The organism is Streptomyces sp. NPDC088554, from assembly GCF_044752945.1.
In the GTDB taxonomy this organism is placed as follows: Bacteria; Actinomycetota; Actinomycetes; order Streptomycetales; family Streptomycetaceae; genus Streptomyces.
This window is the reverse complement of record NZ_JBIVMF010000015.1, coordinates 56278-113375: the sequence shown is the minus strand read 5'-3', so window position 1 is coordinate 113375 and position 57098 is coordinate 56278. Positions and strand designations below refer to the sequence as shown.

Genomic DNA, 57098 nt, shown 5'->3' with positions numbered 1-57098 from the left:
AGGACCTCGCTGATCTGGTCGATGTGGCTGCCGTCCGGGGTGGGCCAGGAGCGCCACTGCACGCCGTACACCGGGCCCAGCTCGCCGTTCGCGTCGGCCCACTCGTCCCAGATGGTGACACCGTGCTCGCGCAGCCAGCCGATGTTCGAGTCGCCGCGCAGGAACCACAGCAGCTCGTACACGATGGACTTGAGGTGCACCTTTTTGGTGGTGACCAGCGGGAACCCCTGCGCGAGGTCGTAGCGCAGCTGGTGCCCGAAGATACTCCGGGTACCGGTGCCCGTCCGGTCGGCCTTGGCCGTCCCGGAGGTGAGTGTCAGCCGCAACAGGTCTTCGTACTGGGTATCCGCCACGGCCAGCGAGTCTACTGGCCACCTGGGTCCTGTTGAACGGCGCGGCTGTCCGCGACCACGTTCCGTCACCCGCCACCCCAGCTGCGGCACCGTTTCGCCGGGCATATCGTCGTACCGTTCGGCGACAGCCTCTGCGGCGGCCACCCCACACCGTGCAGTCGACGACCGCGCCCCGACCCCGAAGGACCCTCTCGTGCAAGGAGCCACCCTCGCGATACCCAGGACCGGTCCCTCCGACGGGACCGGTCCCGCGGCCGACGGCGGAGACGGGACGCGCGCCCGTTTTTCGCGCCTGCGGCCGAGCCCCCGCCGGTATCCGTACGCGCTGGCTGCCCTGCTGTTCTGCGCGTACACCGTGATTTCCGTGGGCCGCTACCGCAACCTCGGGACCATGTCCTGGGACCTGGGCATCTTCGAGCAGGCGATACGGAACTACGCCCATCTGCGGGAGCCCGTGGCCGACCTCAAGGGGCCCGGCACCAATATCCTCGGCGATCACTTCAGCCCCGTGACCGCCCTGCTCGCCCCCGCGTACCGGCTGTTCCCCTCGCCCATCACGCTGCTGGTCGCGCAGGCCGCGCTGTTCGCGCTCTCCTCCATCCCGGTGACCCGGGCCGCCACCCGGATCCTGGGCAGGCGCGCCGGTCTCGCGATCGGGGTCGCGTACGGCCTGTCGTGGGGCGTCCAGCGCGCCGTGAACTTCGACTTCCACGAGATAGCCTTCGCCGTCCCGCTGATCGCCTTCTCCCTGGAGGCCGTGCTCGCACGGCGCTGGCGGACCGCGCTGATCCTGGCCTGCGCGCTCGTCTTCGTGAAGGAGGACCTGGGGCTGACGGCGTGCGCCATCGCGCTGGTCGTGGCGGTACGCACCTGGCGCGCCGATCCCCGTACGGCGTCCTGGGCCTTCGGGGTCGCGTCGCTGACGGCGATCGCCGCGCTGCTCACCTTCACCGTGGTGATACCGGCCTTCAACACGAGCGGCGGCTACGACTACTGGACGAAGGTCTCGGACGGGCCCGGCCCCTTCGACGGGTGGGACACCAAGTTCCGCACGCTGCTCTGGGTGCTGCTGCCGACCACCGGGCTGCTCGCGCTGCGCTCCCCGCTGCTGCTGGTGGCGCTGCCCACGCTCGGCTGGCGTTTCGTGTCGGGCGAGGAGCACTACTGGGGGACCGACTGGCACTACAGCGCCGTGCTGATGCCCGTCGTGATGCTGGCGCTCGTGGACGCCTGCGAGGGGGCCCGGACGAGCCCGCGCCCCTGGCTGCGCTCGTACACCCGGCATCTTCCCGCGGCGGTCGCGGCCGCCGCGCTCGCGCTGACGACCTCGCTGCCGCTGGCCGCGCTGGCCGAGGCCGCCCCGTACGAGAAGACCGACCGGGCCGTCGCCGTCGACAAGCTGCTGGCGCGGATCCCGGACGGGGTGACGGTCGAGGCGAACATCGGGCCGAGCAGCCGGCTCACCTCGCGCTGCCGGGTGTTCTGGGTGGGCAACACACAGGGCAGGAACCCGGACTACATCGCGCTGGGCAACAGGAGCGGACAGGACGCCGTCGAGTACGCGCGTCGGCTTCATCCGAAAGCCTCCTACTCCCTCACCGGTGAGACGGACGGCTACGTCGTCCTGAAACGCACCCGCCCGGCCGTCGAACCCGGGTGAGCCCGGGGCCCTCCGCCGCCCCGCTCCCGCCCACCCGGCGCCCCCACCAGCCCCTGGCCCCGCCTACCGGTCCAGCCCCTCCGCCAGCACCTCCGCCAGATGCCTGGCCCCGGAACCACTGGCCCCGGAACCACTGCCCCTGCTGCCGCCCCCGACCCCGACCCCGCCCAGCTGCTCCACCTGCGTACGGCAGGAGAAACCGTCCGCCAGGATCTCCGCCCCGGCCGCCGCGCCCGCCCGTACCGCAGGGAGCAGTTGGTCCTCCGCGCAGGCCACCGACACCTCGTAATGCCCGCGTTCGAAGCCGAAGTTGCCCGCGAGACCGCAACAGCCGCCGCTCAGCTCGCCGGTCAGCCCGGCCCGTTCGCGCAGTCTGCGGTCCGCCGCGTCGCCCAGGACCGCGTGCTGGTGGCAGTGGGTCTGGCCGACGACCGGGCGGTCGAGGCGCGGGGGCCGCCAGTCGGGGGCGCACTCCTCCAGGGCCTGTGCGAAGGTACGTACGGACGCGGCCAGCCGTGCCGCGCGCGGGTCGTCGCCCAGGAGTTCCGGCAGGTCGGTGGTGAGGGCGGCGGCGCAGCTCGGTTCGAGTACGACGACCGGCAGCCCCCGGTCCAGCAGCGGTTCCATGGTGTCGAGCGTCCGGCGCATGACCGCGCGCGCCCGGTCGAGCTGGCCCGTCGAGACATAGGTCAGCCCGCAGCACACCCGTGGACCCTCCGGCGTCACGAGGCCGATCCCGGCCGCCTCCATCACCCGTACCGCGGCCTGCCCCACGGACGGCGACAGGTATTCCGTGAAGGTGTCGGGCCACAGGACAGCGGTGGGCACCGCGGAAGCCCCGGCGTCCGCCGCTCCGGCGGCACCGGTCCGCCCCCGCAGCCAGCGCCCGAACGTCTCCGTCGCCAGCCGTGGAATCTCGCGTTCCGGTGCGATGCCGCCCAGCCGTTTCGCCAGCGCCGCCAGCGGCCGTATCCGCGCCGCCGCGTTGAGCGGCCGGGCGAAGGGGGCCGCCGCGCGCAGCCAGAGCGGGAGCAGCCCCATCGCGTAGTGGGCGGCCGGGCGGAGCCGTCCCGCGTAGTGGTGGTGGAGGAACTCCGCCTTGTACGTGGCCATGTCCACGCCCACCGGGCAGTCGCTGCGGCAGCCCTTGCAGGACAGGCACAGGTCGAGGGCGTCGCGTACCTCGGTCGAGCGCCAGCCGTCCGTCACCACCTCGCCCGCGAGCATCTCGTGGAGCAGCCGGGCGCGGCCCCGGGTGGAGTGCCGTTCCTCGCCGGTCGCGCGGAAGGACGGGCACATGACGCCCGTACCGGTGCTGGGCCCGGCGACCCTGCACTTGGCGACGCCGACGCAGCGGCTGACCGCGCGGGTGAAGTCGCCGCCGTCCGGGCCGTCGTGCGGGTAGCCGAAGGCGACCGGGACGGGTCTGGCCGGCAGTACGGCGAAGCGCAGGTTGGCGTCGAGACGGTCCGGGCGGGCCAGTACGCCGGGGTTCATCCCGCCCTCGGGGTCCCAGACGTCCTTGAACCGGCCGAAGAGGGCGACCAGTTCGTCCCCGTACATCCTCGGCAGCAGCTCCGCGCGGGCCAGTCCGTCGCCGTGTTCGCCGGACAGCGAGCCGCCGTGGGCGACGACGAGCGAGGCGGTCTCCTCCGAGAAGCGCCGGAAGCGCCGTACCCCTTCCTCACGGAACAGATCGAAATCGATCCGGACATGGATACAGCCGTCCCCGAAATGGCCGTAAGGCGTACCACGCAGGCCGTGTTCGGTCAGAAGTGCACGGAACTCCCGCAGATACGGTCCGAGTCGGGCGGGTGGTACGGCGCAGTCCTCCCAGCCGGGCCATGCCTCGGTGCCGTCGGGCATCCGGGTCGCGGTCCCGGCCGCGTCCTCCCGTACCCGCCACAGCGCCCGCTGTCCCGCCGGGTCGTCGACGACGGTGCCGTCGAGGGCGTCGGCGGCGCGGAGGATCGCGGAGGCGGCGGCCCGCGCCTCGGCCGGGGTCGCGCCGCCGGTCTCCACGAAGAGCCAGGCGCCGCCGCGCGGCAGCCGGTGCGCGCCCGTGACCAGGTCCTCGGCCATGCCCTCGACGGTCAGCGGGCCGTACGGGAGGAGCCCGGCGGCGGCCTCGGCGGCGGCGCTCTCGTCCGCGTACCCCAGCACCGCGAGGGCGCGGGCGGCGGGCGCCTCGACCAGTCGTACCGTCGCCTCGGTGACCACGCCGAGCGTGCCCTCGCTGCCGCAGAACGCGCGGGCCAGATCGGTGCCGGACTCGGGCAGCAGCGCGTCCAGCGCGTATCCGGAGATCCGGCGCGGCAGCCCGGTGGGGAAGCCGGTGCGCAGCGTCGCGAGATGGCCGTCGACCAGCGCGCGCAGCCCGTCCCGCAGGGGTACGGGGACGGCGTCGGGGCCGCGTCCCAGGCGCAGGGCGTCGCCGCCGTAGGTGGTGACCGACAGCGCGTGGACGTTGTCGGCGGTCGTCCCCCAGGCCACCGAGTGCGCTCCGCACGAGTTGTTGCCGATCATGCCGCCGAGCGTGCAGCGGCTGTGCGTGGACGGGTCGGGGCCGAAGGTCAGCCCGTGGGGCAGCGCGGCCGCGCGCAGGTCGTCGAGTACGACGCCGGGCTGGACCACCGCCGTACGGGCCACCGGGTCCACCGCGACGACGGACCGCAGATGACGGGTGAGGTCGAGAACCACCCCGACGCCCGTGGCCTGCCCGGCGATCGAGGTGCCCGCGCCGCGCGGGACGACGGGGATCCCGTACTCCCGGCAGACCGCGAGGGCCGCCGCCACGTCCGCCGCGTCGCGCGGCGCGACCACGCCGACCGGGACGCGGCGGTAGTTGGAGGCGTCCATCGTCATCAGCGCCCGCGCCGCCGCGCCGAAGTCCACCTCGCCGCTTACCGCTGTTTCCAGTGCCTGCCCGACCGACCGTACGTGAGCGGGCGACGGGGACGTTTCTCGCTGATCAGCCATGTGACCAGGATGCCTCGGCCCCGATCACGGGGCCGGTTTTCCGCCTGCTGCCACGCGTCGTTCACAGCACAATCCAAACAAGTGGTTCACAAATTGATCGCCAATTCTCATATAGTGACCACCGTTTGAGCGTTCTTCAATCTGGTGGTGCCTTAAACCCCGTGGTGCCTCAAACCCCGTGGTGCCTCAAACCTGTGGCGCCTCACCGAAGCTCACCGTCAACGCCCGGCGCGTCCCCGCCGCCCCGGAACGCACCGCCGCCACCCGGGACATCAGGTTCAGCGGCTTCCGGCAGGCCACCAGAGCCACCCCCCAGGACCCGCCCAACTCCACACACCCGGAAGGCGATCCCCGATGACCGGCACCACCACCGACGAGAAGCTCGACTGGCTGCTGGAGGACCTGCTCAAGCGCACCAGCGGCGCCCGTCACGCCCTCGTCCTGTCCCGGGACGGCCTCAAGTTGTGCCGTACCCCCGAACTCTCGGCCGACCAGGCCGACCAGCTCGCCGCCATCGCGGCCGGGTTACAGAGTCTGTCGCACGGCGCGTCCGTCGAGTTCGGGAACGGCGCGGGCGGCGTACGGTCCGCCATGACCGAGTTCTACGGCGGCGCCCTGATGATCGTCGAGGCCGGGAACGGCGCCCATCTCGCCGTCATCGCCACCGAGGGCGCCGATGTCGGTCTGGTCGGACACCACATGCGCGAACTCGTCGAGCGGCTCGGGGAACGCCTCGGCGCACCACCACGCGCCACCGCCCGAGAACAGAGCGACGTGCGCGAGAGCGGCGCGCGCGTATGAGCACGCCGGGACGGGACGACTCGCCCGACCGGCTGTACACCCTCACCGGAGGGCGCAGCCGGCCGGACCCGGGCACGTTCGACCTGGTGACGCTGGTGGTCGCGGAGAGCGGCCCCGCCCCCGGCATGCAGTCGGAACATGCCGCGATCCTGCGGATGTGCCGGCGCCCCACGGCGGTCGTGGAGATCGCCGCCGCGCTCGGCCTGCCCGGCAGCATCGTCCGGATCATGCTCACCGATCTGCTCGACAGCGGCAGAGTCAGCGCGCGCCACCCCCGGACGGCCCGAGCCGCCGACCGACTTCCCGATCCCGACCTCCTGGAGCAGGTGCTCGTTGGACTCCGTAACCTCTGAGCGGCCCACCGGCCCGCCCCCGCCGGACCCCACCGGCCCGCCCACACCGGCCCCGGCCACGGCCTTGCCGGCCCTGGCCAGTACCGCCGACAACGGCCTGAAGATCGCCATAGTCGGCGGCCGCGGGGTCGGCAAGAGCACCATGGTCCGTTCCGTCAGCGAGATACGTCCCCTGATCACCGAGGAGACGACGGACCGCGCGGGCGAGGGCATCGACGAACTCGCCGGTCTCGAAGGGCTCCACCGGGATCCGTCGACCACGATCGCCTTCGACTTCGGCCGGGTCTCGCTCGACGCGCGTTCGGTGCTCTATCTGTTCGGTGCCCCCGGACAGGAACACTTCTGGTCCCTCTGGGACCGGCTGTTCCCCGGAACGCTGGGCGCCGTCGTACTCGTCGACACCCGGCGGCTCACCGACTCCTGGTACGCGATCGACCGCCTGGCGCACTACAACACGCCCTTCATCGTGGCCTGCAACGACTTCGGCGGGCCCCTCCACACCGAGGAGCAGATCCGCGACGCGCTCGGCCTGTCGCCGGACGTGCCCATGGTGGAGTGCGACGCGCGGGACCGCTCGTCCAGCAAGTACGTACTGATCACGCTCGTCGAACACCTCCGCGCCCTGTCCCTGAAACACGCGACGGCCCCGGCGGCGGCGCAGACGACCCCGGACCCGACGCAGACGACCCCGGACCCGACGGCGACGCCCCCGGACCCGACGACGCGGAGCGAAACAAGAACCACCAGCGGCGGCCATCCCCCACACGGGTGAATCCCTTCCCCTCCCCCATGCCCCCCTCATCCCCTTCCGCACACCTTCCCCCTGTCCCACCTCCCGTCTCCCGTCCCACGGACCGGAGTGCGCGTCTCACCCGACGGACACGGATTTCGACCGCGCCGGTGGAGGGACTACGCTCCGGCCCGTGGCCGATATCGAGATTCCCGCTGACATCAAGCCCGCCGACGGCCGTTTCGGCGCAGGTCCCTCCAAGGTTCGGACGGAGGCTGTGGACGCGCTGGCCGCCACCGGCACCTCCCTCCTCGGCACCTCCCACCGCCAGGCCCCGGTCAAGAACCTGGTCGGCTCGGTGCGTGACGGAGTACGGAACCTCTTCTCGCTCCCCGAGGGCTACGAGGTGATCCTGGGCAACGGCGGCTCCACCGCCTTCTGGGACATCGCGACACACGGCCTGATCGAGAACAAGTCCCAGCACCTCTCGTTCGGTGAGTTCTCCTCCAAGTTCGCCAAGGCGGCCAAGCTCGCGCCGTGGCTGGCCGACCCGTCCGTCATCTCCGCCGACCCCGGCTCGCACCCCGAGCCCGTCGCGGAGGAGGGCGTCGACGTCTACGCCCTCACCCACAACGAGACCTCCACCGGTGTCGCGGCCCCCGTCAGGCGGGTCGCCGGTGCGGACGCGGGCTCGCTGGTCCTGGTCGACGCGACCTCCGGCGCGGGCGGTCTGCCGGTGGACATCGCCGAGACGGATGTCTACTACTTCGCCCCCCAGAAGTCCTTCGCGGCCGACGGCGGCCTGTGGATCGGTGTCTTCTCGCCCGCCGCCCTGGAGCGCGCCGCACGCGTCCACGCCTCCGGACGCCATGTCCCCGAGTTCTTCTCGCTGCCCACCGCGATCGACAACTCGCTGAAGAACCAGACCTACAACACCCCCGCGCTGGCCACGCTCTTCCTGCTCAACGAGCAGCTGAACTGGCTCAACTCCCAGGGCGGTCTGGACTTCGCCGTGGGCCGTACGGCCGGCTCCTCCCAGAATCTGTACGGCTGGGCCGAGGCGTCCAAGCACGCGACCCCCTTCGTGGTCGACCCGGCGAAGCGCTCTCAGGTCATCGGCACGATCGACTTCGCGGACGAGGTCGACGCGACGGCCGTCGCCAAGGCCCTGCGCGCCAACGGCATCGTCGACACCGAGCCCTACCGCAAGCTCGGCCGCAACCAGCTCCGCGTGGCCATGTTCCCGGCGATCGACCCGTCGGACGTGGCGGCGCTGACCGCCTGCATCGACTACGTGATCGAGCAGCTCTGACCAGCTGACCGCCCGCCCCCGGGCCCCGACGCGGCATCCGCGCCGGGGCCCGCGCCGCGCCGGGGCGCGGCCACCGCCCCCCTCAGCCCTTTCGACGCAGCCACTTGAAGCCGAGGAACAGCGCCGCCGCCCCCGCGAGGACGAACGCGCCGAGTGTGGCGCCGCCCCCGCCGGAGGTACCGGAACCGGCGGACCCGGCGGACCCGGTGGTCGAGCCGGCCGAGCTGCCGGAGCCGTCGGAACTGCCGGAGGATCCAGTCGATTCGCCCGCCTTGCCGCCCCCGGTGTCGCCGCCGCCCTCGCCGACGTCCACCCGTACCACCTCGCTCTTCGCGCCCTCCGTACCGAACATCAGCGCGCTGCCGTCCGCCGTGTACGTCACCGACTCGGCCTGCGGCTGGAACGGCGCGGTCACCGCGCGCTCCGTGCCCAGCCTGCCGTCCTTCCAGGCATAGGCGCGCGCGCTGAAGTACGAGCGCAGGGTCAGTTCCTTTCCGTCCGGCGAGAAGGCGCCGTCGGTCACCCAGGGCACCTCGTCGATCCGCCGGAAGGTGTTCGTACCGGACGGGGTGAGCTTCTCGGGGCCCTCGTACAGTCCGCCGCCGCTCTGGTTCTTGGAGGCGATGTAGACCCGTCCGGTCTTCGGGTGGACCATCAGCGACTCGGCGTCGCGCGGACCGTCCTCGTACGCGACCGTGAACTGTGTCGGGGTGACCGTCGCGTCCTTGAGCTGCCGGGGCTCGGGGAAGCGGTAGATCCAGACGTGGTCCCAGCTGCCGTTGAGGTTGTCCCCGATGTCGCCGACGTACAGATTCCCGTCGGGGCCGAGGGAGATGCCCTCCGCGTCCCTGATCTCGCCGACGCCCTTCAGGGTGATCGTCGCGACGGTCTCCCCGGTCCTGGAGTCCACCGCGTAGATGTACGGCGGGTGGGCGCTGTCGTTGTGGGTCCAGTAGACGCCCGGGTGGATCCGGCTGGCGGCGAGGCCGCTGGACTCGGTGATCCGCGGGTCCTTGATCGTGAAGTTCTGGTCGGGTGTCCCGTCCGCGGCCAGCGCGGACGGGCCGGTCGCCAGTACGGCGAGGGCGGCCGCGGCGGCGGCGACGCGAAAGACACGGGTACCGGGATGGCGCGGAAGCGAACGCATCCCCCCAGCCTGCCACCCCGCCCACGCCCACCCGGCCCGGCCAGGACACCCGGGCCCGCCGGGACACCGGACGACGTCCAGTGCTGTGGCCGGAAAGGTTCACCGGCTCGCGACGCCCGGCACGGCACTAGGGAATCCCCGCATGATGATCGGCGAAGATGACCGGATGCGATTTCTGTTCGTGGGCGACTCCATGACCATCGGGAGCGCGGGCGACTTCACCTGGCGCTACCGCATGTGGCAGCACCTCAGCACCTCCTTCGGCAGCCCGTTCCGGATCGTCGGTCCCCGCACGGAGCTGTACGACGTCCGGGCCGCCGCCCCCGTCTCGTACGACTACGGCGGCCCGGACTTCCCCGCCCACGCCCGGGGACACCTGGCCGGCTGGGGCGAGGGCTGGCAGCACATGGCCCCGCTGATCGGGGCGACGGTCGAGGAGCACCGGGTGGACGTGCTGCTCGTCTCGCTCGGCCTGATCGACCTCGGTTTCTATACGGACAGTACGCAGACGGACCGCAACGTCCGCGCCTTCATCGCCGGGGCCCGCGCGGCCAACCCGCGCGTCCGCGCCGTACTCCTGCCGGTCATCCCCAATGTCCGCGCCGAGTCCGACGCGCCGTTCGCCGCCGAGGTGGACCGCTTCAACGAGTTGCTGGGCAAGACGGTCGCCGAACTCGACCGGCCGGACTCGCCGCTGCTGCTCGCCGCGCGGCCGTCGACGTACGACATTCATACCGATACATACGACGGCACCCACCCGGCCCCGTCCGGCGAGCACAAGCTCGCGGGGGCCTTCGCCGACGCGATGCACGAGAGCTGGGGCGTGGGCAGTCCGTACGCCGCCCGCCGCTGACCCCTCATCCCGGGGGAAAAGGCCGCGACATCCGTTTCGGGGCGTTCTGAGGTGCGGACGGCCCACCGCCCGCCCCACCCGAGGAGCCCGCCTGCATGGACCAGCCCCCGGACCCCCTGTATCCGCCCGTCGAGCCCTACGAGCAGGGCATGCTCGATGTCGGGGACGGCAACCTCGTCCACTGGGAGAGCTGCGGCAACCCGCGGGGCAGGCCCGCGCTCGTCGTCCACGGCGGCCCCGGATCCGGCTGCAACCCGTACCACCGGCGCTCCTTCGACCCGGCGCGCTACCGCACCGTCCTCTTCGACCAGCGCAACTGCGGACGCAGCACCCCGCACGCGAGCGATCCCGCCACCGACCTGAGCCACAACACGACCGACCACCTCATCGCCGACATGGAACGGCTGCGCACCCACCTCGGTATCGAACAGTGGCTGCTGTACGGCGTCTCCTGGGGCTCCACCCTGCTGCTCGCGTACGCCGAGCGGCACCCCGAGCGCGTCTCGGGGATCGTCATCGCCAGTGTCACGACGACCCGGCGCTCGGAGATCGACTGGCTGTACGGCGGCGTCGGCCGGATCTTCCCCGAGGAGTGGGACCGCTTCCGCGCGGGCGCCGGGCACCCGCGAGATTCGGCCACCGTCCCGGAGCTGCTCGCCGCCTACTCCCGGCTGCTGGAGAGCCCCGACCCCGCCGTACGGGAACGGGCCACGGCCGACTGGTGCGCCTGGGAGGACGCCGTGCTCTCCCAGGAACCGAGCGGCTCCGCCACCCCGTACGGCGACCGGCCCGCCGCCGACCGGCAGGCCCTGGTGCGGATCTGCGCGCACTACTTCTCGAACGGCGCCTGGCTCGGCGAGGGCGCGCTGCTGCGGGACGCGGGACGGCTCGCGGGCATCCCCGGCGTCCTGGTCCACGGCCGGTACGACCTGGCGGGGCCCCTCTCCACCGCCTGGGAGCTGGCGCGCGTCTGGCCGGACGCCCGGCTGGTCGTCGTACCGGACTCGGGTCACAAGGGCAGCGACACACAGCGCCGTGAGGTACGGGCGGCGCTCGACGCGTTCGCCGCGGGCCGAGGGCGGCGGCCCGCTCCGGTGGCGGACTCGCCGCCGCCCGGCCTTGCTTCGAGTGCGCTCCAACGCGTTGGCTGTGGAGTCATGAAGTACACGCAGCTCGGACGCACCGGACTCAAGGTCAGCCGACTCGTCCTCGGGACGATGAACTTCGGCCCCCTCACCGACGAGGCCGACAGCCACACGATCATGGACGCCGCGCTCGACGCGGGCATCAATTTCTTCGACACCGCCAATGTCTACGGCTGGGGCGAGAACAAGGGCCGCACGGAGGAGATCCTCGGCACCTGGTTCGCCAAGGGCGGCGACCGTCGCGACAAGGTCGTCCTCGCCACCAAGGTGTACGGGAACATGGCGGCCGACGGAGACGCCTGGCCCAACCACGACAAGCTCTCCGCCCTCAACATCCGCCGCGCGGTCGACGCCAGCCTCAAGCGGCTCCAGACCGACCACATCGACCTCTACCAGTTCCACCACATCGACCGCGACACCCCCGTCGAGGAGATCTGGCAGGCCATCGACACCCTGATCCAGCAGGGCAAGATCCTCTACGCGGGCTCGTCCAACTTCCCCGGCTGGAAGATCGCCCAGGCGAACGAGACGGCCCGCCGCCTCGGCTCGTACGGCCTGGTCAGCGAGCAGTGCCTGTACAACCTCGCCGAGCGCCGCGCCGAGATGGAGGTCATCCCGGCCGCGCGGGAGTACGGACTCGGGGTCATCCCCTGGTCCCCGCTGGGCGGCGGGCTGCTGGGCGGGGCGATCCGCAAGGAGCGCGAGGGCGGCGGTTCGCGGACCGGCCAGGGCCGCTCCGAGAGCGGGCTCGCCGACACGGCCGTACGCGCGCAGATCCAGGCGTACGAGGACCTGCTCGGCAAGCACGGCATCGACCCCGGCGAGGCGGCGCTGGCCTGGCTCCTCACCCGGCCGGGCGTGACGGGCCCGATCGTCGGCCCGCGCACGGCGGAGCAGCTGGAGTCCGCGCTGCGGGCGGTGGAGCTGGAGCTGTCGCAGGAGGTCCTGTCCTCACTGGACGAGATCTTCCCGGGCCCGGGTCCCTCCCCGGAGGCCTTCGCCTGGTAGCGGCCACGCCACAGGGGCCGCGGACGGCGCGGCCGGACACGCTCCGGCTAGCCGACCGCGGCCGCCACGGCGATGACCACGAACATCAGCACAAGCACGCCCGCCATGACGCGGTTCCGGGTTTTGGGGTCCACGGGTCGAGGTTAACGGCCGGGTACGACAGCCCCGGCACCCGGGTTCGTGTTCGGGACGTAGCCCGTTCGCCGTGCGTATCGTTGTACCGCGCGGCTGCCGTGCTCGCTACGGCAGCGGGGAGGAGCGCCACGATGACCGTCGTCGAGATCGACAGGATCGCCATGGCCGAGGAGAGCGACAGCGGGCTGGCTCCGGACCAGTCGGCTCTGGACAAGATGTTCGAGATGCTCGACCCCATCTCCGAGGGATTCAAGGTCGAGATTGTCGAGGGAAACATCTTCATGGTTCCGCAGCGGAACACCCACTGGCAGATCATCCGCCGTATTGTCCGGGCCCTGGAGGACCAGTTCGGCGAGGACGTCAAGGTGACGTCCGACGTGCGGTTCGATTTCCCGGGGCATCTGAACGGGTTCTGCCCGGATGTGGTCAAGCTGTCCGATGCGGCCGTGCTGGACAAGCACGGCCGATGGAACGCCGAAGACGTGGAATTTATCGCCGAGGTGATCTCCAAGGGGACCGCCACCAACGACTACGAGCCCAAAAAAGCGGTGTACGCGGCGGCCGGGATCCCGGTCTACCTCATCGTCGACCCGTACACCGCCAGGTGCCACGCGTACACGGAGCCCAAGGACGGCGAATACCACAGCAAGCTGACCGTTGTCTTCGGTGGGGACATCGATCTCACCCGCACCGTTCTCGACCTGACCCTCAAGACCGACACGTTCCCCCGCGACTGACCGCCCCCGGCACGGCCCCCGCCGGATCCTCCCGGCCGGGCCGTGCGTGGCTCACGCGGCCGTTGTCAGCTGCCGTTCCTTCGGTACGAACGCCATGTGCGGGCGGCCGCCGCGCAGGTCCACCTTGAGGCGTACGCCTGCCACCCGGGTCAGGACCAGGCCGATCGTCGCCGCCGCGAGCAGGGAGACCGCGCCGCCCGCGGCGAACCCGATGCGGGCGCCGTAGGTGTCGGTGACCCAGCCGAGGAGCGGGCCGCCTATGGGGGTGCCGCCGACGAAGACCATCATGTAGAGGCTCATCACCCGGCCCCGCATCTCCGGGTCGGAGGCCATCTGGACGCTGGTGTTGGCGCTGATGTTGGTCGTCAGGCCGAGCATGCCGATCGGCAGGAGCAGCAGCGAGAACAGCCAGACGGACGGCGAGAAGGCCACCACGATCTCCAGCAGCCCGAAGGCCATCGCCGCGAGGATGAGCAGCCGGACCCGACTGGCTCCGCGGCGGGCGGCGAGCAGGGCGCCCGCCAGGGAGCCGGCGGCCATCAGGATGTTGAAGAAGGCGTACATCCCGGCGCCGCCGTGGTAGATCTCGTGGGCGAAGGCCGTCAGCCAGATCGGGAAGTTGAAGCCGAAGGTGCCGACGAAGCCGACGAGGACGATCGGCCAGATCAGCTCGGGGCGGCCGCGTACATAGCGCAGCCCTTCTCTGAGCTGGCCCTTCGCGCGTGGCACCGTGACGGATCCGTGCAGTTCGCGCGAGCGCATCAGCAGCAGGCCGATGAGCGGGGCGGCGAAGGACAGGCCGTTCAGCATGAAGGCCCAGCCGCTGCCGACCGTGGTGATGAGCACACCGGCGACGGCGGGGCCGATGAGCCGGGCGGACTGGAAGTTGGCCGAGTTGAGGCTGACGGCGTTACGGAGCTGGTCCGGGCCGACCATCTCGGAGACGAAGGACTGACGGGTCGGGTTGTCGACGACCGTGACCATGCCGAGCAGGAAGGCGATCAGATAGACGTGCCAGACCTGGACCTGCCCGGAGAGGGTCAGGACCGCGAGGGCGAGCCCGCACAGGCCCAGCGCGGCCTGGGTGACGAGCAGCAGCCGCCGCTTGGGGTAGCGGTCGGCGATGACGCCGCCGTACAGGCCGAAGAGCAGCATCGGGAGGAACTGGAGCGCCGTCGTGATGCCGACGGCCGCCGCCGAGCCGGTGAGGCTGAGGACCAGCCAGTCCTGGGTGACCCGGGCCATCCACGTACCGATGTTGGAGACGGCGGCTCCCGTCGCGAACAGGCGGTAGTTACGGATCTTCAGCGACGAGAAGGTCCCGCCGCCGGTCCTACGGTCCGGGGTGGTGCTGTCGTGGGCGGATTTCGGTGCGGGGGCGGATTCTGCTCCGGATCCCGTACTCAATGGGGGTTCGCCTCCTCAGGGCGCGCGGGTTACAGGTGGGCGAGCTTCTCCAGTACGGGGGCGGCGGCGCGCAGCTTCGCCCACTCGTCCTCGTCCAGGCCCTCGGCGAGGGTCGCGAGCCAGACGTTGCGCCTGCGGCGGCTCTCTTCGAGCATCGCCTCGGCCTCTTCGGTCTGGCTGACCACCTTCTGCCGACGGTCGTCGGGATGCGGCTCCAGCCTGACGAGGCCCTTCGCTTCGAGCAGCGCCACGATGCGCGTCATCGACGGCGGCTGGACGTACTCCTTGCGGGCCAGCTCGCCCGGGGTGGCGGAGCCACAGCGCGCGAGCGTGCCCAGCACCGACATCTCGGTGGGGCTCAGCGACTCGTCCACCCGTTGGTGTTTCAGTCGCCGGCCGAGCCGCATGACGGCGGAGCGGAGAGCGTTCACGGCGGCGGCGTTCTCGTGTTCGTCGTCGCCGTGGGGTAGGTCAGGCATGTTGTTAGCCTAACTCATTACCCATGCTAAATACCACCGGAACAACCACGGCGGGCCTCGTCGGACACCCGTGCGGGCCGCTCACCCGGTGTGCCGATCAGGTCACTCGTACGGGTGAGGTCGCCCCGGACAGCACCATGGCGGGCTCAGAGGTCACCCGACAGGCTCTCAGCCTGCGGATAGACGGTGAGCTGCCCGAACGGCTGCGGCAGCACGCCGCCGAACGCGAAATGAGCGTCCAGGACCATGGGCCCGGACGCTCATTCGCGATGGCCTCGACGAGCGCTGCAAAGCGGCGGTCGACGAGACGGACCGGTTCACGGAGCAGTTCTACGGGGTGCCGTGGCGCACCCGGCGCGCGCCGCTACACGTCGGGCCCTGGCTACGTCAGGCCCAGCGCCGGCATCGCGTAGTAGAAGACGAAGACCGCCGACACCGCGTACATCGCCGCCGGCACCTCGCGGCCCCGGCCCGTCGCCAGGCGCAGCACGCTGAACGCGATGAAGCCGATACCGATGCCGTTGGTGATCGAGTACGTGAACGGCATCATCACCATCGCCAGGAACGCCGGCACACCGATGGTGAAGTCGCTCCAGTCGATGTCCCGTACGGACCCGGCCAGGATCAGGAAGCCCACCGCCACCAGGGCGGGGGTCGCCGCCTGGGACGGGACCATGGTGGCCAGCGGTGTGAGGAACAGCGCCGCCGCGAAGAGCCCGCCCGTCACGACGGAGGCGAGGCCGGTCCTGGCCCCCTCGCCGACACCGGCCGTGGACTCCACGTAACAGGTGTTGGCCGAGGCCGAGCCCATGCCACCGGCGGCGACCGCGACACCGTCGACGAAGAGGACCTTGTTGATCCCGGGGAGGTTCCCCTTCTTGTCCATCAGCTTGGCCTCGTCGCCGACGCCGAGGATCGTGCCCATCGCGTCGAAGAAGCAGGACAGCAGCACGGTGAAGACGAAGAGCGTGCCGGTGAGGAGGCCGACCTTCTGGAAACCGCCGAAGAGGCTGAACTGACCGAGCAGGCCGAAGTCCGGGGTCGCGACCGGGTTGCCCGGCCACTGCGGGGTCGTCAGCCCCCAGCTCGGCACCTTCACGACCGCGTCGAGGATCATCGCCAGACCGGTCATCGCGACGATGGAGATCAGGATCGCGCCGCGCACCTTGCGGATGATCAGCGTCAGCGTGAGCAGCACGCCGATGGCGAAGACCAGGACCGGCCAGCCGTGCAGATGGCCGTTGCCGCCGAGCTGGAGCGGCACGGTGGTCTGCGCGGCGTCCGGGATACGGGAGACGAAACCGGAGTCGACCAGGCCGATCAGCATGATGAAGAGGCCGATACCGATCGCGATGCCCTTGCGCAGCCCCTGCGGTACGGCGTTCATCACGCGCTCGCGCAGCCCGGTCGCGACCAGCAGCATCACCACGAGCCCGGCGAGTACGACCATGCCCATCGCGTCCGGCCAGCTCATCCGGGGGGCGAGCTGGAGGGCGACGATCGTGTTGACGCCGAGTCCGGCGGCGAGGGCGATCGGCACATTGCCGATGACCCCCATCAGCAGCGTGGAGAAGGCGGCGGTGAGGACCGTCGCGGTGACCAGCTGGCCGTTGTCCAGCTGGTGGCCGTACATGTCCTTCGCGCTACCGAGAATGATCGGGTTCAGCACGATGATGTACGCCATCGCGAAGAAGGTGGCGAGGCCGCCCCGTACTTCGCGACCTACCGTGGAGCCGCGCTCCGAGATCTTGAAGAAGCGGTCGAGCCCGCCGGACGGCTGTCCGGAAGCCGGTGGTGGCGTGTCGGAACCGACCGGTGCGGTGGCCGAGGAAGGCATGCGGGACCTCAGTCGTACGAGAGGGATGGGGGAAATGCCGGGGTACTGAGCGGTAAGGATGAGTGGCGTTCACGCCAACCCTGTATGTCCGGACGAACGAAACAAGTCAGCCAGAAAACAGTTTCGGTATGAATACATCAGTATGAATATGGGCGACCAAGATCGCTATCTCCGCGCGTAGAGCCTTGCGCCACCTGGCCTCGCGCCGCCCCTCCTCCGTCCCGGAACACCCCCGCATAGACTGACGCCATGACCGGATTTCTGACGGGAACCCCCCGGCACGCGGCGCCCGAACCCCTGGAGGGGCCGGTCGTGGGCACCATCACGGGCGGCACGATCATCTGGTTCGTCCTCTTCCTCGTCCAGCTGCCGTTCTACGGCTGGTACAGCGATCACGGGCACACGTGGCTGATCTGGACCTGTCTGGCCGGGGCCGGACTCGGGCTCATCGGGATCTGGTACGTACGCGGGCGGGACGCGGCGCTGAAGCGTGCCGCCGCTGCCGCTTCTGCCGCCGCCGAGGAAGCCGACGGGGAGGCTGGCCTCCTGCCCGGGGACGATTCCCCTCGTCCCGGAGTCTGATCTTCGGACCACTCCACGTGTGAAGCGGTACGCCGGGCCGTACCGTCGGAGCATGACGCAGCGGGCGAAGATCGACACCGATGGCCCCGAGCCCCCCGGTCCGGCCATCGACGCGGGAGCCGAACTCGACCCCGTGCACCCCATGGAGCTACCCCACCGCGAGGAGTTCCGGCGCGGCGGGCTGACCGCCGCCGAGGTGGCCGCGCATGTCGCCCGGGGCGAGGTCAACGACGTTCCGGTGCGCAGCAGCCGGACGACGGCCGAGATCGTCCGGGGCAATGTCTTCACCCGCTTCAACGCGATCATCGGCGTGCTCTGGGTGATCATGTTCTTTGTCGCGCCGATCCAGGACACCCTCTTCGGGTTCGTGATCATCGCCAACACCGGCATCGGCATCATCCAGGAGCTGCGCGCCAAGCGGACCCTCGACGGGCTCGCGGTCATCGGCGAGGCGAAGCCGACCGTACGGCGGGACGGGGTCGCCACCCAGATCTCCACCTCCGGGATCGTCCTCGGGGATCTCATCGAACTGGGCCCCGGCGACAAGGTCGTGGTCGACGGGGTCGTCGCCGAGGCGGACAGTCTGGAGATCGACGAGTCGCTGCTCACCGGCGAGGCGGATCCGGTGCTGAAACACCCCGGCGATCAGGTGATGTCGGGCAGCTTCGTCGTGGTCGGCGGGGGCGCGTTCCGGGCGACGAAGGTCGGCCGCGACGCGTACGCCGCGCAGCTCGCCGAGGAGGCGTCCCGCTTCACGCTCGTCGACTCCGAGCTGCGCAACGGCATCAGCACCATCCTCAAGTACGTGACCTGGATGATGATCCCGACCGCCCTCGGGCTCATCCTCAGCCAGCTCGTCGTCAAGCAGACCGACTTCAAGAACTCGATCGCCAGGACCGTCGGCGGCATCGTCCCGATGATCCCCGAGGGCCTGGTGCTGCTGACCTCCGTCGCCTTCGCGATCGGGGTCATCCGGCTGGGCCGGCTGAAGGTCCTCGTCCAGGAGCTGCCCGCCATCGAGGGGCTGGCCCGCGTCGATGTCGTCTGCCTCGACAAGACGGGCACGCTCACCGAGGGCGGAATGGACGTCAGCGAGCTGCGCGCGCTGGACGGCGCGGACGAACCGTACGTACGGCAGGTCCTCGGCGCGATCGGCGCGTCCGATCCACGGCCCAACGCCAGCCTCCAGGCGATCATCGACGCCTACCACGGCGACCGGGGCGCCTGGCCGGTGGCGGAGACGCTGCCCTTCTCGTCCGTACGGAAATACAGCGGCGCCGCGTTCGACGAGGCCGGGGGCGAGCCGGTGCGCTGGCTGCTCGGCGCGCCCGATGTGCTGCTGCCGGACGGCGATCCCGCGCTCGACGAGATCGACCACCTCAACAGGCAGGGGCTGCGCGTCCTGCTGCTGGCCCGCACCGGCTCGGCACTCGACGCGCCCGACGCGGCGGCGGGGGCGGCGGCCGTCGCGCTCGTCGTACTGGAGCAGCGGCTGCGGCCGGACGCCGCCGAGACCCTCGCGTACTTCGCCGACCAGGATGTCTCCGCCAAGGTCATCTCCGGCGACAACGCGGTCTCGGTCGGCGCGGTGGCCGGAAAGCTGGGTCTGGCGGGCGCGGCGAACACGGTCGACGCCCGGCGGCTCCCGGCGGGCAGGGAGGAGATGGCCGAGGCCCTCGAATCCGCCGGGGTCTTCGGCCGGGTCACCCCGCAGCAGAAGCGCGACATGGTCGGCGCGCTCCAGTCGCGCGGCCACAACGTCGCGATGACCGGGGACGGTGTCAACGACGTCCTGGCGCTGAAGGACGCGGACATCGGCGTCTCGATGGGTTCGGGCTCGGAGGCGACCCGCGCGGTCGCCCAGATCGTCCTGCTGAACAACAGCTTCGCGACCCTGCCCGCCGTGGTGGCGGAGGGCCGCCGGGTCATCGGCAACATCACGCGGGTGGCGACGCTCTTCCTGACGAAGACGGTCTACTCGGTGCTGCTGGCGATCCTGGTGGCGTGTTTCCAGGTGGAGTACCCGTTCCTGCCCCGGCATCTGACGCTGCTGTCGACGCTGACGATCGGTATCCCCGCCTTCTTCCTGGCGCTCGCGCCGAACAAGGAGCGCGCGCGGCCGAACTTCGTGCGCCGGGTGATGCGTTACGCGATCCCCTCGGGGGTGATCGCGGCGGTCTCCACCTTCACCACCTATCTGATCGCCCGGCGCTACTACACCGGGCCCGGCTCCCTGGAGGCGGAGACCAGCGCGGCGACGCTCACGCTGTTCCTGGTCTCGATGTGGGTGCTGGCCATCGTGGCCCGTCCGTACACCTGGTGGCGGGTCGCCCTGGTGGTGTCGATGGGGGCGGCGTTCCTGGTGGTGCTGGTGGTGCCCGCGCTCCAGCACTTCTTCGCGCTGAAGCTGGTGGGGACCGTGATGCCGTGGACGGCGGTGGCGGTCGCGGTGGTGGCGTCCGCGGCGCTGGAGTTCTCCTGGCGGCTGGTGGGGCGGAAGTTCCCCGCGTAACGGAAGTTGCCCGCGTAGCGGATCCCCGCGTAGCGGAAGTTCCCCGCGTAACGGAGGGGATGGTACGCGTGGGCCGGCAGGCTGCCGGGCCCCACGCGTACCGCTTCCGCTGATGCGGGTGTTACTTCTTGATCTTGACCAGGGTGCCCGCGGCGTTGACGGCCGGGGTGGTCGACGTACCGGCGAAGCTCCAGCGCCAGTAGCCCTCGGCCGTGGTCTTCGTCGTGGTGGTGCTCAGCGTGCCGGTGTTGGAGGTCTTCACCGTCTTGATCGTGGTGTACGTCTCGGTGCCGCTCTTGCGGAACTGGAGCTTCACGGGCTGGACCGTGTAGCCCGCGTACTTGCCGGTGTCCCAGTTGGCGCGCGAGAGCTTGCCCGTGACGGTGAGGGTCTTGCCCTTCTTCACCGGCTTGGGGGTGGCGGCGACGGTCAGCTGCGAGAGGCGCTGGAACTTGACCGTGCCCGCCTTCTCCTTCTCCGTCATGCTCTCGTCGTTGCCCACGGCGACGGCGTAGACGTTCCAGGTCTTGGCGTCGGTGTTGTACAGCACCTTCGGGTCGACCGTGATGGTGTGCGTGCAGGTGGAGGTGGTGGCACTGGCCGCCTTGCACTTGAGCTCGGTGTCGTCCTCCAGCCCGAAGCCGTAGGAGGAGTCGTCCTCGATGCTCGACCCGCCGGTCCACAGGACGGCGGCGGCACCGCCGATGCCCGAGTCGTCGGTCGCGGTGATGGCGACGCTGACCTTCTTGGTGGCGGAGGTACCGAGCACGATGGGCTTGCCACCGTTCACGACGACCTTGGTGACCTTCGGGTCGGCGGCGGCGGCCTTCGCCGCCGCGAGGGAGCGATTCTGCGCCGTGCTCGGCGCGGCCTTCCCGGCGGCGTCGCCCAGCCAGGCGCCGGTGGGAAGCGTGAGCGCGGGGCGCTCCCCGTGGGACTGCCCGGCCTGCGCGGCCGGAACAGCGAGAGCGGACAGGGCCAGGGCGCCGGAGGCAACGGCAACAGTGGCACGAATACGCATGTGTTTTCCCCTGTGGAGAGGGCTCCGCGGTGCGTCGTCCGCGACGGCGGAGCCCGTAATGGTCAGCGGATCTGATGACCCGACTGAACAGACCAGGGACACTTGTGAATAGTTGTACGAACTGACTGGATATTTTCGACTACTTCTTGACTTCAACCAGGGTGCCGGACGCGCCGACGGACGGCTTCGCGGTGTACACCGCGAAGCCGCTCCTGCGGAACTGGAGCCCGGCCGGCCCGCGCTCAGTCGAACCAGCGGTCCCGCGCCAGCTCCCCCGTCCGCGACGGGTCCTCCAGCAGCGCCGCCACCTCGAAGCGTCGTGGCCACTGTCCCGCCGCCCAGGCCAGCCCCGCCGCGACCCCCTCCAGGGTGGCGGCGTGCAGCACGCCGTCCGGGGTGTGGCGCCAGTCCAGTTCCGTACCGCCCGCGAGGAGTTCCTCGTGTTCGACGTACGTGTCCGGCGTGCCCGCGCCGAGCAGCGCGCGGACGGAATCCGGCACGGTGTGCTCCGTACCGTCCGAGGTCACCTCCGCGGCCACCGCCTCGCTGAGCCGGCGCACCTGGAGCAGCTCCGCCAGCTCCCCGGCGCGCGCCGGGGACACCGGCAGCAACGCCAGGCCGCCCGCGAGGGGCAGCAGGTCGGGGGCGTCGGCGATCACCGCGTCGGCCGCGTCGACCACCCGCGTCCCGCCGTCGACGACCGCGCGCAGCTCGTCCGGAAGGGTCACCTCGTCCGGATCGAGGTCCGCGAGCGCCGTGTAGAGCGCGTGCAACTGGCCGACGCCGACCGGCCGCTCCGGGTCGGCGAGCCGGCCGAGCAGCTCCGCCGCGCCGCCCGGCTCGTCCAGAAGGGCGGCGACAGAGGTCCGTACGCCCAGCGCGCGCAGCACCTGCGCGTCGTCGAACCCGGTCGCGTCGACGGCGTCGTACACCCCCGCGAGCAGCGGGTCGCCGCCCTCGGCGCGCAGGCCCGCCGGGCGCCGGCCGTCGAGGACGGGATGGTCGCGCAGCCACCACGCGGTGTACGAGCGGACGCTCTCCGTCGTGCCGTCGGGCAGCAGGACCCGTACGGACTGGGTCAGCGCGTCCCGCAGCGGCGGCTTCGCCAGCAGGGCGAGCGCGCGCGGCCAGGCGTCGTCGTCGACGAGGTCCAGGTCGCGTACGGCGACGATCTCGGTGGCCACCGGCGGCACCGGGGACCGGGGCAGCCGGTCGAGGACGTCCTCGCACCAGACGTCGACCGCGTCCAGCAGTCCGGCATCGTCGGGTTCGGCGAAGTCGCCGTCACGGGGCTCCAGTTCGTCCGGATCGAGGACGATGTCCGTGGCCCGCACGAGCGCGAAGTCCGCCAGGACGCCACAGGCGGCCAACGGCTGTTCGCCCCAGCGTTCCGCCAATTCCGTATCACAGAAGGCCAGTTCACCTTCGCGCAGGACGGAGGCGAACGGGCTTCCCGGCAGCACGAGTTCACCGGCCGGAGCCGTCTCGCCGTCCTCGTCGATCAGGGCGAGCGCACCGAGCCAGGGCTCGTCGCCGGGGTCGAGCGCGGCGTCGCGTACGAGCGCCAGGACCAGTTCGGCCAGCTCCTCGGCGTCCGGGGCGTCGGCGTCCTCGTCCCAGACCTCGCCCGCGTCCATCGATCCGGCGACGGCCGCCCGTACCTGAGGGGTCGTCAGGACCGCGCGCGGGGTGGCGGGCAGCGCGCCCAGCTTCTCCAGCAGGGGGTGCGCGGCGTCGGGGTGCGCGACCTTCAGGCCGAGCCGGGCGAGGTCCGCCGCCTCCTCGGAGCCGGGCAGCGGCAGCAGGATGTGGCGCGGCCCGATCGCCGTACGCCCGTTGGCCAGCGGCACCGGCAGCCCGGACAGCCGCTCGGGGTCGACGCCCGCGAGGGATTCGTACAGCCTGTGCCACCAGGCGGGCGGGCGTTCGGCGCCCGCGATGCGTTCGATGGCGTCGCCGAGCGGCAGCCGTCCGACGCCGAGCGTGCGCGGCTCGGGGCGGCGTTCGAGCCCGGCGGGCAGCAGCGTCGGCAGCACCTCGGCCAGCACCCGTACGGTGTCGGCGCCCGCGCCCTCGACGATCTCGGCCTCGAAGGGGCGCAGCGCGGGCAGTTCCTCGGTGGGCGCGGCCGGGGCGAGGAAGGCGACCCGGGGCAGCCGCGCCAGGATCGCCGCGCGCAGCCGGCCGTCCAGCTCACCCTTGCCGAGCGTCCCCGGTACGAGGTCGAGGGTGCCGGTGAAGTCCGGCTGCCAGTCGCGGAGCAGTTCGGCGTAGGCGTCGGCGGCCTTCTCCACCAGGAAGTCGGTGAGCGGCCCCGGCGCGGGGTGGCGCCGGGCGGTGTCCAGCGGCAGCGAGGCGATCAGCAGCGCGGGGATGCCGAGGGGTTCGTCGGTGGGGGTCGGCGCGTGGACGACGGGTGCGGTACGGGGACGGGCCGGGGCGCCCTCGCCGTCCACGGGGACGGCCCAGGTGACGGACCAGTGCGGGCGCAGCCGCTCCTCGACGGGCCGCCCTTCGAGGAGGGCGCGGTCGGTGGCGCCGTGGTGGGCGACGACGCGCCAGCGGTGGACGCCGCCGTCCCGGGAGTCCTCGATCTCGACGTACGAACCATTCCGCGACCTGCGCAACACCCGTTCGCCGTCGGGGGTTTCGACGACGACCTCGGCGAGCCCGGGGAGCGTCAGCAACAGCGCGTCGTCGATCCCGGCGAGCAGCCGCTCGGCCAGATCGGTGGCGGCGGCGTCGCGCAGCGGCAGGATGACGACCGTGTCGTAGCCGTCGGGGGCGGTGCCCTCGGCGGGCAGCGGCAGCCGCAGCAGTGGTACGTGCCCGTCGCGGCGGCGCAGTTCGTCCCCGAGCCCGGGGCTGCCCTGCGCGGCACGCCGGGCCAGTTCGCGGGCTTCGGCGAGCGACCAGCGGACCCCGCCGTGGCGCCCGATGAGCGCGGGTTCGTCGCTGACGGCCAGGACGGCGGCGAAGCCGACGCCGAAGCGCCCGACCGCCGACTCGTGTCCCTCGCGCTTGGCGGAGGCGCGCAGGGTGGAGAGCGACTCGACGCCGGTCGCGTCGAGGTGCGCGCCGGTATTGGCGGCCACGAGGACGCCGGGGCCGTCCGCCGTCGCCGTCCGCAGCGTCAGCCGCAGCCTGCCCGCCACCCCGGCGCGGGCGGCGGCGTCGGCGGCGTTCTGGGCCAGCTCGACGACGAGCCGGTCCCGGTAGCCGCCGAGCGCGAGGTCCTCCTCGGCGTTGGCGTCCTCGCGGAAGCGCGCGGGGCCGGCCCCCCACGCGTCAAGCACCCCACGCCGCAGCCGCGCCGTTCCGAACGGGTCGGCCCCTTCGGGCGTGTTGACGTCGACGCTCACGCTGTGACTCCGCTCTGTGCTGGCCGCCCGCCGGTCATGCGCGCGGACCCGAAACGTGCGGCCTGAACGTACCGCGAAGCGGGGGGCGGCGGGGTGCGGGGGCGCGGCGGCCACCCCGCGCCCCGGGCACGTACCAGCGAAGCGGGCGGCCTCACAGCACCGGAGGGCGTCCGAGCCGGGTCATCTTCCACACCGTGGACCACCGCATGGGCCGCCGGGTTCCGCACGGCGTACGCCAGCCTTCCGCGAAGCCGCCGCACCATGCCCGCAGCCCGGCCGCGTCCCGGGTACGGGCCACGGTCAGCGCCGCCCACACGCCCAGGTAGACGGGGACGAGCGGGGCGGGCAGCCTGCGCCGGGCCAGGTAGACCCGGTTGCGGGCGTTGGTCCGGTAGAAGAAGGCGTGCCGGGCGGGTGACGTCCGGGGGTGCTGGAGCAGCAGCTCCGGCGCGTAGACGATCTTCCATCCGGCGTCCAGCGCACGCCAGGCCATATCCGTCTCCTCGTGCGAGAACAGGCCATATCCGTCTCCTCGTGCGAGAAGAAGAACGACGCGGGCCAGTCCCCGATCTGCGCCAGCATCTTCCCGGACAGCACGTGCGCCCCGCCCAGGAACGTCGTCACCGTTCCCCCGCGCATCGGGTCCCCGGCCCGCAGCCGGGGGACGTGGCGGCGCTGGGTGAACCCGGTCTCGTCCGCGATCCGGAAGCCGACGATGCCCAGGCCGGGGTCCGCCTCGTACAGCCGCGCGATCCGCTCGAAGTCGGTGTCCGCGACCAGCAGCCCGTCATCGTCCAGGTCCAGCACCAGGTCCATGTCCCGCAGGTGCGCCAGGGCGACGTTCCGTCCGCCGGTCACCCCCAGATTCTCCGCGAGCTGCACCGCCTCCACCCACGACGGCAGCTCCAGATCCGCCACGGAGCACCCGTTGCCGACCACCACGGTGCGCGTCGCGGGTGTCGTCTGCGCCGCGACCGAGGCCAGCAGCGCGGCCAGTTCCCTCGGCCGCGTGCCCATCGTGATGATCGCGACACCCAGCGTTGCGCCCACCCGAACCCGTCCTTCCGGCCCCGGACCGGCGTCCGATGCGATGCGCGCGACGACCGACGGGACAACTCGTTATCGATACGGACAAGTTGACCGGTTCGTCGCCCCCGCGCGTATCTACGGCGCCCGCAGAGCACGGCGGTACGACGTGCCCCTCACGGCCGGGTGCCGCGTAGCCACAAGGGCCGTCGGCCCCCGGGCGTACCGCCGGGTGCCGGGTGGCCCCGAGGGTCAGGAGTGGCCCAGGTCCTCCGTGTCGGTGGCCTCGCCGGTCGGGACCGAGCCGCTGTCCGGGGACGGGCGGAGCGGGAAGGCGTCCGCGCCGACCGAGTCGAGGACCGGGGGCGGCGGGCGCAGCGGGGCGGGCATGACGGCGGCCTCGGAGTGGCCGCCGCAGCCGTACGAGAGGGAGACGACGCGGCCGTCCGCCGGGGAGAACTCGTTGGCGCAGACGCCGAACGCCTGGCGCAGCGAGCCCGCCAGGGGCAGCAGGAAGCCGCAGGAGACGCAGGGGGCGGGGGCGGCCTGGGCCATCGGGGTCTTCGCGCCGAAGGACTCGTCCCAGCGGTCGGCGGCGACATGGAGCCCGTAGCGCGACAGGATCCTGGCCCTGCGCATGCCGAGTTCCTCGGCGACCGCGGCGATCGTGGAGCGCGCGGGCACGGCCGGGACCTCGGACAGGTCGACCGGCTCCGCCTCCTCGGCCAGCTCGGCGTAGTCGACCGGGCCGCCGGGCGCCTCGGTGGCGGTGTAGGCGGCGGCCCCGGCGGGGGGCGCGTCCTCGCCCGCGTAACCGGGTTCCAGGCGCAGATCCTCGGCCTCGGTGGGCAGCAGATCGCCGGGTCCCAGGTCACCGGGGCGCAGCCGCTCGCTCCACGGCACCCATTCGGGGGCCCGGAGGGAGTCGGGGCCGGGCAGCAGCACCGTTTCGTCGAGGGTGACGAGCTTGGCACGGGATGCCCGTGCGACCGTCACCGCCCAGCGCCAGCCCCGGTAGCCCAGTTCCTCGCACTCGAAGAAGTGGGTGACGACCCGGTCTCCGTCCGCCACCACCGAGACATGCGCCCCGACGACTCCGGGCGCGGCTGCCTCTTCGGCGGCCGACCTGGCGAGGTCTACCGCCTCGGCACACAGGCGGTCAGGGGTTCGGCTTCGCGTCGTCGCAGCACTCACAGGTCTCGCTTCTCTCCTACGCCGTCTCACGGGTGCGCCGGCCGATTCGCGATGTACGAGCCGAGGGCGGAGCGGACCAGAGGGCCGCATCGACGTCCACGCCCGATCTTTCCTCGGGCACACCTACCATCATCCATTCTGCGGGATGACGAAGAGGCGCGCGGCCGAGAACAACCGCCGGTGGCGCGCTACGCACGCTACCCTCTCCGCCGCCCGCCGCCCACCTGCACGCCGCCTTTCCGGTACTTCGGGGCACACCGCAACCAGCCCGTAACCCAGTGGTGAACAGGCGGGAGCGGTTCGGAGCCGTCCCGAAGAGTTTCCCGGCGCGTCTTCCCGGCGACCGGTACGGGCCACCGCGACCGGCCCGCCGCGCCCGGCGAACGGCGATCCCCGGCCAAAGAGCCGGCCGAAGACGGGCCAGGGACGCACCAGGGACGCGCCCCGGACAAGTCGGGGACGAGTCGGGGACAGGTCGGGGACAGCTCGGACGAACGCCTGGCGGCCAACTGGGCCCGTCCGCGACCGGCACGCGTCTCGAATCGGTTCGCGCGGAGGGCCCTTGGGGCACTATGGCGGGGTGACAGCCACAACGACCTGGTGTACGCCGTGAGGTCGTCCGGCTCGGACCCGGCAGGCCCGCTCCGGAGGACCGTACGGGTCCTGGGGCGCGCCCTGCGCCTGCCGTTCACCGCCTCGGCGCGCGGGATCCGCCGGGCGACCCACGCGCACGGCGCGGGCGAGTCCGGGCTCGGCAAGCTGATCGAGCTGCACGCCGTGAACGGCGCGGGCGACGTCATGATCACCGTCGCGCTCGCCTCGACCGTCTTCTTCTCCGTACCGACCGACGAGGCCCGGGGCCGGGTCGCGCTCTATCTCGCCGTCACCATGGCGCCCTTCACCCTGCTCGCCCCGGTCATCGGCCCGCTCCTCGACCGCCTTCCGCACGGCCGCCGCGCCGCCATGGCCGGGTCCATGCTGACCCGGGCGGTGCTGGCCATCGCCATGTCGGGGGCGGTGGCCACGGGCGGTCTTGAGCTGTATCCGGCCGCGCTCGGCGTGCTGGTCGCGTCGAAGGCGTACGGCGTGGTCCGCAGCGCGGTCGTGCCACGGCTGCTGCCGCCCCGTTTCTCGCTGGTACGGGCGAACTCCCGGGTCACGCTCGCCGGGCTGCTGGCCACCGGCGTGGCCGCGCCGATCGGGGCCGGGCTGCATCAGATCGGGCCCGGCTGGCCGCTCTACGGGGCCAGCGCGATCTTCCTCGCGGGGACGTTCCTCGCGTTCACGCTGCCGCACAAGGTGGACTCCGCGAAGGGCGAGCGCCGGGCCCGGCTGGTGCCGCCGGTCGCCGCCCTGGAGAAGGGCGTCACGGACGCGGGGAGGCCCGGGGCGAAGGAGCGGCGGCCCGGTCTGCGTACCGTCGGCTCCTCGGTCCTGTGCGGGCTCCAGGCCAACACCGCCCACCGCACCATCTCCGGCTTCCTGATCTTCTTCCTCGCCTTCCTCCTGCGCGAACACCCGCTCTCCGGCCAGAGCGCCGCCGTCTCCCTCGGGGTCGTGGGCATCGCGGCGGGCGCGGGCAACGCGCTGGGGACGGCGGTCGGGGCGTGGCTCAAGGCGCGCGCCCCCGAGCTGATCATCGTCACCATGCTGAGCCTTCTCCTCAGTACGGCGATTATGTCCGCGCTGCTCTTCGGCGGCGTGATGATGGCGATCCTGTGCGCGGTCGCGGGCTTCTCGCAGGCGCTGTCGAAGCTCTCCCTGGACGCGGTGATCCAGCGGGACGTCCCCGAGGAGGTCCGTACGTCGGCCTTCGCCCGCTCCGAGACGCTGCTCCAGATGGCCTGGGTGGTGGGCGGCGCGATCGGGATCGCCCTGCCGCTCAACGGGGTGCTCGGGATGTCCGTCGCCGCCGCCGTCGTCGCGCTGGGCGCGCTGCTGTCCGTACGGGGGCTGCTGCGGGCCGCGTCGCACGGCGGCGGGCGGCCGCGCGTGGCGTGAGCGGGCGGTCCGGGGCCTGACGAGGCGGACCGGGGCGTGAGCGGAGCCGGACCGGGGCCTGACCGGAGCCGGACCAGGGCCTGACGAGCCGGACCGGGGCCTGACCGGAGCCGGACCGGGGCGTGGGCGGGCGGTCCGGGGCGCGGCTCGCCGTACCCGCTCGTGGCCCGGTCGCGGGCGACCGATAGCCTTCGCTCCATGACCGCTGCGTTCTTCTCCGGTAGTACCCGCCGGGCCACCGCCGCCCTCGGTGCGGTGTCCGCCGGACTCCTCGTCCTGGCCGCCTGTGACAAGCCGACGCCGCTCGCGACCGTGACGGTCAACAGCGACTCCGTCAACACGCAGGCCGCCTGCTACAACGACGGCAAGGCCATCAAGGAATCCGAGATGCAGCCCTGCCTGAACAAGAAGGCGGAGCACACCATCACCCTGGCGATGGACGACAAGGTCCGTTTCGGGGTCGACCCGGAGATCGCCGACCACGGCTGGACGCTCTTCATCAACGGCCAGCAGGCCGAGCAGGAGCCGTACAAGAAGACCTACCGGACCATCCCCGGCAACGCCTTCTTCTCCAGCCAGACCGGCCAGGTCGCGAACAGCACCCAGGTCAGCATCGTCGAGACCAAGGGCAAGTCGCTCATCGGCATCTGGCACTTCAAGTTCGAGAAGGCGTCCTGACCGGAGGGGCACCGCTGTGCGTGTGCTGGTGATGACCGCGGTGGCGGCGGAGGCCGAAGCCGTCGTCGCGGGCCTCGACCGCTACGCCGCCTCCGGCACCCGGAAGCTGCCCGGCGGGTACGAGCTGGCGAGCCACGCCCAGGACCCGCCCCGGCCCGGTTCCACGCCGATACCGGTGGTGGACGTCCTGGCGGGCGGCGCGGGCCCGGTCGCCGCGGCGGTCGCCGCGGCGACGGCGCTGTCACCCTCCCCGCACGCGCCTCCGTACCACCTGGTGGTCTGCGCCGGCATCGGCGGCGGTTTCGCGCCGCACGCGTCGATCGGCTCGCTCGTCGTGGCCGACACGATCGTCGCCGCCGACCTGGGCGCCGAGACCCCCGGCGGCTTCCTGCCCGTCGAGGAGCTGGGCTTCGGCCGCAGTGTCCACCGGCCGCCCGCCGCGCTGACGGCCCGGCTGGCGCGGGCCCTGGCCGCCGATCCGCTGCTCCACGCGGTCCTGGCGCCCGTCCTCACCGTCTCCACCGCGACCGGCAGCGCGGCGCGCACCGCCGCGCTGACGGCACGTCATCCGCGCGCCGCCGCCGAGGCGATGGAGGGCTTCGGCGTCGCCGAGGCCGCCGCCGCCCACTCCGTACCGTGTGTCGAGATCCGCGCGGTCTCCAACGCCGTGGGGCCGCGTGACCGCGACTCCTGGCGGATCGGCCGGGCGCTGGATGCGCTGCGGTACGCGTTCACGCTGCTCACCCCCGTATTCGAGGAGCCGTCATGACCTCAGGACCGCTGCGGATCGCCTACTCCCCCTGCCCGAACGACACCTTCGTCTTCGACGCCTGGGCCCACGGCCGGGTGCCCGGCGCGCCCGCGCTCGATGTCACCTTCGCGGACATCGACATCACCAACGGACTGGCGGAGCGCGGCGAACTCGACGTGCTGAAGGTGTCGTACGCGGTGCTGCCCTGGGTCCTCGACGAGTACGCGCTGCTGCCCTGCGGCGGCGCCCTGGGCCGTGGCTGCGGCCCGCTCGTCCTCACCCGGGAGCCGGGCGCCGATCTGACCGGGAAGACCGTCGCCGTACCGAGCGAGCGCTCCACGGCGTATCTGCTCTTCCGGCTGTGGGCCGCCGATGTCGTCCCGGGCGGGGTCGGCGAGGTCGTCGTCCTGCCGTTCCACGAGATCATGCCCGCGGTACGGGCCGGCAAGGTGGACGCCGGACTCGTCATCCACGAGGCGCGCTTCACCTATCAGGATTACGGGCTGCACCGCCTCGCCGACATGGGCGAGCACTGGGAGTCCACCACGGGGCTGCCGATCCCGCTGGGCGCGATCATCGCGAAGCGGTCGCTGGGCGAGGAGACGCTCCGGCTGCTGGCGGAATCGGTCCGCCGGTCGGTCCGGATGGCCTGGGACGATCCGGAGGCGTCGCGCGCCTACGTCCTGGAGCACTCCCAGGAGATGGACCCGGCGGTCGCGGACCAGCACATCGGCCTGTACGTGAACGAGTTCACCGCGGATCTGGGGGACGACGGCTACGCGGCGGTACGCGGGCTGCTGACCCGTGCCGCGGCCGAGGGGCTCGTACCCCCCCTCGGCCACGACGCACTGCGGTTCGTCTGACGCGTCCCTGCTGTTACGGCTCTTCCGACTGTTCTGCCGTGCTGGCTGACGCGTCCCTGCTCTTCCGACTGTTCTGCCGTGCTGGCTGACGCGTCCCTGCTCTTCCGACTGTTCTGCCGTGCTGGCTGACGCGTCTGCTGTTACGGCTGGTACGGGTCGGCTGTTACGCGTCCGCTGTACGCGCTCCCCGGACGTCGGCCGCCGGCCGCCGGCTCAGACGTCCAGCTGGTCGGCCACCGCCCTGAGCAGGCCCGCGATCTTGGCGCCGTGCACCTTGTCCGGATAACGGCCGCGCTCCAGCATCGGGGTGATGTTCTCCAGCAGCGTCGTCAGGTCCTGGACGATCGAGGCCAGTTCGTCGGGCTTACGGCGCTGGGCCGCAGCGACGGACGGCGTCGGGTCGAGGACCGTCACCGAGAGCGCCTGGTCGCCGCGTTGACCCGCGACCACACCGAACTCCACGCGCTGGCCCGGTTTGAGAGCGTCGACTCCGGCAGGGAGCACCGACGAGTGAACGAAGACGTCGCCGCCGTCGTCACGGGAGAGAAAGCCGAAGCCCTTCTCGCTGTTGAACCATTTGACCTTGCCGGTAGGCACGTCTGTCCTCGTCCTTGTACTCGTTGGGGCGCTGGCGCGCGCAAAAACGGCTCTGAACAACACCGCAGCGGGCCCACTGACCCGCCACCATCAAGGCTAATGATCCAGAAGCTGGTGACAAGACGTCGCCGGTCGGTTCCTTTCCGCTGTTGTCCGCAGGGAACTACCCTGGTGGGGTGACCGCTACTCCTGCACCCCCCTCCGCACAGCACACTTCGGACACCGCCGGCCCCGGCGACGGGCTGGTCCGCGTCGGTGTGATCGTCTTCGCCGTGGGCGCTCTGGCGACCCTGATCACCGTGGCACCGCTGCTGCTCGGCTCGCGCCCCTTCCCGACCGTCGCCTATCTCGTCAGCATGCTGATGGGCGTCGGCTTCGTGATCGCGGCGGCGGGGGTGCTGCGGTCGATCGCGGCGCAGCGCCGGCTGGCGAGGAGCGCGGCAGCGCATTCGGCCGCCTCGTAACCCTCGCGCGTGATCCCTTCGTAACCTGATCTCTTCGCAACCTTCGCGTCCCGCTTATACCCTCTCCGGCGCAGACATTCCACGGGCATTCGTGAAAAGTATGTGTACGACCGGCGACCGTCCGCGAACTCTTCGCATTTGCACCCTTGCGGTCCGCGCTCGGCTCTGCGTAATATCGATCGCAGGACCGGCTTTCCACTGGGACTGCGGGACGCCGATGTCCGCGACAAAATGTCGTGTGAAATTTCGTGATGAACCCCGGGGCCATATTCTGGCCCGCCGTCCTGGACCCCCCATCCAGGAAAGCCGATCGCTTTTTACGCGCGAATCCCCCACTCGCACGAATCGAGCGCAAGGCAGGACGGCACGTGAAATTCACCGACCTTGATGCATGGGATATACGGCCGGGAGCGCTGACCGCGTGGCGGGCCGTTCCCCGGGGGCCGGGTCCCGAGTTCTGGATGGCCGACGCGCGCCCCGCCTCGTACGTCCAGGAAGCGTATATGTCCGGTGCGCTGACCCGGGGCCCCGCCGACCCCGACTGCCCGTCCTGGCTCGGCACCGCCTTCGAGCTGCCCGGCGAGCTGGACGCCGGGGCGCTGGAGAGCGCGCTGCTCGCCTGGATCGACCGGCACGAGGCGCTGCGCAGCAGGCTGTTGGCCGCGAACACGGGCGATGGCGGCCGGCGGATGGAGCGGCTCACGCTCCGCCCCGGCGCGGTCGAGATCCGGCGCGGCGCCACGGGCGTCTTCACCCATGGCGACCGGCTCGCCCGTGAGCTGGAGGAGCTGTTCGACGCGGAGACCGATCCGCTCGGCTGGCCGTCCTACGTCTTCGCGACGGTCGCCCACGCCGATTCCACCACGCTCTGTCTGGGATTCGACCATCTGAATGTGGACGGATACTCGATACTGCTCATCGCCCACGAGATACGCGAACTGTATACGGCCGCCGTCACGGGCGTACCGGACGACCTCCCGCCGGTCGGAAGTTATCTGGATTTCGCCGGTATCGAGCGCGAGCAGATGGCTCTGATACATGGCGGGCATGAATCCGTCGCACGTTGGCATGAATTCGTCACGGCGAACGGCGGCGAACTTCCCGAATTCCCTCTCGCGCTCCACGACGAAGGGGTGGGAAAGGACACCGGGGGTCAGTTCGGCGGATATGTCCGGCTGCTCGGCACGGAGCGGGCCCGCGCCTTTCAGTTGGCCTGCCGTGAAAACGGCGGAAACTTTCTCGCCGGGCTGCTCGCCTGTCTGGCCGTCGCGGTCCACGAGAACACCGGGCAGGAGGAGTTCCGCACGCTCACCCCGTTCCACACCCGCGGCGGGGCGCGGTGGACGGGCTCCCTCGGCTGGTACGTCGGGGTGGCGCCGGTCCACTTCACGGCGCGTGCCACGGACGCGTTCGCCGAGGTGCTGCGGAACGCGACCGCCGCACTGACCGGCGCGGGCGAGCTGGCCGCCGTACCGTTTCCCCGGATCGAGGAGCTGCTGGGGGCGCGGCTGGAAGCGCGGTTCGTCGTCTCGTACATGGACATGCGGGTCACACCCGGCTCGCGGGAGTGGGGGGAGTGGAAGGCCACCGCCCTGCGCAGCCGGTGCGCCCATCCCGACGAGGTGTATCTGTGGATCAGCCGCACCCACGACGGTGTGTACGTGAGCTTCCGCCACCCGGGCACCGGGCGCGCGCGGGCCGCCGTCTCCCGGTTCGTCGCGGACGCGGGTCGGCTGATGAACGCGGTCGCCACGGCCCCGAGCGACCTGGACGACGCCCGAGAGAAGGCGCCCGCCGCCTGCCGATGACCCGGGGGGCCGGGGGCCCGATGACCCGGGGGCCCGGGGTCGGCTTCCACCGGCCCGGGTCAGCCGCCCGCCACATGGCGCTTCAGCCAGGCCGGGAACTCCGTCAGGTCGCGCAGGACCACATCGGCCCCCTCCGCGCGCAACTCGACCTCGTCGCACGGCCCGGTCGGTACGCCGACGGAGAGCGCCCCCGCCCTGCGGGCGCCGCGTACATCGCCGGTGTGGTCGCCGACGTACACCGTCGCACCGTGCTCGCGCAGCGCCTCCGCCTTGGCCTCGGCCCACAGCCCGCCGACGACCGTGTCGGGCTCGATGCCGAGGTGGCGGAGGTGGATCCCGGCGTTCGGCCCGTGCTTGGCGGTGACGACGAGCGAACGCCCGCCCAGCTCGCGGACGGCGGCGATGGCCTCGCGGGCGCCGGGCAGCGCGTGGGTCGGGGCGATGGCGAGTGTGGGATAGATCTCCCGGTAGCGGTCGCTCAGTTCGGCGATCCGGTCCTCGGGGAACCAGTACGCCAACTCCTCACCGACCGGCGGGCCGAGCCGCGACACGACGAGGTCGGCGTCGATATGCACTCCGGTCTCGGCGGAAAGCGCCTGGTAGACCGCGTGGATACCGGGTCGGGAGTCGATCAGGGTCATATCGAGGTCGAAGCCGACCGTGGGGACGGACCGAGGGGCGAGGGAAGCCATGGGGACCATCATGCCCAGGGGAGCCGGGCATGACGTACGGACGCGGTCATGGCCGTACGGACGCGGCCATAACCGTACGGACACGATCATGGCCGTATGAATGCGAGCACAACTATGCAGACATAGGCATGGCCGTACAGACGCGGGCATGACGTACGGAGTTCGCTCTACCCTCCCGGGGCGGTTTCCGCTCGGTGGGCGGAGCGGCCGGTGCGGGCCTAGCCTGGGCGGAGCGTTTCGGACGTGTCGTGTTCCGGACGTGTGATGTCCGTGCGAGTGACTGTTCCGTGTGCGAGTGACTGTTCCGTGTGACCCTCGGTGGTCAGGAGGCTCAGGCATGAAGTACTCACAGATGCACTGGTCAAAGGCGGGTAAGACACGCGAGGCGCGTAAGGCGGGTAGGGCGCGCCAGGCATGCGTGGCGCTGGCAGCGGCCGGGATGCTGGCCGTACCGGCGTCGGCCGGGAGCGCGTACGCCGACCCGACGCCTGCCCCCTCGGTCTCCGCTTCCTCCCCCCGCTCCAGCGACTTCGCCGAGCTCACCCCGGCGGTGGCCGCGCGGCTGGACACCGCGATCCGGCAGGTCATGCGCGAGGCATCGGTGCCCGGTGTGATCGTCGGACTGTGGGCGCCGGGCAAGGGGAGCTACGTCCGGGCCTTCGGCGTCGCCGACAAGGCCACCGGCGCGCCCATGCGGTCCGATCTGAACGTGCGGATCGGCAGCCAGACCAAGACGTTCACCGTGACCGCCCTGCTCGAACTGGTCGACCGGGGCAAGGTGAAGCTGGACGATCCGATCGCGAAGTACATCTCCGGGGTCCCCAACGGGAACAGGATCACCCTGCGCGATCTGGCCGACATGCGCAGCGGGCTGTTCAGCTACACGATGGACGCGGGATTCTTCAAGGCGCTGACCTCCGCCCCCGAACGGCCCTTCACGCCGAAGGAGTTGCTGGGCTACTCCTTCAAGCACCCGGTGCAGTTCCAGCCCGGGGCGAAGTTCGACTACTGCAATACCAACCTCATCCTGCTGGGGCTGGTCGTGGAGAAGGCCGGCGGCCTTCCGCTGGGCGAGTTCATCCGGCGGAACGTGCTGGATCCGGCCGGGCTGAGCCACACCGTCTTCCCCACCGGCGCGGAGTTCCCCAGCCCGCACCCCCAGGGCTACACCGACCAGACCGCCTCCGGGAAGGTCGAGAACTCCACCGGCTGGAACCCCTCCTGGGGCTGGGCCGCCGGTGCGATGATCTCCGACCTGCACGACCTGCGCATCTGGTCCCGGGTCCTCGCCACCGGCACCCTGCTCTCCCCCGAAACCCAGGCCCAGCGCCTCAAGACCCTCCCGACCGCCATTCCGGGCAGCGGCTACGGCCTGGGCATCTTCAACGTCCAGGGCTGGATCGGCCACAACGGCTCGCTCCCCGGATACGAGTCCCTGACCGTGTACCTCCCCGAGGCCCAGGCCACGCTGGTCGTCCTCCTGAACACGGACATCACCCTCAAGGGCTACGAACCCAGCACCCTCTTCGGCCAGGCGATCACCCGCGTCGTGACCCCGTCGCACATCTTCAACCTCCCCGAGCCCGCCGACCGGGCCACACCGTCACCGTCCCACTGATCCGCCGCGCCTACCCCCTCCGGCGGGCCCGCCACACCAGGTACAGCGCCGAGGACACCGCTGCCGTGCGCAGGGCCACCGGCCAGATTCCGGCGAGGACACCGGCCATGCCGTCCGGGGGGATCGCCTCGCCCCAGCGGTCGTTCATGCGGCCCCAGAGCCAGATCAGGCCGCCCGCCGCGGAGAGGCCGGGGATGCCGAGGACGGCCCATTTGGCTTCGGCACGGGAGAGGGTGCGGGAGGCGTACGCGAGGAGCCAGCCCGCGCCCAGGGCGAGCCAGGAGCCGAGGAGGGCGCCCGCCACCAGGAGTGCGGCGGCCAGGAGGAGGAAGGGGTGGGCGAAGCCGCCTCGCCCCTTCCCGGCCGGGGCGTCGGGTTGGGCGGCCGTTTCCTCCGCTGCCGCGGCCGCCGCGGCTTTGCGGCGGCGGAGGAAACGGCGGCGGCTCCGGGACGCGGGCTGGTCCTCCTCGGGCTCGCCCTTGGCGGCCGGTTTGTCCGGGTCGTCCTTCTGCGGGGCCCTGAAGATCTCGGGGATCTCGATCCCGCCCACAAAGCCCTGTACCTGCGACACCTCGCCCATGAGGCCGCCCATCAGCCCCCCGGACGGGCCGCCGCCCATCGGTCCCGGTTCCGTACGCCACCAGTCGGAGCGGTCGGCGGACCGGGCCAGCTCGTCCATGCCGATCAGATGGGGCGGGGAGGCGGCGGGGGGCGCGGACGCCTGCCGGGGGATCACCGGTTTCTTCGTACGACCTGACCAGCCGGCCCAGCCCGTACGCTCGGACCGCTCGGACCGCTCGGACCGGCCCGTACGCTCGGACCGGCCCGTACGCTCGGACCGCTCCGTCCCTTCCGTACGCTCCGTCCGCTGCTCCGGTACGGCCGGGGTCGGCGTCGGCGCGGCCGGGACCGCGGGCGACCCGCCGTCCGACGAGGCCGCCGCCACCACCTCGTCCGGCTCGCCCAGCCGCCCCAGGATCCGGCGGACGGCCGCCGGGTTGTCGGTGCCGAACTTGCCGCGCTGCCGGTCGATCTCGTTGCGCAGCGTCGACACCAGCCGCATCCGGTCCCCGGACGGCAGATGCCGCTGCTGGGCCGCGTCGCCGACCCGGCTCAGGTAGTCGTAGACGAGCTGGTCGCTCTCGATCCCCACCGCAGTTCCTCCGACAGTGCCGCCCGTCCCGCCAGTCCTCCGGCGATGCTGTCCGAGTCCACCCCCCTACGTCCAGCCCATCGGGCGCCACGCGGAGCCGAGGCGCACCCAGGACCCCGGGGCGCGAGGCGTAGCGGCCGCCAGGGGCTAACGTGGAACGGATGGGGATCCGCAAAGCCTGAGCTGGAGGCGCACGTGCCTGAAGGAGTTCCAGAGGGAACCGGCATTACGTCACCGGGCCCCTCCGCACCGCGCACCCTCGCGGAGGCGCTGCGCGCCCGGAGCGACCGTTCGCTCGGCGCGCTGCTGCGCGCCCGCCCCGACCTGCTCAATCCCGTACCGAACGACCTCTCGCAGCTCGCGACCCGCGCGGGCACCCGCGCTTCCGTGGTGCGGGCGCTGGAGCGGCTCGACCGGTTCACGCTCCAGACCGCCGAGGCGCTGGCCGTCGCCCCCGAGCCCGCTCCGTACGACGCGCTGCGCGCGCTGCTGACCGGCGACGAGGGCGACGCCGGGATCGAGGCGGCCCTGCCGCTCGCCGTGGAGACCCTCCGGGACCAGGCCCTGATCTGGGGCCCGGACGACCGGCTGCGGCTGGTCCGCACCGCCCGCGAACTCCTCGCGCCGTCCTCCTCCCACCCCTCGCCGACCGGGCTCGGCCCGACCGTCGCCGAGGCCACGGCGGGCATGTCGCCGGGGCGCCTCCAGACGATCCTGACCTCGGCCGGGCTGCCGTCGACCCACGATCCGGTCTCGGCGGTCTCCGCGCTCACCGCGCTCTTCACCGACCGGACACGGATGGCCGCGCTGCTCGACACCGCGCCGATGGAGGCGCTGTCGGTCCTGGACCGGCTGGTGTGGGGGCCTCCGTACGGTGAGGTGACCTCCAGCCCGACCCCGCCCGTGCAGTGGCTGCGCGACCGGGGGCTGCTGCTGCCCGTGTCCACCCGCACGGTCGTCCTGCCGCGCGAGGCCGCGCTGCATCTGCGCGCCGGGCGCGCGCACCGGATGCCGGAACCAGTGGCGCCCACCGTCGCGCCCCGCGCCGGAATGACGGACTCCGGAAGCCCGCACATGGTGGACAGTACGGCCGCCGGGCAGGCGTACACCGCGCTCGCCACCATCGAGGAGCTGGCCAAGGACTGGAACGAGGGCGGCCCGAACGTCCTGCGCGCGGGCGGTCTGTCCGTACGCGATCTGAAGCGCACCGCCGCGGCCCTGGACGTCACCGAGCCCGTCGCCGCGTTCTGGGTCGAACTCGCCTACGCGGCGGGGCTGCTGGCGCCCGACGGCCAGACCGACGAGCGGTACGCGCCGACGCCCGCCTACGACGACTGGCAGGAACTCCCCTCCCCGGAGCGCTGGGCCCGGCTCGCCACGGCCTGGCTGACGGCGACCCGTACAGCGGGGCTGGTCGGCAGCCAGGACAGCAAGGGCCGTACGCTCGCGGCGCTCGGCCCCGACCTGGACCGGGGCCCGGCCCCCGAGGTCCGGCGGCGGATCCTCGATCTGCTCGCCACCCTCCCCGAGGGCACGGCCCCCGACGCCGAATCGCTGCTGGCCCGGCTGCGCTGGGAGCGCCCGCTGCGCGGCGCGTCGGCCGCCGGACGCCCCGACGACCTGCGCTCGCGGCTGGCCGCGTGGACGATGAACGAGGCGGAGATGCTCGGCTTCACCGGCCGCGGCGCACTCGCCTCCCACGCCCGCGCGCTGCTGTCCCCCGACATCGCGGGCGCGGCTGGTGGCGTCGGTACGGGTATGGGTACGGACGCGGGCGTCCCCTCCGGCACGGGCGTCCCCTCCTCCGGCACGGGCCATCCCGGCAGGACCGCCGCCGAGCCGGCCGCCGCCGGTCTCCGCGCCGCCCGTGTCCTCGCGCCGCTCCTGCCCGAACCCCTCGATCATGTCCTCCTCCAGGCCGATCTCACCGCCGTCGCCCCCGGCCCGCTCCTGCGGCCGCTCGCCGAGATGCTCGCCTTCGCGGCGGACATCGAGTCGAAGGGCGGGGCGACGGTCTACCGCTTCACGCCCGGCTCCGTACGCCGCGCGCTCGACGCCGGACAGTCGGCCTCCGACCTGCACGACTTCCTCAGAGCGCACAGCCGTACGCCCGTACCGCAGCCGCTCGCCTATCTCATCGACGACGTGGCCCGTAAACACGGCCATCTACGGGTCGGCTCCGCCACCGCGTACGTACGCTGCGACGACGAGGCCGTGCTCGACGAGATCCTCGCCGACCGGCGCTCCCAGGGGATGCGGCTGCGCCGCCTCGCCCCGACCGTCCTGGCCGCGCACACCGAGGCGGCGGCGCTGCTCGACGGGCTGCGCACGATGGGGTTCGCGCCCGCCGCCGAGTCCAGCGACGGCGACGTCATGATCACCCGCGCCCTCGCCCACCGCACCCCGCCGCGCACCGCCCCGGCCCCCGTCCCCGACGGCCCGCCCGTCCCGGACACGACGCTGCTCGGCGCGGCGGTGCGGGCGATCCGCGCGGGTGACCTGGCCGCCACGGTCGTACGCAAACCCGCCCCGGACGCCACCGTCCCGGCCCCCGCCTCCGCTCCCTCCAACGGCGCCCTGCCCCGCACCACCCCCGGCGAGACCCTCGCCACCGTCCAGGCCGCCGCCATGACCGGCTCCGCCGTCTGGATCGGCTACGTCAACGCGGACGGCGCCGCCAGCCAGCGCGTCATCGCGCCGGTACGGGTCGAGGGCGGCTTCGTCACCGCGTACGACCACACCGCCGACGAGGTCCGTACGTACCCCCTGCACCGCATCACGGGCGTGGCGGAGCTGGCGGACGACCCGGTCTGACCCGGCCCGGTCCGGGCCCCGCCATGATCGGGATCCGTAACGCGGTCCGACCCCACGAAATGCGCCCCGGAGCGGTCTCAGCCGCCCCGGGCCTTTCCGACTCAGCGGTCATAGCCCCCTCGGGCCCAGCCCCCACGGGGATACGCGCGTCCTGTGCCGGCGTATGGCCGCCGTCGGCAGAAGCCCGGTCCATGCCCCTGATCGTCCCCGAATGCGCGACGCTGGTCGTTTGGCATCGTGTGAAAGGGGTGTACGTACATGAACGGACCACTCATCGTCCAAGCGATCAGGTCCGATACGCATACTAAGTGTTGAGCGCCGCCCTCACCCAGACCGTCAGTCCGATGATGACTGCCGCTACGGCAACCGAGCACGTGATGACCGTCAGCCCGGTGACCATCAGCGCGACCATCACGCGCTCTTGCCCGTCGTCCTGGTCGTGCTCGCTCATTCGGTGCGGACCGCCAGCACGACACCGAGTGCGATGAGGCCCCAACAGATCGCCACGCCGACCCCCCAAGCGATCCTGCCGACCCTCTGCCTCGCCGTGCAGCTCACTCGGCGCGCCTCACGTCGTCCGTGGGTACCAGCCACTCAGCGCCCCCGCCCACGGGCCACAGGAACGCCGTAGGACGCTTTCGGCGCCGACCCGGCAACTCGGCGGGATCCTCATAGTCCGGGATCACGTCGCGCAGGATGCCGACGCGGCCCGCAGCGTCCTCCACCCGAGCGCCGATGTCCGCCCGCGCGATCACCCGTGTCCCTCCGGGTGCCGCCGCATGAAGATGTTGCAGTCGGACACGGTGGTCATGTCGCCCCCGGCACGGGCACGGTCCCGTACGTTCGCGAGTTCGGTACAGCCCGGACACCCCTCAACGGGCGTCGGCTCCAACTCCGTACGTAGCGGCAGCTCAACCGGCACTGTGGGGTATCTCGTCGGTTCGGTCATTCCGCGATCGTGGCGCGCCCTCATGGACGTATCCACTCCGGGCGAAGGACAGTTGAGCCGTTCTTCGCTACGGTCACAGAAAGGCCCAAACGTCTACGGGGGACCTCTTGAACTCTGCCCTACGCTCAGCTATGGCGGATGCCGGTGTCAGCACGCGTCAGCTTGCCGTGCATATTGGTGTGACTGGCAAGACGATCGAGCGATGGCTAGCAGACGCCGAGCTGACGCCCCACGCACGGAACCGCGATGACGCCTGTCGGGCGTTGGGAGTGGACGAGGAAATGATCTGGCCACAGGTAGTCAAGGACCGCATCAAGAGCGGCCACGACCGCGAACTAGTCCACAGCTACCCGTACCGTTCCGCCTGTCCGTCAACGGTGTGGAGCGAGCTGATCAGCGACGCCACCACAGACCTGTTCTTCGCCGGATACACGAACTACTTCCTATGGACCCAGGTTCCCGCGTTCCCCGACACGCTGCGCCGGAAAGTCGCTTCCGGGTGTCGCGTCCGCTTCCTGTTGGGCGACCCCGACGGCGAGGTGACCCGTCAGCGGGAGAGCATCGAGGATGTGGCCTTGACCGTCTCTACGCGCATCCGCATCACACTGGAGCACCTTGACCGCCTTGGCCCATTGGACGGCCTTGAGACACGCCTCAGCGCCCCGGAAGACGCGATCAACCATGTGAGCCTCTCCGTGTTCCGGTTCGATGCCGACGCGCTCGTAACTCCCCACCTTGCGCGGCTGGTTGGCCATGATTCGCCGCTCCTCCACCTCCACAAGCGGAGCGATGGGGGCATGTTCGACCGGTTCAGCGAGCATGGCGAGGAACTCTGGAACAGCGCGACACCCACGGGGTCTTAACGTCGGCGCCCGGAATCGAGAGAGACCGCCCACCCTGTCGGTGAACGGTCTCTCGGGTCGATGTCGGGTCACTCCGTGTCGGCAAGTGCCCGGTACAGCGTCGCGCGGGACACGCCCACCGCCTTGGCCACCGCCGTGACGCTCTCCCCCCTTCGCACGGCGCGCCTTGGCAGCGGCGAGCTTGTCGGCGTCCATGACCGTCGGACGTCCCCCGGTGCGTCCCTGAGCGCGGGCAGCGTCGAGACCGGCGCGCGTCCGCTCCTGAATCAACGAACGATCGAACTCGGCCATGGTGCCCACGACGTGGAGCATGAGGCGGCCGTCAGGGGTGTTCGGATCGATGCTCGTCAGCGCGCCCGCGAGCACCTTGAACCCGACGTTCCGTGCGGCAAGAGCGTCCACCATGTTCACCAGGTCGATCAGCGACCGCGCGAACCTGTCCAGCTTCCACACGCACAGGGTGTCCCCGGGGCGGACGTAGTCGAGAACGGCCGTCAGCTCCGGGCGCTCCGTGTTCTCGAGGTAATCCCCCCGTCAACGGGCCGCGAACGACGCCGAGATGGGCTTACATAGCCTCCAGCCCAAAATCCCGCGCGTCGTTTTCCCTCACAACCGCCTCAACATCCTTGCCGTCAGCGTCGGCGCGCCGGATCCGGCCGTCCTCACCGAAGTACAAGGCGAGCCGATCCGTGTTCAGCTTCGGTCCACCCTTCTTCGACGGAGCGACCTCCACATAAGTCCCTGCCTCAAGCAGCAGATCGCGCTTCCCCGCCGTGTCCGCCGCTTTCCAGAGATCGGCGTACTTCTTTCCGGTCGGCACCGCCTCAACACCAGCGGGCGTGGCGTGCCGCTGCCGTTCCTGGAGAGCCGCGAGCCGCTCCTCCAGCTTTCCGTACTGCTGCGCGTACCTCTCCGCCCCGGAATCGCCCTTGAAGAGCCCCCGGTCGTACCGGTCCTTTTCAAGGTCGCCCAGGGCTTCCTCGGCCTGCCGGATCTGCGGACGGAAATCCTCCCCGACGTGTTCCACCATGCGCACCACGGGCAGGCGTCCGAACTTCCTCAGGAACTCGGCGGTGATGTGGTCCTCCATCCCCTCGCCTGCGATGCTCACGCCGTAGCAGTCGATCGCGTTACCGCTCTGCCGCTTCTTCAACCGGCCGATGCAGCGGTACCGCAGACGCCCCTTGGCCACGTACGTGTACATGCGGCAGCCACACAGCTTGCAGTACACGACACCGCGCAGCAGTGAGGTACCTTCCCGTCGCCGGTCACCGGGGTTGGCGCGCCGCTTCAATTCGTCCTGCAACGCCTGCCACATGTCCATGTCGAGGATCGGGGGACGGGTCACCAGCGGCAGACCGTCCGTGCGCAGGATCGGCTTGCCGTCCTCGATGACCTGCCCGAGCAATTGCGGGTTGGTGAGGAGACTCCGCAGCGATCCCGTGTACCACTGCTTCGAGTCGCTGCGCTTCCCCGTCGCCTGTCGCGAGCTGTGGCCCGGCGACGGGATGTCCGACGCGCTCAGATCAGCCGCGATCGTCAGCAGCGATTCCTTCGCGAGGACCCGCTCCACAATGGCGCGCACCACCTTCGCTTCCTCGGGATGAATCTCCAGCACTCGGCCCGCGCCATCAGGGTTGGCGATCACCCGGTACCCGTACGGCACCCGTCCGCCTGTCCAACGCCCCTCACGGCGCAGATGCTCATGAGCGCTGGAAACCCGCATCCCGATGGTGTCGGATTCCAGTTCGGCGAAGACCGCGATCACCTTTGCCATCGCACGCCCCATGGACAAGGTGAGGTCGAGCGGCTCGGTCGCGGACGCCAGCGCGACGCTCTGCGTCTCGGCGATTTTCATGATCTCGGCGAAGTCCACTGTGGACCGTGCGAGCCGGTCGATCTTGAAGAAGACCAGGACGTCGAAGTCAGCGAGCCGGGTGAGGATACGTTGCAGTCCGGGACGGTCCAGCCCGCGTGAGAAGCCGCTGACGTCGATGTCTTCCTCTATCGCCGCCACACTCCACCCACGTGCCTCGCACAGTGCCTCACAGGCCGCACGCTGCCTCTCGGGGGATGTGCTCTCCTCCGTGTCGCGCGATAGGCGAACATAGAGGGCAGCGCGCATACCTGGCGCGCTGGCCGGGACACCCTTCCGGCGTCGAGTACGGGGCATGGCCCGTGCAGTGGCAGGCGTTGTTTCTGTCACAAGACGACCCTATCTGGAGGAATGTGTGTCCTGCCTAATCGTCCAGAGCGACAAGACGTTGCTGCTCGAAGTCGATCACGAGCAGGCCGACGCCTGCCGTCGCGCCATCGCTCCGTTCGCCGAGCTGGAGCGCGCGCCCGAGCACATCCATACCTACCGGCTGACCCCGCTCGGGCTGTGGAACGCCCGTGCCGCCGGGCACGACGCCGAGCAGGTGGTCGACGCGCTGGTGGCGTTCTCGCGGTATCCCGTGCCGCACGCGCTGCTCGTCGATGTCGCCGAGACCATGGCGCGCTACGGCCGGCTCACCCTCTCCAAGCACCCCACCCACGGGCTGGTCCTGACCTCGACCGACCGGCCCGTGCTGGAGGAGATCCTCCGTTCCAAGAAGGTCCAGCCGCTGGTGGGCAACCGGATCGACCCGGACACCGTCGCCGTACATCCCTCCGAGCGCGGCCAGATCAAGCAGACGCTGCTCAAGCTGGGCTGGCCCGCCGAGGACCTCGCCGGTTACGTCGACGGCGAGGCGCACGCCATCGAGCTGGCCGAGGACGGCTGGGCGCTGCGGCCGTATCAGAAGCAGGCCGTCGAAGGGTTCTGGCACGGCGGCTCGGGTGTGGTCGTGCTGCCCTGTGGCGCGGGGAAGACGCTGGTGGGGGCGGGTGCGATGGCGCAGGCCAAGGCGACCACGCTGATCCTGGTGACCAACACCGTCTCGGCCCGCCAGTGGAAGCACGAGCTGGTGAAGCGCACCTCGCTGACCGAGGAGGAGATCGGGGAGTACAGCGGTACGCGCAAGGAGATCCGGCCGGTCACCATCGCCACGTACCAGGTCCTGACGGTCCGCCGCAAGGGTGTCTACCCGCATCTGGAGCTGTTCGACTCCCGTGACTGGGGTCTGATCGTGTACGACGAGGTGCATCTGCTGCCCGCGCCCGTCTTCAAGTTCACCGCCGATCTCCAGGCCCGCCGCCGGCTCGGGCTGACGGCCACGCTCGTACGGGAGGACGGCCGCGAGTCGGACGTCTTCTCGCTCATCGGCCCGAAGCGGTTCGACGCGCCGTGGAAGGAGATCGAGGCGCAGGGCTATATCGCGCCCGCCGACTGTGTCGAGGTGCGGGTCAATCTCACCGACAGTGAGCGCCTGGCGTACGCGACCGCCGAGGCGGAGGAGAAGTACCGCTTCTGCGCGACGACCGCGACCAAGCGGAAGGTGACGGAGGCGCTGGTACGCAAGCACCGGGGCGAGCAGACGCTCGTCATCGGCCAGTACATCGACCAGCTCGACGAGCTGGGTGAGCATCTGAACGCCCCCGTCATCAAGGGCGAGACCAGCAACGCACAGCGCGAGAAGCTGTTCGACGCGTTCCGGCAGGGCGAGCTGTCCGTACTCGTCGTGTCGAAGGTCGCGAACTTCTCGATCGACCTGCCCGAGGCGACGGTCGCCATCCAGGTCTCGGGGACGTTCGGCTCCCGCCAGGAGGAGGCCCAGCGCCTCGGCCGCGTCCTGCGCCCGAAGGCGGACGGCCACGAGGCGCGCTTCTACTCGGTCGTCGCCCGCGACACCATCGACCAGGACTTCGCGGCGCACCGCCAGCGGTTCCTGGCGGAGCAGGGGTACGCCTACCGGATCGTCGACGCCGACGAACTGCTGGCGGGGGACGCGGAGGGCTGAGCCGGTCCCGGACTCCGTGGCGAGCGTCGCGGGCGTTCCGGGTGCTGCGGGAGTTCCGAGGGCTGCGACGGTATGGTCACCACCGGCCGCGCCGGGGCCGTCCGGTTGCCGCGCCACGCCGCGAACACCAGCAGCCCCAGCGCCGACAGGGTGTACGGCGACGCCAGCGGCTGCTGCCACCACGGCAGGGCGAGGTCCAGGTCGCCCTCGTGCGGTACGACCCAGAAGCTGCGCGCCGTCCACACCACCCCGACCGCCATCGCCGTACGGAAACGGCCCTCCGCGATCAGTACGGCGAGCAGCGGTACGCACCACACCCAGTGGTGCGACCAGCCGAGCGGCGAGACGAGCAGCGCGGTCAGCGCGGCGGCCAGCACGCCCCAGGGCTCCGATCCCGCCCGTACGGCGACCCGGCGCGCGGTCCACAGCCCGCCGACCGCCGTGAGCCCGGCGGCCACCACCCAGAGCGCGCCGGGGTCGGGGGTGTGCAGGAGGCGCGCGAACATCCCGTACAGGGACTGGTTCTCCACGGTCCACGCCCCGGCCGTACCGAATCCGCCGAAGGCGCCGGGCACCCGGTCCGTCCAGAACTCGCCGCTGGCCTGCGGGAGTACGAGCGTTCCGAGCAGCACGGTGGCGGTGAGCGAGGCGAGCGCGGTCACCCCGGACCGTAACCGGCCGGTCAGCAGCAGATACCCGATGAGGACGGCCGGAGTCAGGGTGATCCCGGCCGCTACCCCTAGGGCGAAACCCTTGCCGAGCGCGTGTTCGGGTCTCGACAGGTCCCAGAGGACGAGACAGACGACGGCGAGGCTGATCTGCCCGAACAGGACGGTCTGGAAGACGGGTTCGAGCCAGAGCCCGACCGCTACGGCGGTGAGCACGGCGAGCAGCGGTACGGGCGGAGCCGGTACGGGAGCGGGCCAGCCGGGAGCGGGCAGCGCGGGAGCGGGCCAGCCGGGAGCAGGCCAGCCGGGAGCGGGCAGCGCAGGAGCGGGCAGCGCAGGAGCGGGCAGCGCAGGAGCGGGCAGCGCAGGAGCGGGCAGCGCAGGAGCGGGCAGCGCGGGAGCGGGCAGCGCGGGAGCGGGCAGCGCGGGAGCGGGCAGCGCGGGAGCGGGCAGCGCGGCGAACCGCCAGGACAGGCGCACGAGCAGGACCAGCAGCACGGCGTTCCCGACGATCAGGACGGCCTTGAGGGCACCCACGGGCAGCCAGGTGCTGGGAACGAAGAGGATGGCGGCGAACGGCGGGTAGGTGGGCGGCAGTTGCCACTCGGTGACCGTGAAGCCGTAGAGATCGGTGCCGCCGACGACGGCCGCGCCTTCCGCCCGGAGGACGAGAGCGCCGGCCATGGGGATGTGCTCGGCGACGAAGAGGACGGCGAGGAGGGTGATGAGCGCGGTCAGCGACAGAGCGAACGCACCCACCGCCAGGAGTGATCGTGCGGTCACGGTCCGATGGGTCACGGCCGCGACCCTAGTGGATCGGCGCCGGCCGGCGGCGTTTGCCGGTGAGATCGAGCCGATCGGCGGTACTTGCCGGGGTTACGGAGCTACGGAGCTACGGAGCTATCCGGATCAACGGCGCTTGATGCCCGCCTCCTCCGAGTACTCGCCCAGGACGGCCACGCTGAACGCGGTGCTCAGGAAGACCTTGACGGCGCGCAGAGCGTTGCCGACAGGGTGGCCGGGGTACGAGTCGGAGCCCGTGACGGACGGGCCGGGCGCTGAGGTGAAGGCTGCGGTGCTCATGTATTCAGGATGGATTCGGGGGCTGTGGGATTCATCGCCCCAAGGTGGGAAGCCGCTATGAGGCCATGTAGTCCTTCAGGCCAATGGGATCCCCTACGGGATGTATTGATGTGATCTTTAGGCGCTTGCCTCAGCTACCTCAGCTACCACCACGGAGACCACCACCACTACACCGTCGCCACGACCGCGCCGCCGCCACCACTGCGCTGTCGCCATCGCCATCGCCGTCGCCGTCGCCGTCGCCGTCGCCGTAAAAGCATTCGCCTCCCCCGCGCCCCTCTGGCTACAATCCCCCACCTTGCCCGCCTCCCTCTGTGGAGCGCCGCCGCCCGGACGGAAACCGGGTGGCCGACCACCATGACGTGATCCAGCGCCGACCCGGACCACCGCCCGCCGTCATCCCGGACGGGGGCGGCCCGTCGGCGTGCGTACAGCCCCGGAGGCAACACCGTGTCCGCGCCCCAGACCCCCGACCCCACCGGCCCCCTCTCCCGGGAACGCGCCCATCTCACCGCCTCCCGTTCCGCGCTGCGCGCCATGCGCGAGGACGTCCAGTCGCTGGACATCCGCGATGTCACCGCCAACTGGGTGAACGCCGCCGTTCTGGAGGCGCAGATCGAGGGGCGTATCAAGGCCCTCGCCGACCTCGCCCACACCCCGCTCTTCTTCGGCCGTCTCGACTATCTGCACGCGGTCGGCGCGGAGACGGCGGGGGACGCCGAGGGGGGCACGGGCGAGCGCCCGCCGCCGGAGGGGGCTTATACGACGCTGTATATCGGCCGGCGCCATGTGCACGACGGGGACGGCGACCCGATGGTGATCGACTGGCGCGCGCCCGTCTCCCAGCCGTTCTACCGCGCGTCCAGGAAAGACCCGATGGACGTCGGTCTGCGCCGCCGCTTCGGTTACACCTACGGCGACCTCACCGCGTACGAGGACGAGCACCTCTCCGATCCGGCCGAGGCCGCCACCTCCAGCAAGCTGCTCCAGGCCGAGATCGAACGGCCGCGCGTCGGCCCCATGCGGGACATCGTCGCGACGATCCAGCCCGAGCAGGACGAGATCGTACGGAGCGACCTGGGCGGCACGGTCTGTGTGCAGGGCGGCCCCGGCACCGGGAAGACCGCCGTGGGCCTGCACCGGGTCGCGTATCTGCTGTACGCGCACCGCGAGCGGCTGGCCCGTACCGGAACGCTCGTCATCGGACCGAACGCGTCCTTCCTCCACTACATCGAGCAAGTGCTGCCATCGCTAGGCGAGTTGGAGGTCAAACAGTCGACCGTCGACGCGCTCGTCGCGACGGCGGTGGAGGTGCGCGGTACGGATCCCGCGCCCGCCGCCGTCATCAAGGGCGACGCGCGCATGGCGGAAATCCTGCGCAGGGCGGTGCGTTCGCATGTGACGATGCCGGCCGAGTCGCTGGTGGTGGTGCGCGGTTCGCGGCGCTGGCGGGTGCCCGCGTACGAACTCGAAGAGATGGTGCGGCAGTTGCTCGACCGCGACATGCGGTACGGCGCCGCGCGCGACGCCCTGCCGCAGCGCATCGCACACTCCGTGCTGGTGCGGATGGAGGCGGCGGGTGAGGCCCCGGACGACCGGGTGCAGGACGCGGTGGCCCGTAACCCCGCGGTCAAGGCGGTCGTCAAGTCGGTCTGGCCGCCGGTCGATCCGGCGAAACTGGTGCTGCGGCTGCTCTCCGACGCGGAGTTCCTGGCCGCGCACGCGGAGGGGCTGCTGACCCCCGACGAGCAGAAGACGATCCTGTGGGAGAAGCCCGCGCGCAGTGTGCGGTCCGTGAAGTGGTCCCCGGCGGACGCGGTGTTGATCGACGAGGCGGGCGATCTGATCGCCCGTACACACTCGTTGGGCCATGTCGTCCTCGACGAGGCACAGGACCTCTCCCCCATGCAGTACCGCGCGGTCGGCCGCCGCTGCTCGACCGGTTCCGCGACGATCCTCGGCGACCTGGCCCAGGGCACCACGCCCTGGGCAACGGGCAGTTGGGCGGAGGCGCTGCGGCACCTGGGCAAGCCGGACGCGGTGGTGGAGGAGCTGACGGCCGGTTTCCGGGTGCCGCGCGAGGTCATCGCGTACGCCTCCCGGCTGCTCCCCGCGATCTCGCCGGGGCTGGCGGAGGTCGCGTCGGTACGTGAGTCCCCGGGCTCCCTGTCGGTACGAGCGGTCCCGCGTCCGGCGCCGGACGCGCCGGACGCGCCGGACGCGGCCGATGCGCCGGACACGGCCGATGCGACGAACGCGACGGACCTCGACGCGGCCGTTGTCGCCGCCTGCGTGGAGTCGCTGGCGCACGAGGGCTCCACCGGACTGATCGCGGCGGACGCCCGGATCCCGGTGCTGGCCGAGGCCCTGGCGGCGGCGGGGATGTCGTACCTCTCCCCCGGCGAGGAGACCACGGCGGACGCACGGCTGACGCTGGTCCCGGCGTCCCTCGCGAAGGGCCTGGAGTACGACTATGTGGTCCTGGACGAGCCCGCCGCCGTCGTCGACGGCGAACCCGACGAGCGCACCGGGCTGCGGCGGCTGTACGTGGCGCTCACGCGTGCGGTCTCCGGCCTGATCGTGCTCCACGCGGCGGACCTGCCGGAGGCGCTGCGGGAGGGCTGAGGCCCCCGCCCCGCCGGGAGGGGGCGCGTCAGTCCAGCGCGGCGCGCCATTCCCGTACCGCCGCTGCCGACACCGGCGTCCGCCAGCCACCCGGCCGGGCCGCGCCGCCGATGTGGAAGGCGGTGACCCCGGCCGCCCGCAGCACCGGCACGTGCTCCGGGCGGAGGCCGCCGCCCGCCATGAGCCGGGGGCCGTATCCCGGTTCGCCGCGCGCCCCGGCGGCGGCTTCGGCCAGGAGGGTGGGCAGACCGGCGCCGACGCCCGCCGGGGAGCCCGCCGTGAGGTAGGTGTCGAGGCCCGGCAGATCGGCCAGCTGTTTGCGGAGGGACTCTCGGTCGGCGGCGTGGTCGATCGCCCGGTGGAAGGTCCAGCGGCAGCCGTCCAGCTCCGCGACGAGCCGCTCCGCCGTCACCAGATCGGGTGTTCCGTCCGGGTCGAGGAAGCCGAGGACGAACTCGTCGGCCCCTTCCGCCCGCAGCCCGCGCACCGCGCCCACCAAGCCGTCCACCCCTAGGGGATCCCCCGGTCCGCCCGCCGCGAAGCCGTCCGTCAGCCGGAGCATCACCCGCAGCGGCAGGGCGACCGCGGCCCGGATCTCCGTGAAGGTCGTGCGGGACGGGGTGAGCCCGTCCGCCGCCATGTCGGTGACCAGCTCAAGCCGGTCGGCACCACCGTTCCGGGCGGCGACCGCGTCGTCCGCGTCCAGAGCGATCACCTCCAGCAGCGCCGGGGTCCTCATCCGCGGCCTCCTCAAGACCTGATGCTCCAGCCCCTACCCGGCCCCCGCATTCACCCTAGGGGCCGGTCCCCCGCCGCTCCACTCCACCACCCACCCTCCGCTCCTTGAACCGTATACCCATGGGGGGTATACCTGGGGAGAGAGATACCCCTAGGGGGTACGATGGAACCGATCGATGATGACAAGGAGCCGTCCGCCATGAGCACCACCCGGACCACCGGCACCGGCACATCCGCAGCCACCGCAGGCCCCGCCGCCCCTGATGACACCGGCGGCCCCGGCGGCCTCACCGAGGTCGAACTCGTCATCGGCGGTATGACCTGCGCCTCCTGCGCGGCCCGGGTCGAGAAGAAGCTCAACCGCATGGACGGGGTCGAGGCCACCGTCAATTACGCGACCGAGAAGGCCAAGGTCAGCTACCGGGGCGCGGACGTCGCCGTCCAGGATCTCATCGCGACCGTCGAGGCCACCGGCTACACCGCCGCCGAGCCCGTACGTCCCGTACGGCACCCCCCGACCGACCCCGAGACCGACCCCGCTGCCACCCCCGACGCCGCCCCGGAAAAAACCCTGGACGGGACCCCACCAGGGGCAGCCCCCGACGGCAGCGAGCCCGACGCCGCCCTCCGTACCCTGCGCGAACGCCTGATCACCGCCGTCGTACTCTCCGTACCGGTCATCGCGATGTCCATGATCCCGGCCCTCCAGTTCGACAACTGGCAGTGGCTGTCGCTGACCCTCGCCGCGCCCGTCGTCACCTACGCGGGCTGGCCCTTCCACCGCGCCGCCTGGACCAACGCCAGACACGGCGCGGCGACGATGGACACCCTGATCTCGGTCGGCGCGTCGGCCGCGTTCCTCTGGTCGCTGTGGGCGCTGTTCTTCGGCACGGCGGGCACGCACGGCATGAAGCACGCCTTCGAGCTGACCATCGGCCGGGGCGACGGTTCCGGGAACATCTATCTCGAAGCGGCGGCCGGTGTCACCGCGTTCCTCCTGGCCGGGCGCTACTTCGAGGCCCGTTCCAAGCACAAGGCGGGCGCGGCCCTGCGGGCGCTGCTGGAGCTGGGGGCCAAGGAGGTCACGCTCGTACGGGACGGCCGCGAGACGACCGTACCGACCGACCGGCTCCAGGTCGGTGACCGTTTCCTCGTACGGCCCGGCGAGAAGATCGCCACCGACGGCACGGTCGTCGAGGGCTCCTCGGCGGTCGACGCCTCGATGCTCACCGGCGAGTCCGTGCCCGTCGAGGTCGCGGTCGGCGACGCCGTCACCGGCGCGACCCTCAACGCGGGCGGCCGGCTGATCGTCGAGGCCACCCGGATCGGCGCCGACACCCAGCTCGCCCGGATGGCGCGGATGGTGGAGGACGCGCAGAACGGCAAGGCATCCGTCCAGCGCCTCGCCGACCGGATCTCCGCCGTCTTCGTCCCGGTCGTCATCGGGCTCGCGCTCGCCACCCTGGGCGGCTGGCTCGCCACCGGGTCGGGGCTGACGGCCGCGTTCACCGCCGCCGTGGCCGTACTGATCATCGCCTGCCCGTGCGCCCTGGGCCTGGCCACCCCGACCGCGCTCATGGTCGGCACGGGGCGCGGCGCGCAGCTCGGCATCCTGATCAAGGGGCCCGAGGTGCTGGAGACCACCCGTCGCGTCGACACGATCGTGCTCGACAAGACGGGCACCGTGACCACCGGGAAGATGACGCTGCTGGCCACGCACAGCGCCACCGGAACCGACGAGTCCGAGGTCCTGCGGCTCGCGGGCGCCCTCGAACACGCCTCCGAGCACCCCATCGCCCGCGCCGTCGCGGAGGGCGCCGCCGAGCGCGTCGGAACGCTGCCGGCCGCCGAGGACTTCGCCAATGTCCCCGGTCTCGGTGTGCGGGGCGTCGTGGCCGGTCGCGCCGTCCTCGTCGGCCGGGCGAAGCTGCTCGCGGAGGCGGGGATCCGCCTCCCGGCGGAGCTGGAGAGCGCCCGTACGCGGGCGGAGGCGGCGGGCCGTACGGCGATCGCGGTCGCCTGGGACGGCGAGGCGCGGGCCGTGCTCGAAGTCGCGGACGCGGTGAAGGAGACCAGCCCGGAGGCGGTACGGCGGCTGCGCGCGCTCGGTCTGACCCCGGTCCTGCTGACCGGCGACAACAGGGCCGTCGCCGAGTCCGTGGCCGCCGAGGTCGGTATCGCGGACGCCGATGTGATCGCCGAGGTCATGCCCGAGGACAAGGTCGACGTCATCAAGAAGCTCCAGGCGGAGGGCCGTTCCGTCGCCATGGTCGGCGACGGGGTCAACGACGCCGCCGCCCTCGCCCAGGCCGACCTCGGCCTCGCGATGGGCACGGGCACCGACGCCGCCATCGAGGCGGGCGACCTCACTCTCGTACGGGGAGACCTGCGCGCCGCCGCCGACGCCATCCGGCTGGCCCGTCGGACCCTGGGCACCATCAAGGTGAACCTGTTCTGGGCCTTCGCGTACAACGTCGCCGCGATCCCGTTGGCGGCGGCCGGGTTCCTGAACCCGATGATCGCGGGGGCGGCCATGGCCTTCTCGTCGGTCTTCGTGGTCGGCAACAGCCTGCGGCTGCGGGGCTTCAAGCCATCCTGAACACTCACGGTACGGACGAATGTGCCGGGCCCGGTGCCGGAGGGGTTTCCCCTACGGACCCGGGCCCGGCCTATCGTCGACCCATGTCCCATCCGGTGAACCACCGCCACCCCGCCCCTGAACCCGACCCTGAATCCACCCCGGAATCCGGCCCGGAATCCGGCCCCGCCCCTGAACGCCGCCCCGATCTCCAGGCCCGGTTCGCGGCGACCCTGACCGCCCTCGGGGTACGGGTCGGGGGCACCCCCGACCCGTACCCGTACGCCGAGAACCTCCTCGCGCGCTGGGCCGAACCCCACCGCCGCTATCACACGACCGCCCATCTGGTCGCCGTACTGGATCACATCGACACGCTCGCCGCGTACGCCGACGCCCCCGATCTCGTACGCCTCGCCGCCTGGTTCCACGACGCCGTCTACCTCCCCGACCGCTCCGAGAACGAGGAGCGCTCCGCCCGGCTCGCCGAACGGGCCCTCCCCGAAGCCGGGTTGAGCGACGACGACACGCGCGAGGTCGCCCGGCTCGTCCGCCTCACCGTCACCCACGCGGCCGGTCCCGACGACCGCAACGGCGCCGTCCTGTGCGACACCGACCTCGCGATCCTCGCCGCCGCGCCCGACGCGTACGCGGCCTACACGGCGGCCGTACGCGAGGAGTACGGCTTCGTCCCCGACCCCGACTTCCGGGCCGGGCGGGCCGCCGTACTGGAGCAACTGCTCGCGCTGCCCGCCCTGTTCCGTACACCGCACGGAGTACGGGAGTGGGAGGCGCGGGCCCGCGCGAACCTGACGGCGGAGCTGCGCGGGCTCACCCGTCCCACCGGTTGAGCGGTCCGCGTGGCCAGGAATGCGCTGCCGGGCGGAGCCGTTGGAAGGTGGCATGCCGTCGCCTTCCCCTTCCTCCCCTTCCTCTCCTTCCTCTCCTTCCTCCGCTCCTGTGCCTTCTTCCCCTCCCGCTCCATCTGCTCGTACTGATCCATCTGCTCGTACTGCTCGGATGCCGCTCGCCGTCCACATCCTCGGGCTCTCGGTCTTCGCCCTCGGCACCAGCGAATTCATGCTCTCCGGCCTGCTGCCGCCCCTCGCCGACGACATGGGCGTGTCGATACCCACGGCCGGGCTGCTCATCTCCGCCTTCGCGATCGGCATGGTCGTCGGCGCCCCGCTGCTCGCGGTGGCCACCCTGCGGCTTCCCCGGCGTACGACACTCATCGCCCTGCTCGCGGTCTTCGGCCTCGGCCAGGTCGTCGGCGCGCTCGCCCCGACGTACGAGATCCTCTTCGCGTCCCGCGTGATCAGCGCGCTCGCCTGCGCCGGATTCTGGGCCGTGGGCTCGGCGGTCGCCATCGCGATGGTGCCGGTCGCCGCGCGGGCCCGCGCCATGGCCGTGATGATCGGCGGCCTCTCCATCGCGAATGTGCTGGGCGTCCCGGCGGGTGCGTTCCTCGGCGAACACTTCGGCTGGCGCTCGGCGTTCTGGGCGGTCGGCGCGGCCTCCGCCATCGCGCTGGTCGGCGTGGTGACACTGATCCCCGCCATTCCCGTACCTGCGGAGAAGCCCCGGCTCAAGCGCGAGCTGGCCATCTACCGCGACCGTCAGGTCTGGCTCGCGATCGTCGTCACGGCGCTCGCGGCGGGCGGCGTCTTCTGCGCGTTCTCGTATCTCGCCCCGCTGCTCACGGATGTGGCCGGGCTGGACAGCGGCTGGGTCCCGAGCGTGCTGGCGCTCTTCGGGTTCGGCGCGCTGGTCGGTACGGCGCTGGGCGGCCGGTACGCGGACGCGCACCTCTTCGGCGTGCTGATCAGCGGCATCGCGGCGTCCACGGTCCTGCTGGTGCTGCTGGCCGTGACCGCCTCGCACCCGGCCGTGGTCATCGCCCTGGCCTTCCTCCTCGGCGTGTCCAGCTTCTACACGGCCCCCGCCCTCAACGCCCGCATGTTCAACATCGCCGCTGCCGCCCCCACCCTCGCGGGCGGCACTACCACCGCCGCCTTCAACCTCGGCAACACGAGCGGCCCCTGGCTCGGCGGCACCGTCATCGACGCGGACTTCGGCTATACGTCCACGGCCTGGGCGGGCGCGGCGATGACGGCGGTCGCGGTCGGGCTGGCCTTGCTGGCGCTGCGGTTCCACCGTGGGGCGGGCAGCAGGGTGGTCGCGGGGTCGGCGCCTGCTCCTGTGTCGGCTCCGGCTCCGACTCCGGCGGATTGCTCGTAACACCGGCTGATCACGCCGGCTGATCACGCGGGCTGATCACGCGGGCCGTCCGGTGACCTTCATATGGCCTCACACCGCCGGACGGCCCTTGGGGCGGCGCAGGCCCGCGTCGGTGAGCCTGCGGACGAGCTCCTTGGAACCGATCTCCACCGCGCCCGCGCGTACCGCGTCCCCGTAGTGGTGGGAGGGGATGTCGTAATGGTCCCGTTCGAATGCGTTCGGCGGGCAGCCGATGGCAGCGGCGAAGGCGTGGAGTTCCGCGAAGGAGACATCGCTGACCAGGTGCGACCAGAGTCGGCCGTGGCCGGGCCAGGTGGGCGGATCGATATAGAGGGTCACGGGGTGTCCGGGTGGTCTGTGTGACCTGGGTGGTCCGAGTGGTCTTCGTGGCCCAGGTGGTCTCCATGACCCGTGTGGCCCGTGTGGCCCGTGTGGTCTCCATGACCTGAGTGGCCTGAGTGGCCTGCATGGTCTCCATGACCTGAGTGGCCCGTGTGGCCTGCATGGTCTCCATGACCTGAGTGACCTGAGTGATCTGAGTGACCTGCGTGGCCCGTGCGCCCCAGCTGGCCGACCGCCGCGACCGCGATGCCCGCCTTGCCGCACACCCAGTACGGGTCGTCGCCCAGCTCGGGTTCCACGTCCAGCGCGTGCGGGCCGCCCTCGGAGCCCTCCGCGCCCTCGCCGCAGACCGGGCAGAGCGGCCAGCGCCCGTAACGCTCCAGCAGGGCGTCCTGTACGTCCTGGGCGACCAGCCCGGTGACGTACGCGACCCCCTCGGGCCACTGCTCGACCCACCAGCGGCGGTGCGTCACGGAGTCCTCGACCAGGGAGACGACATCGGCGCGCGCCACATCGCCCGCCGCCAGATCGGCCAGGACCAGGGCACGGGCGGTGTGCAGCGCCAGTTCCAGGGGGGCCACGTCGGGGCTGGCCTCAGGGTTGTTGCCAGGGTTCGGCTCGGGGTTCGGGGCGTCGTCCATCCCGTAATTGTCAGGGATAGCCCAGGGTTGACCGCCGATGGATTTCGAAAATATCTTTCAGTGGTGACCAAAGTAATGAAAGAAAATTTCAGCCCGGACGCGGCCCGCCCCACGCCGGCTCCGCGCACCACAGCCCCACCGCCCGCTCCTGCCCCCGCACCCGCACCCGGCGCTCTCGCCGCCAAGGTGCGGACCCTCGCGCCGGCCATGACCCGTTCCGTGCAGCTCGTCGCCGAGGCCGTCGTCGCCGACCCGGCGGGCTGTGCCGCGCTGACCGTCACCGGTCTGGCCGAGCTGACCGGCACCAGCGAGGCCACGGTGGTGCGCGCGGCCAGGCTGCTCGGGTATCCGGGATACCGCGATCTGCGGCTCGCGCTCGCCGGTCTCGCGGCGCAGCAGCAGTCGGGGCAGGCCCCCACC

General features: G+C 71.6%; 46 protein-coding genes and 5 pseudogenes (2 of these 51 only partly in view). 28 read left to right on the top strand and 23 right to left on the bottom strand.

All coding sequences use genetic code 11. The features are described from left to right. Nucleotides 1-353: the 5' portion of a thymidylate synthase gene (locus ACIP8W_RS19230; RefSeq protein WP_401950764.1), read on the bottom strand. Its footprint begins 445 nt before the window's first position; 353 of the gene's 798 nt are visible here — the first part of the coding sequence; the start codon lies at nt 351-353; the stop codon falls past the left edge of the window. Between the two features lie 193 nt (nt 354-546). Here ACIP8W_RS19230 and ACIP8W_RS19225 point away from each other — a divergent pair, with 193 nt between their 5' ends. Beyond that, entirely contained in the window at nt 547-2013 is a 1467-nt protein-coding gene (locus ACIP8W_RS19225; RefSeq protein WP_401950763.1) for a DUF2079 domain-containing protein, read from the top strand. A 63-nt stretch (nt 2014-2076) separates the two neighbouring features. Here the strand turns inward: ACIP8W_RS19225 and ACIP8W_RS19220 are convergent, their stop codons facing one another. Next, complete coding sequence (locus ACIP8W_RS19220) at nt 2077-4992, bottom strand: FAD-binding and (Fe-S)-binding domain-containing protein (protein WP_401950760.1); 2916 nt, start codon at nt 4990-4992, stop codon at nt 2077-2079. Nucleotides 4993-5173: 181 nt separating this feature from the next. Here ACIP8W_RS19220 and ACIP8W_RS19215 point away from each other — a divergent pair, with 181 nt between their 5' ends. From ACIP8W_RS19215 to serC, 5 genes are all read left to right on the top strand, one after another. Then, nucleotides 5174-5350, top strand: coding sequence for a hypothetical protein (locus ACIP8W_RS19215; protein ID WP_402203784.1), 177 nt, complete (start codon nt 5174-5176; stop codon nt 5348-5350). Continuing rightward, a complete protein-coding gene (locus ACIP8W_RS19210) occupies nt 5347-5793 on the top strand; it encodes a roadblock/LC7 domain-containing protein (RefSeq protein ID WP_402153209.1) in 447 nt (148 codons plus the stop codon). The genes ACIP8W_RS19215 and ACIP8W_RS19210 overlap by 4 nt, the downstream gene beginning before the upstream one ends. Continuing rightward, on the top strand, nt 5790-6146 hold the full coding sequence (locus ACIP8W_RS19205) for a DUF742 domain-containing protein (protein ID WP_402153206.1): 357 nt from the start codon (nt 5790-5792) through the stop codon (nt 6144-6146). Before ACIP8W_RS19210 ends, ACIP8W_RS19205 begins: the two co-directional genes overlap by 4 nt. Then, nucleotides 6127-6918 carry a GTP-binding protein gene (locus ACIP8W_RS19200; RefSeq protein WP_401950752.1) on the top strand — a complete coding sequence of 264 codons (792 nt, stop codon included), beginning with the start codon at nt 6127-6129 and terminating at the stop codon, nt 6916-6918. Before ACIP8W_RS19205 ends, ACIP8W_RS19200 begins: the two co-directional genes overlap by 20 nt. Before the next feature lie 151 nt (nt 6919-7069). Beyond that, nucleotides 7070-8188, top strand: coding sequence for a phosphoserine transaminase (gene serC, locus ACIP8W_RS19195; RefSeq protein WP_402203781.1), 1119 nt, complete (start codon nt 7070-7072; stop codon nt 8186-8188). An 82-nt stretch (nt 8189-8270) separates the two neighbouring features. Here serC and ACIP8W_RS19190 read toward each other — a convergent pair whose 3' ends face one another. Continuing rightward, nucleotides 8271-9335 (bottom strand): WD40 repeat domain-containing protein, encoded by a 1065-nt coding sequence (locus tag ACIP8W_RS19190; RefSeq protein WP_401950746.1) that lies wholly within the window; start codon nt 9333-9335, stop codon nt 8271-8273. Between the two features lie 145 nt (nt 9336-9480). Here ACIP8W_RS19190 and ACIP8W_RS19185 point away from each other — a divergent pair, with 145 nt between their 5' ends. From ACIP8W_RS19185 to ACIP8W_RS19170, 4 genes and pseudogenes are all read left to right on the top strand, one after another. Continuing rightward, complete coding sequence (locus tag ACIP8W_RS19185; RefSeq protein ID WP_402149643.1) at nt 9481-10188, top strand: GDSL-type esterase/lipase family protein; 708 nt, start codon at nt 9481-9483, stop codon at nt 10186-10188. Between the two features lie 95 nt (nt 10189-10283). Then, nucleotides 10284-11255: pseudogene (pip, locus tag ACIP8W_RS19180) on the top strand (prolyl aminopeptidase); the annotation flags it as partial. A 90-nt stretch (nt 11256-11345) separates the two neighbouring features. After that, entirely contained in the window at nt 11346-12341 is a 996-nt protein-coding gene (locus ACIP8W_RS19175; protein ID WP_401951287.1) for an aldo/keto reductase, read from the top strand. Nucleotides 12342-12607: 266 nt separating this feature from the next. Beyond that, complete coding sequence (locus ACIP8W_RS19170) at nt 12608-13213, top strand: Uma2 family endonuclease (RefSeq protein WP_401950743.1); 606 nt, start codon at nt 12608-12610, stop codon at nt 13211-13213. A gap of 51 nt (nt 13214-13264) precedes the next feature. Here the strand turns inward: ACIP8W_RS19170 and ACIP8W_RS19165 are convergent, their stop codons facing one another. After that, a complete protein-coding gene (locus ACIP8W_RS19165) occupies nt 13265-14620 on the bottom strand; it encodes an MFS transporter (RefSeq protein ID WP_401950740.1) in 1356 nt (451 codons plus the stop codon). Nucleotides 14621-14649: 29 nt separating this feature from the next. Further along, complete coding sequence (locus tag ACIP8W_RS19160; protein WP_401950737.1) at nt 14650-15099, bottom strand: MarR family winged helix-turn-helix transcriptional regulator; 450 nt, start codon at nt 15097-15099, stop codon at nt 14650-14652. 203 nt (nt 15100-15302) lie between these two features. On the opposite strand from ACIP8W_RS19160, the pseudogene ACIP8W_RS19155 reads away from it, so the two are divergent. Continuing rightward, nucleotides 15303-15418, top strand: a pseudogene (locus ACIP8W_RS19155) (ribbon-helix-helix protein, CopG family); the annotation flags it as partial. A 63-nt stretch (nt 15419-15481) separates the two neighbouring features. Here ACIP8W_RS19155 and ACIP8W_RS19150 read toward each other — a convergent pair. After that, nucleotides 15482-16936, bottom strand: a complete 1455-nt coding sequence (locus tag ACIP8W_RS19150; RefSeq protein ID WP_401950732.1) for an NCS2 family permease — start codon at nt 16934-16936, stop codon at nt 15482-15484. A 249-nt stretch (nt 16937-17185) separates the two neighbouring features. Between ACIP8W_RS19150 and ACIP8W_RS19145 the strand changes: the two genes are divergently transcribed. Both ACIP8W_RS19145 and ACIP8W_RS19140 read left to right on the top strand, forming a co-directional pair. After that, nucleotides 17186-17518 carry a DUF2530 domain-containing protein gene (locus ACIP8W_RS19145; RefSeq protein WP_401950730.1) on the top strand — a complete coding sequence of 111 codons (333 nt, stop codon included), beginning with the start codon at nt 17186-17188 and terminating at the stop codon, nt 17516-17518. Between the two features lie 52 nt (nt 17519-17570). Further along, nucleotides 17571-20030: an HAD-IC family P-type ATPase gene (locus ACIP8W_RS19140; RefSeq protein ID WP_402203778.1), complete on the top strand. Its 2460-nt coding sequence runs from the start codon at nt 17571-17573 to the stop codon at nt 20028-20030. A 121-nt stretch (nt 20031-20151) separates the two neighbouring features. Here the strand turns inward: ACIP8W_RS19140 and ACIP8W_RS19135 are convergent, their stop codons facing one another. The 4 genes and pseudogenes from ACIP8W_RS19135 to ACIP8W_RS19120 all read right to left on the bottom strand — a co-directional run bounded on the left by ACIP8W_RS19135 (nt 20152) and on the right by ACIP8W_RS19120 (nt 26633). Next, nucleotides 20152-21051 carry a DUF5707 domain-containing protein gene (locus ACIP8W_RS19135; protein WP_402203776.1) on the bottom strand — a complete coding sequence of 300 codons (900 nt, stop codon included), beginning with the start codon at nt 21049-21051 and terminating at the stop codon, nt 20152-20154. Between the two features lie 242 nt (nt 21052-21293). Further along, a complete protein-coding gene (locus ACIP8W_RS19130; protein WP_402149634.1) occupies nt 21294-24413 on the bottom strand; it encodes a sacsin N-terminal ATP-binding-like domain-containing protein in 3120 nt (1039 codons plus the stop codon). A gap of 151 nt (nt 24414-24564) precedes the next feature. After that, nucleotides 24565-25430, bottom strand: a pseudogene (locus ACIP8W_RS19125) (glycosyltransferase family 2 protein). Nucleotides 25431-25691: 261 nt separating this feature from the next. Beyond that, nucleotides 25692-26633 carry a DUF3027 domain-containing protein gene (locus ACIP8W_RS19120; RefSeq protein WP_401950719.1) on the bottom strand — a complete coding sequence of 314 codons (942 nt, stop codon included), beginning with the start codon at nt 26631-26633 and terminating at the stop codon, nt 25692-25694. 597 nt (nt 26634-27230) lie between these two features. On the opposite strand from ACIP8W_RS19120, the gene ACIP8W_RS19115 reads away from it, so the two are divergent. The 4 genes from ACIP8W_RS19115 to ACIP8W_RS19100 all read left to right on the top strand — a co-directional run bounded on the left by ACIP8W_RS19115 (nt 27231) and on the right by ACIP8W_RS19100 (nt 30926). Continuing rightward, nucleotides 27231-28634, top strand: coding sequence for an MFS transporter (locus ACIP8W_RS19115; protein WP_402149647.1), 1404 nt, complete (start codon nt 27231-27233; stop codon nt 28632-28634). A 198-nt stretch (nt 28635-28832) separates the two neighbouring features. Continuing rightward, on the top strand, nt 28833-29312 hold the full coding sequence (locus ACIP8W_RS19110; protein ID WP_401950713.1) for a DUF2771 domain-containing protein: 480 nt from the start codon (nt 28833-28835) through the stop codon (nt 29310-29312). A gap of 16 nt (nt 29313-29328) precedes the next feature. Next, nucleotides 29329-30081, top strand: coding sequence for a futalosine hydrolase (locus ACIP8W_RS19105; protein ID WP_402203774.1), 753 nt, complete (start codon nt 29329-29331; stop codon nt 30079-30081). Further along, nucleotides 30078-30926, top strand: a complete 849-nt coding sequence (locus ACIP8W_RS19100; protein WP_401950707.1) for a 1,4-dihydroxy-6-naphthoate synthase — start codon at nt 30078-30080, stop codon at nt 30924-30926. Before ACIP8W_RS19105 ends, ACIP8W_RS19100 begins: the two co-directional genes overlap by 4 nt. 213 nt (nt 30927-31139) lie before the next feature. Here ACIP8W_RS19100 and ACIP8W_RS19095 read toward each other — a convergent pair whose 3' ends face one another. Then, nucleotides 31140-31523, bottom strand: coding sequence for a cold-shock protein (locus ACIP8W_RS19095; RefSeq protein ID WP_046507938.1), 384 nt, complete (start codon nt 31521-31523; stop codon nt 31140-31142). A 176-nt stretch (nt 31524-31699) separates the two neighbouring features. Between ACIP8W_RS19095 and ACIP8W_RS19090 the strand changes: the two genes are divergently transcribed. Both ACIP8W_RS19090 and ACIP8W_RS19085 read left to right on the top strand, forming a co-directional pair. Beyond that, a complete protein-coding gene (locus tag ACIP8W_RS19090; protein ID WP_402149637.1) occupies nt 31700-31987 on the top strand; it encodes a hypothetical protein in 288 nt (95 codons plus the stop codon). A gap of 503 nt (nt 31988-32490) precedes the next feature. Beyond that, nucleotides 32491-33795 (top strand): condensation domain-containing protein, encoded by a 1305-nt coding sequence (locus ACIP8W_RS19085; RefSeq protein WP_402203772.1) that lies wholly within the window; start codon nt 32491-32493, stop codon nt 33793-33795. Nucleotides 33796-33854: 59 nt separating this feature from the next. Here ACIP8W_RS19085 and ACIP8W_RS19080 read toward each other — a convergent pair whose 3' ends face one another. Then, nucleotides 33855-34487: an HAD family hydrolase gene (locus tag ACIP8W_RS19080; protein WP_401950699.1), complete on the bottom strand. Its 633-nt coding sequence runs from the start codon at nt 34485-34487 to the stop codon at nt 33855-33857. A 439-nt stretch (nt 34488-34926) separates the two neighbouring features. Between ACIP8W_RS19080 and ACIP8W_RS19075 the strand changes: the two genes are divergently transcribed. Then, nucleotides 34927-36105 carry a serine hydrolase domain-containing protein gene (locus ACIP8W_RS19075; protein WP_401951286.1) on the top strand — a complete coding sequence of 393 codons (1179 nt, stop codon included), beginning with the start codon at nt 34927-34929 and terminating at the stop codon, nt 36103-36105. A gap of 10 nt (nt 36106-36115) precedes the next feature. On the opposite strand, the gene ACIP8W_RS19070 is transcribed toward ACIP8W_RS19075, so the two are convergent. Beyond that, nucleotides 36116-37258, bottom strand: a complete 1143-nt coding sequence (locus ACIP8W_RS19070; protein ID WP_402203770.1) for a hypothetical protein — start codon at nt 37256-37258, stop codon at nt 36116-36118. Between the two features lie 45 nt (nt 37259-37303). On the opposite strand from ACIP8W_RS19070, the gene ACIP8W_RS19065 reads away from it, so the two are divergent. Continuing rightward, nucleotides 37304-40072: a helicase C-terminal domain-containing protein gene (locus ACIP8W_RS19065; RefSeq protein ID WP_402203769.1), complete on the top strand. Its 2769-nt coding sequence runs from the start codon at nt 37304-37306 to the stop codon at nt 40070-40072. 304 nt (nt 40073-40376) lie between these two features. On the opposite strand, the gene ACIP8W_RS19060 is transcribed toward ACIP8W_RS19065, so the two are convergent. Together ACIP8W_RS19060 and ACIP8W_RS19055 are read right to left on the bottom strand one after the other, a co-directional pair. Beyond that, nucleotides 40377-40523: a hypothetical protein gene (locus ACIP8W_RS19060; protein WP_402203767.1), complete on the bottom strand. Its 147-nt coding sequence runs from the start codon at nt 40521-40523 to the stop codon at nt 40377-40379. A 300-nt stretch (nt 40524-40823) separates the two neighbouring features. Continuing rightward, on the bottom strand, nt 40824-41021 hold the full coding sequence (locus ACIP8W_RS19055) for a hypothetical protein (protein WP_402203765.1): 198 nt from the start codon (nt 41019-41021) through the stop codon (nt 40824-40826). Between the two features lie 281 nt (nt 41022-41302). On the opposite strand from ACIP8W_RS19055, the gene ACIP8W_RS19050 reads away from it, so the two are divergent. Then, nucleotides 41303-41884, top strand: coding sequence for an XRE family transcriptional regulator (locus ACIP8W_RS19050; RefSeq protein ID WP_402203835.1), 582 nt, complete (start codon nt 41303-41305; stop codon nt 41882-41884). A gap of 68 nt (nt 41885-41952) precedes the next feature. On the opposite strand, the gene ACIP8W_RS19045 is transcribed toward ACIP8W_RS19050, so the two are convergent. The 3 genes and pseudogenes from ACIP8W_RS19045 to ACIP8W_RS19035 all read right to left on the bottom strand — a co-directional run bounded on the left by ACIP8W_RS19045 (nt 41953) and on the right by ACIP8W_RS19035 (nt 44009). Beyond that, nucleotides 41953-42003, bottom strand: coding sequence for a hypothetical protein (locus ACIP8W_RS19045; RefSeq protein WP_402152232.1), 51 nt, complete (start codon nt 42001-42003; stop codon nt 41953-41955). 157 nt (nt 42004-42160) lie between these two features. Continuing rightward, nucleotides 42161-42343, bottom strand: a pseudogene (locus ACIP8W_RS19040) (recombinase family protein); the annotation flags it as partial. Between the two features lie 106 nt (nt 42344-42449). Continuing rightward, entirely contained in the window at nt 42450-44009 is a 1560-nt protein-coding gene (locus ACIP8W_RS19035) for a recombinase family protein (RefSeq protein ID WP_402203763.1), read from the bottom strand. A gap of 106 nt (nt 44010-44115) precedes the next feature. Between ACIP8W_RS19035 and ACIP8W_RS19030 the strand changes: the two genes are divergently transcribed. Then, nucleotides 44116-45765, top strand: a complete 1650-nt coding sequence (locus tag ACIP8W_RS19030) for a DNA repair helicase XPB (protein WP_401950686.1) — start codon at nt 44116-44118, stop codon at nt 45763-45765. Here ACIP8W_RS19030 and ACIP8W_RS19025 read toward each other — a convergent pair. Continuing rightward, nucleotides 45714-47117 (bottom strand): glycosyltransferase 87 family protein, encoded by a 1404-nt coding sequence (locus ACIP8W_RS19025; protein WP_402203833.1) that lies wholly within the window; start codon nt 47115-47117, stop codon nt 45714-45716. The genes ACIP8W_RS19030 and ACIP8W_RS19025 overlap by 52 nt on opposite strands. Nucleotides 47118-47342: 225 nt before the next feature. Continuing rightward, nucleotides 47343-47516, bottom strand: a complete 174-nt coding sequence (locus tag ACIP8W_RS19020; RefSeq protein WP_402203761.1) for a hypothetical protein — start codon at nt 47514-47516, stop codon at nt 47343-47345. A 537-nt stretch (nt 47517-48053) separates the two neighbouring features. On the opposite strand from ACIP8W_RS19020, the gene ACIP8W_RS19015 reads away from it, so the two are divergent. Next, nucleotides 48054-50141 carry a HelD family protein gene (locus tag ACIP8W_RS19015; RefSeq protein WP_402203832.1) on the top strand — a complete coding sequence of 696 codons (2088 nt, stop codon included), beginning with the start codon at nt 48054-48056 and terminating at the stop codon, nt 50139-50141. 28 nt (nt 50142-50169) lie between these two features. On the opposite strand, the gene ACIP8W_RS19010 is transcribed toward ACIP8W_RS19015, so the two are convergent. After that, complete coding sequence (locus ACIP8W_RS19010; protein WP_401950675.1) at nt 50170-50880, bottom strand: copper homeostasis protein CutC; 711 nt, start codon at nt 50878-50880, stop codon at nt 50170-50172. Nucleotides 50881-51195: 315 nt separating this feature from the next. Here ACIP8W_RS19010 and ACIP8W_RS19005 point away from each other — a divergent pair, with 315 nt between their 5' ends. From ACIP8W_RS19005 to ACIP8W_RS18995, 3 genes are all read left to right on the top strand, one after another. Beyond that, complete coding sequence (locus ACIP8W_RS19005; protein WP_401951281.1) at nt 51196-53478, top strand: heavy metal translocating P-type ATPase; 2283 nt, start codon at nt 51196-51198, stop codon at nt 53476-53478. Nucleotides 53479-53561: 83 nt separating this feature from the next. After that, a complete protein-coding gene (locus ACIP8W_RS19000) occupies nt 53562-54305 on the top strand; it encodes a hypothetical protein (RefSeq protein ID WP_402203760.1) in 744 nt (247 codons plus the stop codon). A gap of 169 nt (nt 54306-54474) precedes the next feature. Beyond that, a complete protein-coding gene (locus ACIP8W_RS18995; RefSeq protein ID WP_401950670.1) occupies nt 54475-55695 on the top strand; it encodes a Cmx/CmrA family chloramphenicol efflux MFS transporter in 1221 nt (406 codons plus the stop codon). A gap of 69 nt (nt 55696-55764) precedes the next feature. Here ACIP8W_RS18995 and ACIP8W_RS18990 read toward each other — a convergent pair whose 3' ends face one another. Next, nucleotides 55765-56034: a DUF4031 domain-containing protein gene (locus tag ACIP8W_RS18990; RefSeq protein WP_401950667.1), complete on the bottom strand. Its 270-nt coding sequence runs from the start codon at nt 56032-56034 to the stop codon at nt 55765-55767. A 221-nt stretch (nt 56035-56255) separates the two neighbouring features. Beyond that, a pseudogene (locus tag ACIP8W_RS18985) lies at nt 56256-56678 on the bottom strand (hypothetical protein); the annotation flags it as partial. 63 nt (nt 56679-56741) lie between these two features. Here ACIP8W_RS18985 and ACIP8W_RS18980 point away from each other — a divergent pair. After that, nucleotides 56742-57098, top strand: partial view of a MurR/RpiR family transcriptional regulator gene (locus ACIP8W_RS18980; protein ID WP_402152727.1) — the beginning only. The gene runs 618 nt beyond the window's last position; only the first 357 of its 975 coding nucleotides appear in the window; it begins with the start codon at nt 56742-56744; its stop codon lies off the right edge, out of view.

What these genes read in the sequence shown, in the direction of transcription:
- ACIP8W_RS18995 (WP_401950670.1), top strand. Translation starts at nt 54,475, where the DNA reads ATGCCGCTCGCCGTCCACATCCTCGGGCTCTCGGTCTTCGCCCTCGGC.
- ACIP8W_RS19100 (WP_401950707.1), top strand. Translation starts at nt 30,078, where the DNA reads ATGACCTCAGGACCGCTGCGGATCGCCTACTCCCCCTGCCCGAACGAC.
- ACIP8W_RS19025 (WP_402203833.1), bottom strand. Translation starts at nt 47,117, where the DNA reads ATGGCCGGCGCTCTCGTCCTCCGGGCGGAAGGCGCGGCCGTCGTCGGC.
- ACIP8W_RS19150 (WP_401950732.1), bottom strand. Translation starts at nt 16,936, where the DNA reads ATGCCTTCCTCGGCCACCGCACCGGTCGGTTCCGACACGCCACCACCG.
- ACIP8W_RS19110 (WP_401950713.1), top strand. Translation starts at nt 28,833, where the DNA reads ATGACCGCTGCGTTCTTCTCCGGTAGTACCCGCCGGGCCACCGCCGCC.
- ACIP8W_RS19135 (WP_402203776.1), bottom strand. Translation starts at nt 21,051, where the DNA reads ATGCGTATTCGTGCCACTGTTGCCGTTGCCTCCGGCGCCCTGGCCCTG.
- ACIP8W_RS19185 (WP_402149643.1), top strand. Translation starts at nt 9,481, where the DNA reads ATGATCGGCGAAGATGACCGGATGCGATTTCTGTTCGTGGGCGACTCC.
- ACIP8W_RS19060 (WP_402203767.1), bottom strand. Translation starts at nt 40,523, where the DNA reads ATGAGCGAGCACGACCAGGACGACGGGCAAGAGCGCGTGATGGTCGCG.
- ACIP8W_RS19220 (WP_401950760.1), bottom strand. Translation starts at nt 4,992, where the DNA reads ATGGCTGATCAGCGAGAAACGTCCCCGTCGCCCGCTCACGTACGGTCG.
- ACIP8W_RS19065 (WP_402203769.1), top strand. Translation starts at nt 37,304, where the DNA reads ATGCTGTCCGAGTCCACCCCCCTACGTCCAGCCCATCGGGCGCCACGC.
- ACIP8W_RS19190 (WP_401950746.1), bottom strand. Translation starts at nt 9,335, where the DNA reads ATGCGTTCGCTTCCGCGCCATCCCGGTACCCGTGTCTTTCGCGTCGCC.
- ACIP8W_RS19005 (WP_401951281.1), top strand. Translation starts at nt 51,196, where the DNA reads ATGACCTGCGCCTCCTGCGCGGCCCGGGTCGAGAAGAAGCTCAACCGC.
- ACIP8W_RS19010 (WP_401950675.1), bottom strand. Translation starts at nt 50,880, where the DNA reads ATGAGGACCCCGGCGCTGCTGGAGGTGATCGCTCTGGACGCGGACGAC.
- ACIP8W_RS19035 (WP_402203763.1), bottom strand. Translation starts at nt 44,009, where the DNA reads ATGCGCGCTGCCCTCTATGTTCGCCTATCGCGCGACACGGAGGAGAGC.
- ACIP8W_RS19055 (WP_402203765.1), bottom strand. Translation starts at nt 41,021, where the DNA reads ATGACCGAACCGACGAGATACCCCACAGTGCCGGTTGAGCTGCCGCTA.
- ACIP8W_RS19160 (WP_401950737.1), bottom strand. Translation starts at nt 15,099, where the DNA reads ATGCCTGACCTACCCCACGGCGACGACGAACACGAGAACGCCGCCGCC.
- ACIP8W_RS19140 (WP_402203778.1), top strand. Translation starts at nt 17,571, where the DNA reads ATGACGCAGCGGGCGAAGATCGACACCGATGGCCCCGAGCCCCCCGGT.
- ACIP8W_RS19210 (WP_402153209.1), top strand. Translation starts at nt 5,347, where the DNA reads ATGACCGGCACCACCACCGACGAGAAGCTCGACTGGCTGCTGGAGGAC.
- ACIP8W_RS19020 (WP_402203761.1), bottom strand. Translation starts at nt 47,516, where the DNA reads ATGAGCACCGCAGCCTTCACCTCAGCGCCCGGCCCGTCCGTCACGGGC.
- ACIP8W_RS19000 (WP_402203760.1), top strand. Translation starts at nt 53,562, where the DNA reads ATGTCCCATCCGGTGAACCACCGCCACCCCGCCCCTGAACCCGACCCT.
- ACIP8W_RS19015 (WP_402203832.1), top strand. Translation starts at nt 48,054, where the DNA reads ATGCGCGAGGACGTCCAGTCGCTGGACATCCGCGATGTCACCGCCAAC.
- ACIP8W_RS19145 (WP_401950730.1), top strand. Translation starts at nt 17,186, where the DNA reads ATGACCGGATTTCTGACGGGAACCCCCCGGCACGCGGCGCCCGAACCC.
- ACIP8W_RS19080 (WP_401950699.1), bottom strand. Translation starts at nt 34,487, where the DNA reads ATGGCTTCCCTCGCCCCTCGGTCCGTCCCCACGGTCGGCTTCGACCTC.
- ACIP8W_RS19205 (WP_402153206.1), top strand. Translation starts at nt 5,790, where the DNA reads ATGAGCACGCCGGGACGGGACGACTCGCCCGACCGGCTGTACACCCTC.
- ACIP8W_RS19075 (WP_401951286.1), top strand. Translation starts at nt 34,927, where the DNA reads ATGCTGGCCGTACCGGCGTCGGCCGGGAGCGCGTACGCCGACCCGACG.
- ACIP8W_RS19170 (WP_401950743.1), top strand. Translation starts at nt 12,608, where the DNA reads ATGACCGTCGTCGAGATCGACAGGATCGCCATGGCCGAGGAGAGCGAC.
- ACIP8W_RS19050 (WP_402203835.1), top strand. Translation starts at nt 41,303, where the DNA reads ATGATCTGGCCACAGGTAGTCAAGGACCGCATCAAGAGCGGCCACGAC.
- ACIP8W_RS19175 (WP_401951287.1), top strand. Translation starts at nt 11,346, where the DNA reads ATGAAGTACACGCAGCTCGGACGCACCGGACTCAAGGTCAGCCGACTC.
- ACIP8W_RS19085 (WP_402203772.1), top strand. Translation starts at nt 32,491, where the DNA reads ATGTCCGGTGCGCTGACCCGGGGCCCCGCCGACCCCGACTGCCCGTCC.